49 protein-coding genes, 1 pseudogene and 3 riboswitches are annotated in these 54,536 nt (G+C 46.5%); of the genes and pseudogenes, 48 read left to right on the top strand and 2 right to left on the bottom strand.

What is annotated here, in order from left to right:
• Positions 1-136: 136 nt before the first annotated feature.
• Both LIZ87_RS17455 and pyrB read right to left on the bottom strand, forming a co-directional pair.
• On the bottom strand, positions 137-568 hold the full coding sequence (locus LIZ87_RS17455) for an aspartate carbamoyltransferase regulatory subunit (RefSeq protein WP_178316725.1): 432 nt from the start codon (positions 566-568) through the stop codon (positions 137-139).
• Positions 562-1,485, bottom strand: a complete 924-nt coding sequence (gene pyrB, locus LIZ87_RS17450) for an aspartate carbamoyltransferase (RefSeq protein ID WP_227148642.1) — start codon at positions 1,483-1,485, stop codon at positions 562-564. Before pyrB ends, LIZ87_RS17455 begins: the two co-directional genes overlap by 7 nt.
• A gap of 334 nt (positions 1,486-1,819) precedes the next feature.
• On the opposite strand from pyrB, the gene LIZ87_RS17445 reads away from it, so the two are divergent.
• From LIZ87_RS17445 to LIZ87_RS17210, 48 genes and pseudogenes are all read left to right on the top strand, one after another.
• The gene (locus tag LIZ87_RS17445) at positions 1,820-2,650 is read left to right on the top strand and encodes an ABC transporter ATP-binding protein (RefSeq protein ID WP_227148641.1); all 831 of its coding nucleotides are present in this window, start codon (positions 1,820-1,822) and stop codon (positions 2,648-2,650) included.
• Complete coding sequence (locus tag LIZ87_RS17440; RefSeq protein ID WP_227148640.1) at positions 2,637-4,487, top strand: COG1361 S-layer family protein; 1,851 nt, start codon at positions 2,637-2,639, stop codon at positions 4,485-4,487. Before LIZ87_RS17445 ends, LIZ87_RS17440 begins: the two co-directional genes overlap by 14 nt.
• Positions 4,474-5,847 (top strand): ABC transporter permease, encoded by a 1,374-nt coding sequence (locus LIZ87_RS17435; protein WP_227148639.1) that lies wholly within the window; start codon positions 4,474-4,476, stop codon positions 5,845-5,847. The genes LIZ87_RS17440 and LIZ87_RS17435 overlap by 14 nt, the downstream gene beginning before the upstream one ends.
• A gap of 100 nt (positions 5,848-5,947) precedes the next feature.
• A riboswitch (ZMP/ZTP riboswitch) is annotated at positions 5,948-6,036 on the top strand.
• Positions 6,037-6,136: 100 nt separating this feature from the next.
• Positions 6,137-6,850, top strand: coding sequence for an IMP cyclohydrolase (locus tag LIZ87_RS17430; RefSeq protein WP_227148638.1), 714 nt, complete (start codon positions 6,137-6,139; stop codon positions 6,848-6,850).
• A 188-nt stretch (positions 6,851-7,038) separates the two neighbouring features.
• Positions 7,039-8,217, top strand: coding sequence for a phosphoribosylaminoimidazolecarboxamide formyltransferase (locus tag LIZ87_RS17425; RefSeq protein WP_227148637.1), 1,179 nt, complete (start codon positions 7,039-7,041; stop codon positions 8,215-8,217).
• Positions 8,218-8,447: 230 nt separating this feature from the next.
• Positions 8,448-10,289 carry a sulfatase-like hydrolase/transferase gene (locus tag LIZ87_RS17420; protein WP_227148636.1) on the top strand — a complete coding sequence of 614 codons (1,842 nt, stop codon included), beginning with the start codon at positions 8,448-8,450 and terminating at the stop codon, positions 10,287-10,289.
• A 221-nt stretch (positions 10,290-10,510) separates the two neighbouring features.
• Positions 10,511-10,606: riboswitch (purine riboswitch) on the top strand.
• Between the two features lie 121 nt (positions 10,607-10,727).
• Positions 10,728-13,154: a xanthine dehydrogenase subunit XdhA gene (gene xdhA / locus LIZ87_RS17415; RefSeq protein ID WP_227148635.1), complete on the top strand. Its 2,427-nt coding sequence runs from the start codon at positions 10,728-10,730 to the stop codon at positions 13,152-13,154.
• Positions 13,155-13,178: 24 nt separating this feature from the next.
• Positions 13,179-14,069, top strand: coding sequence for a xanthine dehydrogenase subunit XdhB (xdhB, locus tag LIZ87_RS17410; protein ID WP_178316032.1), 891 nt, complete (start codon positions 13,179-13,181; stop codon positions 14,067-14,069).
• Complete coding sequence (gene xdhC / locus LIZ87_RS17405) at positions 14,062-14,556, top strand: xanthine dehydrogenase subunit XdhC (RefSeq protein ID WP_178316031.1); 495 nt, start codon at positions 14,062-14,064, stop codon at positions 14,554-14,556. Before xdhB ends, xdhC begins: the two co-directional genes overlap by 8 nt.
• A gap of 3 nt (positions 14,557-14,559) precedes the next feature.
• Positions 14,560-14,656, top strand: a riboswitch (purine riboswitch).
• 125 nt (positions 14,657-14,781) lie between these two features.
• Positions 14,782-16,188, top strand: a complete 1,407-nt coding sequence (locus tag LIZ87_RS17400) for an NCS2 family permease (RefSeq protein ID WP_227148634.1) — start codon at positions 14,782-14,784, stop codon at positions 16,186-16,188.
• 30 nt (positions 16,189-16,218) lie between these two features.
• A complete protein-coding gene (locus LIZ87_RS17395; RefSeq protein WP_227148633.1) occupies positions 16,219-17,508 on the top strand; it encodes an amidohydrolase family protein in 1,290 nt (429 codons plus the stop codon).
• A 116-nt stretch (positions 17,509-17,624) separates the two neighbouring features.
• The gene (locus tag LIZ87_RS17390; protein WP_227148632.1) at positions 17,625-18,389 is read left to right on the top strand and encodes a DeoR/GlpR family DNA-binding transcription regulator; all 765 of its coding nucleotides are present in this window, start codon (positions 17,625-17,627) and stop codon (positions 18,387-18,389) included.
• Between the two features lie 354 nt (positions 18,390-18,743).
• A complete protein-coding gene (locus tag LIZ87_RS17385) occupies positions 18,744-21,098 on the top strand; it encodes a glycyl radical protein (protein WP_227148631.1) in 2,355 nt (784 codons plus the stop codon).
• Positions 21,099-21,173: 75 nt separating this feature from the next.
• Positions 21,174-22,100: a glycyl-radical enzyme activating protein gene (locus LIZ87_RS17380; RefSeq protein WP_227148630.1), complete on the top strand. Its 927-nt coding sequence runs from the start codon at positions 21,174-21,176 to the stop codon at positions 22,098-22,100.
• A 19-nt stretch (positions 22,101-22,119) separates the two neighbouring features.
• Positions 22,120-22,800, top strand: coding sequence for a fructose-6-phosphate aldolase (locus tag LIZ87_RS17375; RefSeq protein WP_227148629.1), 681 nt, complete (start codon positions 22,120-22,122; stop codon positions 22,798-22,800).
• Between the two features lie 87 nt (positions 22,801-22,887).
• The gene (locus LIZ87_RS17370; RefSeq protein WP_227148628.1) at positions 22,888-23,886 is read left to right on the top strand and encodes a Gfo/Idh/MocA family protein; all 999 of its coding nucleotides are present in this window, start codon (positions 22,888-22,890) and stop codon (positions 23,884-23,886) included.
• Complete coding sequence (locus LIZ87_RS17365; protein WP_227148627.1) at positions 23,871-24,347, top strand: heme-degrading domain-containing protein; 477 nt, start codon at positions 23,871-23,873, stop codon at positions 24,345-24,347. The genes LIZ87_RS17370 and LIZ87_RS17365 overlap by 16 nt, the downstream gene beginning before the upstream one ends.
• A 41-nt stretch (positions 24,348-24,388) precedes the next feature.
• Positions 24,389-25,189 carry a BglG family transcription antiterminator gene (locus LIZ87_RS17360; protein WP_227148626.1) on the top strand — a complete coding sequence of 267 codons (801 nt, stop codon included), beginning with the start codon at positions 24,389-24,391 and terminating at the stop codon, positions 25,187-25,189.
• Positions 25,190-25,375: 186 nt separating this feature from the next.
• The gene (locus tag LIZ87_RS17355; protein ID WP_227148625.1) at positions 25,376-26,377 is read left to right on the top strand and encodes a BglG family transcription antiterminator; all 1,002 of its coding nucleotides are present in this window, start codon (positions 25,376-25,378) and stop codon (positions 26,375-26,377) included.
• Positions 26,378-26,472: 95 nt separating this feature from the next.
• Positions 26,473-26,919 (top strand): PTS sugar transporter subunit IIA, encoded by a 447-nt coding sequence (locus LIZ87_RS17350; RefSeq protein WP_227148624.1) that lies wholly within the window; start codon positions 26,473-26,475, stop codon positions 26,917-26,919.
• Between the two features lie 17 nt (positions 26,920-26,936).
• Positions 26,937-28,016, top strand: a complete 1,080-nt coding sequence (locus LIZ87_RS17345; protein ID WP_227148623.1) for a PTS fructose transporter subunit IIC — start codon at positions 26,937-26,939, stop codon at positions 28,014-28,016.
• 39 nt (positions 28,017-28,055) lie between these two features.
• Positions 28,056-28,364, top strand: a complete 309-nt coding sequence (locus tag LIZ87_RS17340) for a PTS fructose-like transporter subunit IIB (protein ID WP_178316222.1) — start codon at positions 28,056-28,058, stop codon at positions 28,362-28,364.
• A 19-nt stretch (positions 28,365-28,383) separates the two neighbouring features.
• The gene (locus LIZ87_RS17335) at positions 28,384-29,247 is read left to right on the top strand and encodes an SDR family oxidoreductase (protein WP_227148622.1); all 864 of its coding nucleotides are present in this window, start codon (positions 28,384-28,386) and stop codon (positions 29,245-29,247) included.
• A 62-nt stretch (positions 29,248-29,309) separates the two neighbouring features.
• Positions 29,310-29,999: a ribulose-phosphate 3-epimerase gene (locus LIZ87_RS17330; protein WP_227148621.1), complete on the top strand. Its 690-nt coding sequence runs from the start codon at positions 29,310-29,312 to the stop codon at positions 29,997-29,999.
• A 91-nt stretch (positions 30,000-30,090) separates the two neighbouring features.
• A complete protein-coding gene (gene sigK, locus LIZ87_RS17325; protein ID WP_227148620.1) occupies positions 30,091-30,720 on the top strand; it encodes an RNA polymerase sporulation sigma factor SigK in 630 nt (209 codons plus the stop codon).
• A gap of 173 nt (positions 30,721-30,893) precedes the next feature.
• Positions 30,894-31,910: a UDP-glucose 4-epimerase GalE gene (gene galE / locus LIZ87_RS17320; protein WP_227148619.1), complete on the top strand. Its 1,017-nt coding sequence runs from the start codon at positions 30,894-30,896 to the stop codon at positions 31,908-31,910.
• 348 nt (positions 31,911-32,258) lie between these two features.
• Positions 32,259-33,845, top strand: a complete 1,587-nt coding sequence (locus LIZ87_RS17315; RefSeq protein ID WP_227148618.1) for a putative DNA modification/repair radical SAM protein — start codon at positions 32,259-32,261, stop codon at positions 33,843-33,845.
• 19 nt (positions 33,846-33,864) lie between these two features.
• Positions 33,865-34,644, top strand: a complete 780-nt coding sequence (locus tag LIZ87_RS17310; protein ID WP_227148617.1) for a TIGR03915 family putative DNA repair protein — start codon at positions 33,865-33,867, stop codon at positions 34,642-34,644.
• A 273-nt stretch (positions 34,645-34,917) separates the two neighbouring features.
• Positions 34,918-36,054: pseudogene (locus LIZ87_RS17305) on the top strand (YifB family Mg chelatase-like AAA ATPase); the annotation flags it as partial.
• Positions 36,055-36,647: 593 nt separating this feature from the next.
• Positions 36,648-36,956 (top strand): hypothetical protein, encoded by a 309-nt coding sequence (locus LIZ87_RS17300; RefSeq protein ID WP_227148615.1) that lies wholly within the window; start codon positions 36,648-36,650, stop codon positions 36,954-36,956.
• A gap of 516 nt (positions 36,957-37,472) precedes the next feature.
• Entirely contained in the window at positions 37,473-37,850 is a 378-nt protein-coding gene (gene hxsD, locus LIZ87_RS17295) for a His-Xaa-Ser system protein HxsD (RefSeq protein WP_227148614.1), read from the top strand.
• Positions 37,840-38,061, top strand: coding sequence for an HxsD-like protein (locus LIZ87_RS17290; RefSeq protein ID WP_227148613.1), 222 nt, complete (start codon positions 37,840-37,842; stop codon positions 38,059-38,061). Before hxsD ends, LIZ87_RS17290 begins: the two co-directional genes overlap by 11 nt.
• A 17-nt stretch (positions 38,062-38,078) precedes the next feature.
• Positions 38,079-39,116, top strand: a complete 1,038-nt coding sequence (locus LIZ87_RS17285) for a hypothetical protein (protein ID WP_227148612.1) — start codon at positions 38,079-38,081, stop codon at positions 39,114-39,116.
• Positions 39,101-40,207 carry a His-Xaa-Ser system radical SAM maturase HxsC gene (gene hxsC / locus LIZ87_RS17280; RefSeq protein WP_227148611.1) on the top strand — a complete coding sequence of 369 codons (1,107 nt, stop codon included), beginning with the start codon at positions 39,101-39,103 and terminating at the stop codon, positions 40,205-40,207. The genes LIZ87_RS17285 and hxsC overlap by 16 nt, the downstream gene beginning before the upstream one ends.
• 17 nt (positions 40,208-40,224) lie before the next feature.
• Positions 40,225-41,622, top strand: a complete 1,398-nt coding sequence (hxsB, locus tag LIZ87_RS17275) for a His-Xaa-Ser system radical SAM maturase HxsB (RefSeq protein ID WP_227148610.1) — start codon at positions 40,225-40,227, stop codon at positions 41,620-41,622.
• Positions 41,622-42,602, top strand: a complete 981-nt coding sequence (locus LIZ87_RS17270) for a hypothetical protein (RefSeq protein WP_227148609.1) — start codon at positions 41,622-41,624, stop codon at positions 42,600-42,602. Before hxsB ends, LIZ87_RS17270 begins: the two co-directional genes overlap by 1 nt.
• Positions 42,603-42,614: 12 nt before the next feature.
• A complete protein-coding gene (gene hxsA3 / locus LIZ87_RS17265; protein WP_227148608.1) occupies positions 42,615-43,130 on the top strand; it encodes a His-Xaa-Ser repeat protein HxsA3 in 516 nt (171 codons plus the stop codon).
• An 11-nt stretch (positions 43,131-43,141) separates the two neighbouring features.
• The gene (locus tag LIZ87_RS17260; protein ID WP_227148607.1) at positions 43,142-43,912 is read left to right on the top strand and encodes a hypothetical protein; all 771 of its coding nucleotides are present in this window, start codon (positions 43,142-43,144) and stop codon (positions 43,910-43,912) included.
• Between the two features lie 5 nt (positions 43,913-43,917).
• A complete protein-coding gene (locus LIZ87_RS17255) occupies positions 43,918-45,009 on the top strand; it encodes a DUF5050 domain-containing protein (RefSeq protein WP_227148606.1) in 1,092 nt (363 codons plus the stop codon).
• 16 nt (positions 45,010-45,025) lie between these two features.
• A complete protein-coding gene (locus LIZ87_RS17250; protein ID WP_227148605.1) occupies positions 45,026-46,753 on the top strand; it encodes a protein kinase domain-containing protein in 1,728 nt (575 codons plus the stop codon).
• A 15-nt stretch (positions 46,754-46,768) separates the two neighbouring features.
• Positions 46,769-48,103, top strand: coding sequence for a hypothetical protein (locus tag LIZ87_RS17245; RefSeq protein WP_227148604.1), 1,335 nt, complete (start codon positions 46,769-46,771; stop codon positions 48,101-48,103).
• A gap of 13 nt (positions 48,104-48,116) precedes the next feature.
• Positions 48,117-48,737, top strand: coding sequence for an FHA domain-containing protein (locus LIZ87_RS17240; RefSeq protein ID WP_227148603.1), 621 nt, complete (start codon positions 48,117-48,119; stop codon positions 48,735-48,737).
• Entirely contained in the window at positions 48,734-49,363 is a 630-nt protein-coding gene (locus tag LIZ87_RS17235) for a 4Fe-4S single cluster domain-containing protein (RefSeq protein WP_227148602.1), read from the top strand. The genes LIZ87_RS17240 and LIZ87_RS17235 overlap by 4 nt, the downstream gene beginning before the upstream one ends.
• A complete protein-coding gene (locus LIZ87_RS17230; protein ID WP_227148601.1) occupies positions 49,353-51,254 on the top strand; it encodes an AAA family ATPase in 1,902 nt (633 codons plus the stop codon). Before LIZ87_RS17235 ends, LIZ87_RS17230 begins: the two co-directional genes overlap by 11 nt.
• A complete protein-coding gene (locus LIZ87_RS17225; protein ID WP_227148600.1) occupies positions 51,251-52,006 on the top strand; it encodes a PP2C family protein-serine/threonine phosphatase in 756 nt (251 codons plus the stop codon). The genes LIZ87_RS17230 and LIZ87_RS17225 overlap by 4 nt, the downstream gene beginning before the upstream one ends.
• Positions 51,987-52,898: a DUF4236 domain-containing protein gene (locus tag LIZ87_RS17220; RefSeq protein WP_227148599.1), complete on the top strand. Its 912-nt coding sequence runs from the start codon at positions 51,987-51,989 to the stop codon at positions 52,896-52,898. Before LIZ87_RS17225 ends, LIZ87_RS17220 begins: the two co-directional genes overlap by 20 nt.
• Positions 52,899-52,910: 12 nt before the next feature.
• Complete coding sequence (locus LIZ87_RS17215; RefSeq protein WP_227148598.1) at positions 52,911-53,318, top strand: ribonuclease Z; 408 nt, start codon at positions 52,911-52,913, stop codon at positions 53,316-53,318.
• A complete protein-coding gene (locus LIZ87_RS17210) occupies positions 53,315-54,358 on the top strand; it encodes a DNA/RNA non-specific endonuclease (RefSeq protein ID WP_227148597.1) in 1,044 nt (347 codons plus the stop codon). The genes LIZ87_RS17215 and LIZ87_RS17210 overlap by 4 nt, the downstream gene beginning before the upstream one ends.
• The last annotated feature ends 178 nt before the right edge of the window (positions 54,359-54,536 follow it).

The following is a 54,536-nucleotide window of genomic DNA, read 5'->3' as shown; positions in this document are numbered from 1 at the left end:
CCAGCCTTTGGGCTGGCATTATTTTGTCCGGAGGACTGGTTATTTACCATATACGAGAAAAATAAAGAAAGAGTTGTTATATAGACGATTGGGCCGGACTTCCCATAGAAGGAAGTCCGGCCTCATTGTTTCAATCTTATTTATATTCGCTGTACTTCTCCTCACAATACTGGCAGCGGTAGGTCTCTGTCTTCTCGTCAGCCAGATAAAAGATGTGGGGAAGCTCCTGCTCGATAGAGGTGATACAGCGGGGATTTTTACACTGGATGACGTTGGTGATCTTCTTTGGAAGCTTTAAGGCGCGCTTCTCTACGATCTTGTCATCGCGGATAATGTTGATGGTAATGTTGTGGTCAATGTAGCCCAACACCTTTAAATCAATGGTGTCAAGGCCGCCCTCGATCTTGATGATGTCCTTGCGGCCCATCTTGTTGCTGCGGGCGTTCTTGATAATGGCTACCTGGCAGTCCAGCTTGTCAAGGCCTAAGTGGTAATAGATGTCCAGGCTCTTTCCGGCCTCAATGTGGTCTAATACGATTCCTTCTTTTAATCCGCTGATATTTAACATGGCTTCTCCACCTCCAGTAATGTCATGATGAGGGCCATACGCACGTAGACACCGTACTGGGCCTGACGGAAGTAGGCGGCTCTTGAGTCGTCATCCACCTCAACAGAGATCTCATTTACACGGGGAAGGGGATGAAGAACGTACATGTCCTCTTTGGCAAGCTTCATTTTCTTCTTGTCCAGGATGTAGCAGTCCTTTAAGCGGATATAGTCCTCTTCATTAAAGAAGCGTTCCTTCTGAACGCGGGTCATATACAGGATATCCAGCTGTCCGAGGGCTTCATCCAGGTTTCCAACCTCCTCAAAAGGAATGTTGTTGGCAATGAGCACGTCCTCACGGATGTTGTCAGGAATACGCAGCTCCGGCGGGGAGATCAGGACAAACTTGATGCCGGGATAACGCACCATGGCATTGATCAGGGAGTGTACGGTACGGCCAAATTTTAAGTCGCCGCAGAGACCGATCACCATGTTGTCCAGACGTCCCTTCATGGAACGGATGGTCATAAGGTCTGTCAGGGTCTGAGTGGGATGCTGGTGGCCGCCGTCACCTGCATTGATTACAGGGATCTGGGCCTTCTGTGCGGCTACGAAGGCAGCGCCTTCCTTTGGATGGCGCATTGCGCAGATATCGGAGTAGCAGGATATCATGCGGATGGTATCTGCAACGCTTTCTCCTTTGGCAGCAGAGCTGGAATTGGCGGATGAAAAGCCTAATACGCTGCCTCCCAGGCTCAGCATAGCGGATTCAAAACTTAAGCGGGTCCTGGTGCTGGGCTCATAGAAAAGGGTTGCCAGCTTCTTTCCATCGCAGACATGGGCATACTTCGGAAGATTCTGCTCAATGTCTCTTGCAAGGGCCAGAAGGTCATCAATCTCTTCCACAGAGAAGTCTAAGGGATTCAATAAATGTCTCATGTGTTCTCCTTTGCCTGTATGAATTTGTATGTAACCTTTGATTTGGGAAATATTTCACACCTCACCAGTGCGATAGCCGGACCAGCCAGATATGGCACTGATTTGTGCCTCGTCATATTCTTACATAGAATGTCCCATAAGTCAAGGGGAATTTGGTGGATTTTTGAAAAAATTGTGGTATTATCGAAAAGGGGCAAAAGCAGGAAAAAACGCGTAGACTTTCATAGTAAGGAATAATTAAGGAACTCTAAAGGAAAAACAGGGGGACGGGGGTTTCACGATATGCTATAATGAACAAAGCACAGGAATATGTCATGAGAGGAGGCAAAGGGGTGTGGAGGATACGAGCTTGAGGACAGTGCCTGAGGAGGAGAAACGCCCTGCAGCCATTCAGGTAAAAAACCTTTATAAAATATACCGTGTAGGAGAGACGAAGGTCCGCGCATTAAATGGCGTGGATTTTGAATTGTACCGGGGAGAATTTGTCGCCATTGTGGGCACCTCCGGCTCCGGCAAATCCACCCTGCTCAACATGCTGGCGGGCCTTGAAAAGCCCACAAAGGGCGAGATCGTGATCGGAAAGGTACATATCGAGAAGATGACGGAAAAGCAGCTGGTGGCCTTCCGGCGCGAAAAGGTAGGCTTCATTTTCCAGTCCTATAACCTTCTAAACACCATGAATGCCATTGAGAACGTAGCCCTTCCCTTATCCTTCCGTGGAATACCAAAGCGGGAGAGGTTAAAACGGGCAGAAAAGTTCATGAAGCTGGTAGGAGTGGGAGACCAGGCAAAGCATATGCCAAACCAGATGTCCGGCGGACAGCAGCAGAGAGTGGGGATCGCCAGGGCTCTGGTGGTGAACCCGCAGATCATCTTTGCAGACGAGCCCACGGGAAATTTGGATTCCAGAACCACCATGGAGGTGCTGAGGCTCATGCAGCGCATTGTAAAGGAACAGAAGCAGACCCTTGTGATGGTAACTCATGACAATAATCTGGCCTCTTATGCAGACAGGAGGATCCGCATTGTGGATGGAAAGATCGTGGGGATCGAGACAGGAGGCCGGTCGGCCCTGGAGGAGGAAGAGCCAGGGTCTTTTATAGTAAATACAGGAGGAAACCCTGCAAGGGTCAAAGAGGGAGAATATAGAAATGGGAACAGTTAACAGCAAAGCAGGAAACAGGAAGAAAAGGCTCATAGCATTGCTGGCAGCGGCCGTGATGGCCCTGGCAGCGCCTGTTCACGCCTCTGCATCAGATTTTAAGCTGGGCTATAATACCAATGCCAGCAATAATGACTATATATTTACCACCAAATCCCCCAGGGGAAATATAGGCAAATCCATGAGCATTCCCTTCCGCATCCGTTCCACGGATGAGGATATGAAGAATGTAAAGATCAGCCTGGCGGAGACCGGGGACTTCCAGTTTATCGAGGAAAAGGGAGAGGGCGATTACCTGATCGACTACTATCCCTTTGAGATCATGGAGACCACCTTTACCCCAAAGAGCGTAGGCAATATTGACAAGGGAAGCGTGAAGAGCGTGTCTCTCTCTGCCCGTGTGCGCCGTGACGCCGCTCAGGGCTATTACAGCATTCCTATTTTGATCGAATGGGACGGCGGAAGCGACATTGACTATGTGAACATCTGGGTATCCACCAGCTCCTCTACCTCAGCAGATGAGGAGGAGGATAAGAAGGAGGGCACTTATTTTGTGATCGGCGAGAACCAGTCCACTCCCAGGGGAGTTTATCCGGAGGTCTGTAATTTCGGTGTGAATTTCCGGAACCGCAGGGAGACAACGGCCCAGGATGTGACGGTCAGCATGCAGCTCTCAGAGGACGATGCCAAGTTCCCATTTGAGATCAATGACGGCAATTACGACAGGACCTTTGAGCGTGTGGGGTTCGGTGAGACCGTGACAGCGCCCTACAGCATGGCCATACGCAAGGACTCCTACACAGGCTATTATCCCATTAAATTTACCATTACCTTCCGATTGAGCTCCGAGGGCGACCTGCACACGGAGGAGGGTACCTTTTACGTCCATGTGGTATCGAAGGACAAGGAGGATGACTTAAGGGATTTTGATGCCAACGACAGGACCAGGGCGAGGCTGATCGTGGACAGCTACTATACCATTCCGGAGGAGATCTATGCGGGGAGCGAGTTTGAGCTGGTGCTGAACATGAAGAATGCTTCCACAAGCGTACCTGCCAGCAACATCCTCTTTAATCTGGAATCAGAAAAGGTTTCCGACAGCGCCGTATTCACCACAGAGGCAGGAACCTCCTCCATGGTGATCAATGCCTTATCTCCCGGACAGAGCACGGAGCTGCGGGCCAGATTTACGGCAAAGGCAGGCGTAGACCAGCGCTCCTACGGCATTACGGTAAAGGAAAAATACGACAGTCCGGAGTTTAAAAACGCGGAGGAGAGCATTACCGTGGATATCCCTGTGAAGCAGTATGCGAGGCTGTCCACCAGCAACATCGATGTCATGCCGGATAACATGACAGTCGGTTCGGAGTCCAATGTCATGTTCGGCATCAACAACACAGGAAAGGTGATCCTCTACAATGTGACCGTCACCTTTGAGGGGGATTCCATCAAGCCGACAGACGCCTATGTGGGCAATATCAAGCCCGGAGAAACGGGGAATGTGGACACCATGCTCACAGGCATTGCGCCCACCATGGACGATGGGACCATCAAGGTAAGGATCGACTATGAGGATGAGAACGGCGTGGCGGCAGAGCCTGTGGAGAAGGAGCTGACTCTTATGGTGACGGAAGATATGCCTATGGAGTGGGACGCAGCAATGGATGTGGATGCAGAGGCCATGGGAATGGAGGAGCCGCCCTCCTTCTGGGGCAGATATAAGCTCTATCTCATAGGAGCTGCCGTCATGGTGCTGGCCGCCGCAGCAGGGACCGTGATACACATCCGCAGGAAGCGCAAAGCAGCAAAGGAAGAGGAAATAGACGATGAAATTTCCTGATCTACTGATCATGAGTGTCAATAACTTAAGGCGCAGGAAGCTGAGGACGGCTCTCACTGTCCTGGGAGTGATCATCGGAACAGCCTCCATTGTTGTTATGGTGTCGCTGGGCATTGGCTTAAATGAGATGACAATGGAACAGATCGCCTCCTGGGGAAGCCTGACCACCATTGATGTGAGCTCAGATTCCGGCTACGGAGGCGCAGTGAGCATTAGAGGCGGAAGCAGCAAGAACTCTGACCCCAAGTATATCACTGATGAGGTGATCGAACAATTTGGCCGCCTTCCCCATGTCACGGGCGTATCTCCGGTGCTGGAGCTCAATGTGTATTTGCGCCAGGGAGCTTATGAGGCCACCTATGTGACCTTAAACGGAGTGAGCCAGTCTTATCTGGAGCAGATCGATATCGGTGAGGGGAGGCTGCCGGAGCCGGGAGAGATGGGCCTGGTGGTGGGCAATCATGTGGCCCAGCAGTTCTATAACTCGAAAACGGGAAAGGGCTACTGGGATACCATGGAGATGCCGGATGTGGACTTTATGGGAAAGCCACTGTTTGTCATCTTTGACATGGATGCCTATTACCAGAGCAGGGGCGGTTCCTCAGAAAGCGGCAGCACGGTGAAGCCGCCAAAGAAATATATGATACAGACGACCGGAATGGTAGCCGGAGGAGAGAATGACTGGAGCAGCTATTCCTACCAGATCTATACAGATGTGGACGGCCTGAAGGCCCAGCTGAAGCGGGCGTTTAAAAAGGGGACCGTGATCCCAGGCCAGCCCACCAACAAAAAGGGAAAGGCCTTAAGTTATCTGGTGTACAGCAGGGCAGAGGTATTTGTGGACGATATGGACAATGTCCAGGAGGTGCAGCAGCGGCTTTCCGACATGGGCTATCAGGTATCCAGCCAGATGGACTGGCTGGAGAGCTCCCGCCAGCAGTCCAATATGGTGCAGGCAGTCTTGGGAGGGATCGGAGCAGTTTCCCTGTTCGTGGCAGCCATCGGCATTGCAAATACCATGATGATGTCCATCTATGAGCGCACAAAGGAGATCGGCGTTATGAAGGTCCTGGGCTGCGATATGGGAAATATCCGCAATATGTTCCTCATTGAGTCCGGCTTCATCGGCTTTATGGGAGGCGTTGTGGGGATCATGTTAAGCTATGGCGTTTCGGCTCTGGTAAACCGCTTTGTAAATATGGCGGAGATGTACGGAGTGGACGGAAACCTGTCCCGGATCCCGCCCTGGCTGACACTGGCGGCAGTGGGCTTTGCCGTCTTTGTAGGCATGGCTGCGGGCTTTATGCCTGCCATGAGGGCTATGAAGCTGAGTCCATTGGCAGCGATCAGGAATGAGTAGTCTGCCCTCCCGGCAGCAGGGGAGTCCATTTAGAAGTAAAATTAATAAGTAAAACTTCTAAAAATATCTTGCAATATTAGTAAAAAGCATATATAGTATTCTTAGAGCGTGTGACTGGCGGATGGTGGATGAACCACAGGGAGCACGCAGGAAAGAAGAAAGCAGGAGCCGACCGCCTGGGCACATGGGTTTATTTTGTGTGTCTGGGGGAGGCTCTTTTTATTACGAAGTATCCAGTAAAACGCGCCAGTGACGCGTTTTATCGGATTTTTATCACGGAGGTAAGGATATGAACGTAAAGTCATTGGAACAGGAACTGAAGAACAATGCCTATCCCGGCAGAGGGATCGTGATCGGAGAGACGGCTGATGGCAGGAAGGCGGTTACTGCTTATTTTATCATGGGAAGAAGCGAGAACAGCCGCAACCGCGTATTTGTGGAGGATGGCGACGGCATCCGCACCCAGGCCTTTGATCCTGCAAAGCTGACGGATCCCAGCCTGATCATCTATGCTCCTGTGCGGGTGCTGGGAAACAAGACCATTGTCACCAACGGTGACCAGACGGATACCATCTATGAGGGCATGGACCACCAGATGACCTTTGAGCAGTCCCTGCGCTGCCGGGAATTTGAACCGGACGGCCCCAACTATACACCAAGGATTTCCGGCATCATGCACATCGAAAAGGGCCTTTACAGCTATGCCATGTCCATTTTAAAGAGCAACCATGGGGATCCTTCCTCCTGCCTGCGCTTTACCTACGCTTACCAGAATCCCATTGCCGGCGAGGGACATTTTATCCACACCTACATGCATGACGGAAGCCCGCTGCCCAGCTTTGAGGGAGAGCCCAAGCTGGTTGCCATAGACGGGGATATTGATTCCTTTACCGATATGGTCTGGAGCAGCCTGAATGAGGACAACAAGGTATCCCTGTTTGTGCGGTTTATTGACATTGCAACCGGGGAGTATGAGACCAGGATCGTAAACAAGAACAGATAGTAACCATTCAGAACGGCGGGAAATCAGGCGGAAAAAGCTGCGTTAAGCTTGCTTATAAGCAGCTTTTTATGGCTGATTTCACATCGGAGGAATCTCCCAGCTTTTGTCCGGCCACAGCCGGGCAAGAAGATGCCCCGTTCTGAACAGTTACAACAGATAAAGAAAATATCAAAAGGAGAATCATCAAGATGAAAGAGCTGGAACTGAAATACGGATGCAACCCAAATCAGAAGCCTTCCAGGATTTTTATGAACGGGGACAAGGAGCTGCCCATTACTGTGCTCTGCGGAAGGCCCGGATATATCAACTTTATGGACGCCTTAAACGGCTGGCAGCTGGTAAGGGAGTTAAAGGCTGCCACGGGACTGCCTGCTGCCACCTCCTTTAAGCATGTGTCGCCCGCCGGAGCTGCTGTAGGACTGCCTCTGGATGATGTGCTGAAGAAGATCTACTGGGTGGATGATTTAGGAGAGCTGTCTCCTCTGGCCTGTGCCTATGCGAGAGCCAGAGGCGCTGACAGAATGTCCTCCTTCGGCGATTTCATTTCCCTGTCCGATGTGTGCGATGCAGACACAGCAAAGCTGATCAAGCGCGAGGTGTCGGACGGTGTGATCGCTCCCGGCTATGAGTCTGAGGCCCTGGAGATCTTAAAGTCCAAAAAGAACGGAAACTACAATGTGATCCAGATCGACCCGGACTATGAGCCGGAGGCTATTGAGCGCAAGCAGGTATTCGGCGTTGTATTTGAGCAGGGACACAACAATCTGGAAATTAATAAGGATCTGCTAAAGAACATTGTCACAGAGAACAAGGAGCTGCCGGAGTCCGCGGCTATTGATCTGATCATTTCTTTGATCACCTTAAAGTACACCCAGTCCAACTCCGTGTGCTACGTAAAGGGCGGCCAGGCGATCGGTATCGGTGCAGGCCAGCAGTCCCGTGTACACTGCACACGCCTGGCAGGCAGCAAGGCAGACAACTGGTATCTGCGTCAGGCGCCCCAGGTGTTAAACCTGCCTTTCATTGACGGCATCAAGCGGGCTGACAGGGACAATGCCATTGACGTATACATTGGCGATGACTATATGGATGTTCTGGCAGACGGAAGATGGGAGAAGACCTTTAAAGTAAAGCCTCCTGTATTTACAAAGGAGGAAAAACGGGCATGGCTGGACGGCATGACAGATGTGGCGCTGGGCTCCGATGCCTTCTTCCCATTTGGAGACAACATCGACAGGGCTTATAAGAGCGGCGTAAAATACGTAGCACAGCCAGGCGGCTCTGTCCGCGACGACCAGGTGATCGAGACCTGCAACCAGTATGGCATGGTGATGGCATTTACAGGGATCCGTCTGTTCCATCATTAATGGGAGAAAGAGAATAGGGGATAGAAAAGGGCTGGCAGCCAAAAGGAGGCCAGTCCTTTTTTGAATATGGAAGCGGGAATCGCTGCGGCAGCCGGAGCATACAGATTTTTTTTGTAGGCAGCCGGAGCATACAGATTTTTTACTTGCCCTTGTGAGCTGGTCTGTTATATAATGGAAAAGCTGTTATCGCACAAAGACCCCGCCTTTTAAAGTGTTTCAGGAGGCATTTTATGGATACAAGAGAAAAGAAATGGACAGGAAATCCGGCAGGCCTTCTCATGATGCCTGTGCTTTCCTATGTGCTGTGTGAATTTGTTACAGGGAATCTGACCGGTATCACCTGGCCGTTTGCCCTGCTCAATATTGGCTGGTATTATGTGCTGTATACGGTCCTGTTTGTGTTGTGTGGAAGGAGCAGGATAGCGGTGCCTGTGATGTCGTCTGTTCTCTATGTAATTGCACTGGCGGAGACCTTCGTGGTAGCTTTCCGCGAGCGTCCGGTGATGCTGTGGGATGTGATGGCTGCCAGGACGGCCATGTCCGTGTCGGCCAACTATACATTTTCCATTTCCTGGGAAATGGCGATGTCAGCCCTTATCCTTCTTGCTGCCAATGTGATCCTGTGGAGGAAGCCTGTGAGGATAAAGGGATTGCAATGCCGTCTTGCTGTGGGAGCAGGAGGCGTGGCTGCTGCAGCTGTATTTGTTCTCAGCTTTTTCCTGTATTTTGTGCCGTCCATGGACCTGCAGGTGAAAATGTGGGCTGTCAATGAGAGCTACAGTGAATATGGGTTCCTTCTGGCTACAGCGGCTTCCATAAAAGATATGGTGAAAAGGCCGCCGGAGGGCTACAGCATAGAGCGGGTGGAGGCAATTTTGGCAGAGGCGGAGGCTGAGAGAGAAGGAAAAACGGAAGGAATATCAGGTACTGCCCCCGTCCAGCCCGTAAACCTCATCTGCATCATGAACGAGAGCCTGGCGGATATCCGTCTTGCCGGGGCATTTTCCACCAATGAAGAGTATTTCCCCTTTATAGACAGCCTTCGGGAAAACACCATCCGGGGGAATCTCTGCATGCCTGTGTTCGGAGCCATGACGAGCAATTCTGAGTTTGAGTTCCTCACAGGAGATTCCATGGCCCTGCTGCCATCCGGTTCCATCGCCTACCAGTTCTATGTAAAGCCAGATGCCCGGACCATGGTGAGCACTGTAAAGGATCAGGGCTATGAGACCGTGGCAATGCATCCCTATCCGGGAAAAAACTGGAACAGAGAGGCGTGCTATAAAAATATGGGCTTTGATACCTTTCTGGACGGGGAGTTCTATGAGGGCTGTGAGGAGCTGCGCAAGTACGTAAGCGACAAGGCAGATTATGAAAAGCTGATCCAGGTGGTGGAGGCCAAGAAAGATCCAAAGGACAAGCTGTTCATCTTCAATGTCACCATGCAGAACCACGGAGGCTACGAGGGGACCTACGATAATTTCAGCCAGGAGGTGCACCTTACCGGAGATCATGAGGGAAAATATCCCAAAGCGGATCAATACCTGTCTCTTATGAAACGTTCAGACGAGGCCTTCCGGTACCTTCTGGAATATTTTGAGGCCTCCGACGAGCCCACGATGATCGTCATGTTCGGCGACCATCTGCCCAGCCTGGAGGCAGAATTTTTTGACAAGATCAACGGAGGCGTCAGGAAATATCCATCTCCCTCCAGCTATCTGAAATGGTTCAGGACGCCTTTTCTTATATGGACCAACTATGAACAGCCCGCACAGGACATGGGAGACATGGGGGCGGTTTACCTGTCTTCCCAGGTGCTGAAGGCAGCCAATCTGGAGCTGTCACCCTATGACAGCTTCATGCTCCGGATGGCCGAGGCTCTTCCGGTGATCCACATTACAGGCTGTTATGACAGGGAAGGGAACTTCCTTACCTGGGAGGAGGCGGAAGCGGAAGGGTCTTCTGTCCGCGATATGGTACTGGATTACGAAGCCCTGGTTTATAACCACAGCCTTGATAGGCAGAAGGTCAGGGAAATGTTTTCTCTGCCTCCCTCAGGAAAGTCTCCCTGATGTACGGGCTGCGCGGCGGTCATGACAGGAGGCAGTCAGTATGCAGGCCTTCGGAAGCTCGCTGTTCTCTTGTGAGAATGGCGAAAAGACAGTTGATTTACTGCCATATAGATGGAGCGGGATATTCAAAATGCACAAAATGACCTAAAAAATTTTTAGCAAAATGTAAATAGACAAACAAATTTTTAGATATTATAATAGTGACAACTTACATACAACGGAATAACACAACAAAGATTCTATGTATATCCTGGGGATCGGCCCAGAGTTTCTACCAACTACCATAAGAGTTGACTACATAATTTTTCCTAACAGAAAAAATAAGTAGCCGGCTCTTTTTTTGTTACATGGGAAACTTCTTTGGAGCCTCCCATGCAGCAAAAGCCCTTTGGGCGGGATCGCACTGGTTAAAGACAAAAAGAAGAGGAGGAAAGCGGCATGAAGGTTGTGGGACAGAGTATAGGGCGTGTGGATGCCTATGGAAAGGTGACGGGGGAGGCCCGTTACAGCGCGGATTTAGAACCGGAGCATATCCTGCACGGAAAGGTGGTCCACTCCCCTATTGCGAATGGACTTGTAAAAAGCTTTGATCTGGAGGAGGCAAAAAAGGTACCGGGAGTGGTGAAGATCCTGACCTGTTTTGATGTGCCTGACTGCCAGTTCCCCACAGCAGGACATCCGTGGAGCGTGGAGCTGAAGCACCAGGATATCTGTGACCGGAGGCTGCTCAACCAGAGAGTCCGACTTTACGGGGATGACATTGCGGCAGTCATCGCAGAGAATGAGGTCGCTGCCGCTCAGGCCGCACGTCTCATCAAGGTGGAGTATGAAGAATATGAGCCTGTTGTGACAGTGGAGGCAGCCATGAAGGAAGATGCCACACCTCTGCACCCGGATCTGAGGAAGGATAATGTGATCGTCCATTCCCATCTGACCATGGGGCCCTCTGATTTTACCTTTGAGCATGGCCTTGAGGAGGCAAAGGAGCTCTATGGGGAGGAGGAGCTCATAGAGGTCAGCCGGGAATATAACACGCCGAGGATCTCCCACTGCCACATTGAGCTTCCGGTTTCCTGGGCTTATGTGGATGTAAACGGCAAGGTGACCGTTGTATCCTCTACACAGATCCCCCATATTGTCAGAAGATGTACGGCTCAGGCCCTGGGGATCCCCATCGGAAGGGTGCGCATCATCAAGCCCTATATCGGAGGAGGCTTTGGCAACAAGCAGGATGTGCTCTATGAGCCCTTAAATGCCTTTCTTACCATGGCAGTGGGAGGCCGTCCGGTCAGGCTGGAGATCAGCCGTGAGGAGACCATTGTGGGCACCAGGACAAGGCATGCCATTAAGGGCCTGTGCAGGGGACTGGTGACAAGGGATGGACGCATCCTGGCAAGAAAGCTGGAGGCCTATGCCAATAACGGGGCCTATGCCTCCCACGGACACGCCATCTGCGCCAACTGCGGAAACGTATTTAAGGATCTCTACCGCGACAGGCTGGGAGCAGAGGTGGACTGCTTTACTGTCTACACCTCATCGCCTACGGCCGGAGCCATGAGAGGCTACGGCATTCCCCAGGCAGCATGGATCACGGAATGCCTGACAGACGATATGGCGGAAGCCATTGGGATGGATCCCTGCGAGTTCCGGCTGAAAAACTGCATGGAGGCCGGCTTTGTGGATCCGGCAAATGGGATCACCTTCCACTCCTATGGGCTGAAGGCCTGTATTGAAAAGGGAAAAGAATACATTGGCTGGGATCAGAAATGGAAGGCCTACAAAAACCAGACAGGGCCTGTCCGCAAGGGCATCGGTATGGCGATCTTCTGCTACAAAACAGGCGTTTATCCCATTTCCCTGGAAACAGCGGCTGCGCGCATGGTGCTGAACCAGGATGGCTCCATCCAGCTCTGCATGGGAGCCACGGAGATCGGCCAGGGCGCGGATACGGTATTTTCACAGATGGCCGCTGAGACCACAGGGATATCCATTGACCGTGTCTATGCAGTTTCCACGCAGGATACGGATACAACGCCCTTTGACACAGGAGCCTATGCATCCAGGCAGACCTATGTATCCGGTATGGCCTGTAAGAAATGCGGTCTGGAATTGCGCCGCAAGATCCTGGAATATGCAGCCTACATGCTGAACCATTCTGTAAGCGATATCTCAAAGACCGTGTATGCAGGCGTTGTCAGCGAAGCGAGAAGGCAGATCGCGTTCGCCCTTGGCCTCGCGGAGTCGGAGGAGGTCACAGAGGATATGCTCGATATTGTGGACAGCAGGATCGTGGTAAAGGGCGGGGAGCCGGTACTCTTTGACGTATCCGTGGTGGCGGACACCGCATTTTACTCCTTAGAGCGCTCCATCCACATTACAGCAGAGACAACCAGCCAATGCAGGGACAATTCCTTTTCCTCCGGCTGCTGCTTTGTGGAGATCGAGGTGGATATGCCTCTTGGTCTGGTGACAGTAAAGGACATTATCAATGTCCATGATTCCGGCATGCTCATCAATCCCCAGACAGCAGCGGGACAGGTGCACGGAGGCATGAGCATGTCTTTGGGCTACGGACTCTCAGAGGAGCTTCTGGTGGACGAGAAAACAGGCCGCACCTTAAACAATAACCTTCTGGACTATAAGATCCCCACAGCGATGGACATTCCCGACCTTCACGTGGAATTCATCCAGCTTCAGGATCCCACAGGCCCTTACGGAAACAAATCCTTAGGAGAGCCGCCGGCGATCCCCTGTGCACCTGCACTGCGCAACGCGATCCTGAATGCAACCGGTGTACACATGAATCAGAACCCTATGACGGCCCAGCGGCTGATCGAAAAATTCAAAGAGCAGGGGCTTATCTGACCATCAGGAGAAAAGGAGAAAGCAATGTTTGATATCAGATCATTTTATGAGGCAAAAAGCGTGGAGGATGCCGTAGACGCCCTTGTGAGAGATGAAAATGCAGAGATCATAAGCGGAGGCACGGACGTACTGATACGCGTGAGAGAGGGAAGGGATGCAGGAAGATCCCTGGTATCCATACATAATATCAAAGAATTAAAGGGAGTCCGTCTATTGGAAAACGGGGATCTGTCCATCGGGGCAGGAACATCCTTTTCCCATATAACAAATGACCCCTTGATCCAGAAATACATCCCCATGCTGGGGGAAGCCGTGGACACGGTAGGAGGCCCTCAGATACGAAACACGGGAACCATCGGGGGAAATATCTGCAATGGAGCCACCTCCGCGGATTCCGCCTCCACGATGTGTACGCTGGACGCAGACATCCTGCTGGAGGGACCGGAAGGCAGGCGGATCGTGCCCATCGCAAGCTTCTATACAGGTCCGGGGCGGACGGTGAGAGAGCGCACAGAGGTCTGTACCTGTTTTCTGATCCATCGGGAGTCCTATGAGGGATGGCATGGACATTACATCAAGTATGGAAAGCGCAAGGCCATGGAGATCGCCACGTTAGGATGCGCTGTCCGGGTAAAGCTTTCGGAGGATAAGAGGACTATAGAGGATGTCAGGCTGGGCTACGGCGTGGCCGGGCCTACGCCCCTGCGCTGCAAAAAGGCGGAGGAGCTTTTAAGGGGCTGTCTTGTAACGGATCAGGAAGCAGTCGGGGAATTTGCCAGGATGGCCGTCACAGAGGTAAACCCGCGCTCTTCCTGGAGAGCATCAAAAGAATTCCGCCTCCAGCTCATTGAGGAGCTTCCAAAGAGGGCTTTGGCAGAGGCAGTGAAGAAAGCAGGAGGTATCATAAATGCTTAACATTATTCGATTAAAGGTCAACGGAAAAGAGACCGAGCTTGCAGTGGATGACAGGGAGTCCCTCCTTGATACCTTGAGGAACCGACTGGGTCTGACCTCAGTGAAAAAGGGCTGCGAAGTAGGAGAATGCGGTGCCTGTACCGTGCTGGTGGATGGGGAGGCTATTGACAGCTGTATCTACCTTACCATGTGGGCCAGCGGAAAAAGCGTGATGACAGTCGAAGGCCTTAAGGGGCCGAACGGAGAGCTGTCTCCCATACAGAAGGCATTTATCGAGGAAGCAGCCGTTCAGTGCGGCTTCTGTACGCCTGGCCTTATCATGAGCGCTGTGGAGATCGTGGGAACAGGCAAAAAATACAACAGGGATGAGCTGCGCAAGCTGATATCCGGCCATCTCTGCAGATGTACTGGCTATGAAAATATCTTAAATGCCATGGAGAGGATTGTCGAGGAAACATACCGGGCAACACACCCGGAATGTGAATAGATTATAATATAGTATGAAATAGCTTATATAAATTCATGATCGGATGAATGTCTCTACCAACTACCGTAAATAGTTGCCTATAAGTTTATTTCTGCAAAGGGAGGGGATAAATGGCAGAAATGGCAACGCGGAGTGTCTGATTGGTATCGGACGGACTCCCAGATAAGATAAATCCAGTTCCTGGAAAATGGTTCAAAAACAATCTTATTAAAGGAGAAGGAAAGCATGAATAGCAGATTGGAAAGGTTATTTCAACTAAAGGAAAGCAAGACAACTGTACGGACAGAGGTATTGGCGGGAATCACGACATTTATTACCATTGCATACATTTTGATCCTGAACCCTCAGGTATTGGCAGATCCCTACGTGATCATGGGGGATATGGAAATGGCAGGGCGCATCGCAAACGGAGTCTTCATCGGCACCTGCATCGGAGCCTTCATCGGAACGATCCTCTGTGCGCTCTATGCAAAGGTGCCCTTTGTCCAGGCGCCCGGCATGGGACTGAATGCATTTTTTGCCTATACGGTCGTGCTGGGAATGGGCTACACCTACAACCAGGCCCTGGTGATCGTATTTTTGTCCGGTGTGTTTTTTATCATCATAACGGCGATCGGACTGCGCGAGGCCATCATCCGGTCGATCCCGGATGCCGTAAAGTCAGCCATCACCCCGGGAGTGGGCCTGTTTATTACCATCATCGGACTGAAAAATGCAGGACTGGTGATCTCCAATCCTGCGACCCTTGTGAGTATGGTGGATTTCTCCCAGTGGAGAACGCCGGGGGCGGATATGGCGCCTGTTATGGGGGCCCTGACAGCTCTGGCCGGACTGCTGATCATGGGTATCCTCCATGTGAAAAAGGTAAAGGGGTCCATCTTCCTGGGGATCATAGCAGCCACCATTATCGGTATCCCTCTGGGAGTGACGCAGATATCCAACCTGAACATGGATCTGGGAATGAAGCTGCAGGATTTCGCGGAAATATCCTTTATGCACATGGATTTTTCGGGCATGTTCGAAGGCAAAAATATGGTTGAAACTCTTTTTACCATCACGATGCTGGTTTTAAGCTTCTCACTGGTCAATATGTTTGACTCCATCGGAACTCTGCTGGGAGCAGCAAAGCAGTCCGGCATGATCGATGAAAACGGCGAAGTGATCCGCATGAAGCAGGCGCTCATGTCCGATGCCATCTCAACAGCGGCAGGGGCAATGGTGGGAACCTCCACGGTAACTACCGTAGTAGAATCCAGCGCCGGGATCGCAGCAGGGGGAAGGACCGGTCTTACCAGTCTGACAGCTGCGTTACTGTTTTTGGGAGCCCTCCTTTTCGCTCCTGTTGTCAGCATCGTTCCGGGAGCAGCGACCGCACCGGCCCTGATCTTTGTAGGTATCCTGATGTTAAGCAATATCAAGGATGTGGATTTTAGCGAGATGAGCAATGCACTTCCTGCATTCTGCACCATCGTATTTATGCCCTTTACCTACTCTATTGCAAACGGAGTGGCTTTGGGACTGATCACCTACTGCGTGATGAAGCTTTCCACAGGAAGGAGAGAGGATGTCAAGCTTCTGACACTTGTGATCTCCCTGATATTTATTGTCAGGTATGCATGTATGACATTATAGGAAAATGAAAACAGATGGGAGTGACTGCAAGTGGAAACAAATTCATTTATATTAAAAGGAAATATCTGTTACAGCAAAAATAAGGATGAGTTATCGGTTACAGAGAATGGATACTTGGTCTGTGTGGAAGGCATTTCGAAGGGGGTGTTTTTGCAGCTGCCGGAGAAATACAAAGGACTTCCCGTAAAGGACCATGGCAATGCATTGATACTGCCGGGCATGACGGACCTCCATGTCCACGCGCCCCAGTATACCTTCCGGGGAATGGGGATGGACCTGGAGCTTCTGGAATGGCTTGAGACCCATACATTCCCGGAGGAAAGCCGGTATCAGGAGCTGGACTATGCAGAGAAGGCCTACGGCATTTTTACGGATGACCTGAAAAGGAGCGCTACTACCAGGGCGGTGGTATTTGCCACCATCCATGGTCCGGCTACCAGGCTTCTCATGGATAAGCTGGAGGCTTCAGGGCTTAAGACCTATGTGGGAAAGGTAAATATGGACAGAAACTGTGCGGATTATCTGCGGGAGCCCAGTCCGGAGGCCTCCTTAGAGGCTACGGAGCGCTGGATCGCAGAGACAATGGGGCAGTACCGGAATACCAGCCCCATCCTGACTCCCAGGTTTGTTCCCACCTGCAGCGATGCACTGCTGGCGGGCTTAGGGGACCTCCGGAGAAAGTATGGCCTTCCGGTCCAGTCTCATCTGTCGGAAAACCTGTCAGAGATCGGCTGGGTAAAGGAGCTCTGCCCCTGGTCCTCCTGCTACGGGGATGCCTATGCCCGCTTCGGGCTTTTCGGAGGAGAGGCAAAGACAGTCATGGCTCACTGCGTCCATTCCACAGAGGAGGAAGTGGAGCTGATCAGGGCAAATGGCGTCTATGTGGCTCATTGCCCCCAGTCCAACACCAATCTGTCCTCCGGTATTGCACCTATCAGGAAGTACCTGGATAAGGGCATACAGGTAGGCCTGGGAACTGACGTGGCAGGAGGAGCCGATCTGTCCATGTTCCGCTGTATGGCGGATGCGGTAGCAGTGTCAAAGCTGCGCTGGCGTCTCGCAGACCAGGAGCTGAAGGCCCTGACAACAGAGGAAGCCTTCTACCTTGCGACTGTGGGAGGAGGCTCCTTCTTCGGCAAGGTTGGAAGCTTTGAGGAGGGCTATGAGTTTGATGCCCTGATCGCAGATGACAGCGGTGTCCGCTGTGCGCGTACGCTCACTGTGGAAGACCGGGTGAAGCGCTACGTTTACCTGGCCCAGGAGCAGGGAAGGCTTGTGAGCAAATATGTGGCCGGACGTCAGGTGATGGGAAAGATGTAAGGTGCATTACTGTCTGCTGTACGGCCTCAACCCGTTCCTCAATCTATTTTTTTCGTGCACAAAAATAGAAAGTATGATAAAATAAGAAAAAGTACGAAATGAAAGGCGGGTACAGCATGTTTGCAGAGGAAAGGCAGAACCAGATCGTGGCTCTAGTGAATAAAAACGGCTCTGTTCGTGTAAAGGAGCTGAGCGAGAGGTTTGAGGTGACAGAGGACAGTATCCGCAAGGATCTGACCCTCTTGGAGAAGAAGGGGCTTCTGCGCAAGACCTACGGCGGCGCCATGAAGGTGCGTGTAAATGTCCACGATCTCAATGTGTCCCAGAGAAAGGACAAAAACATTGAGGCAAAGCAGAAGATCGCGGAAAAGGCCCTGGAGCTCATCAAGGACGGAGACATGATATTCCTGGATATCTCAACTGCGAATCTGGAACTGGCAAGGCTTTTGATCAAGTCACCCTTAAATATCACAGTCGTCACCAATATGGTGGATATCATGCTGGAGTTCATGGCAGCCCCTGCGTCCATCCGGTTTATTTTTATGGGAGGCTTTTTTAACAGGGGAAGGGACGGCTTTGTGGGAAGCTTTACCGACAGGAGGATATCGGAGTTCCGCTTTGACATTGCGTTTATGGGAACCGTGGGCGTGGATGTATTTGACAATTCTGTTTCCACCTATATGGTGGAGGACGGCATCACCAAAAGCCGGATCATAGAGGCGAGCAAGGCCTCCTATATGATGCTGGAAACAAGAAAATTCAACACTGACGGCACGTACAAGTACGCCGGCATCGATCACTTCTCCGGAGCGATCATGGAGAGCAACCCGCCGGCAGATATCGAAGAAAAACTGAAGGAATACAATATCGAATGGCTGTAGGCGAATAGCAGGCTTTAGAGAAAAAGCATGATGCTCCATCCCGATGGATGGGGGGTCGTGCTTTTTTGTTTCATAGGAAAATGTGCTCTAAAAACAGAGCACGCGCGGCGGCGCGCAAAGCAGGCAAGCCCGCTTTGTTCCTGATTGGAAACGACAAAACAATAATAAATAATAAAAAACAATAAAAACACTGTTGACAAATAGGGCGAGAAAGACTATACTAAAAACAGAAAAAACAATAAAAAACAATAAAAAAAGATAAACAGTAATTATCAATGTGCGCTCGGAAGCTCAGCCCCAAAGGCAGACATGAGGGAGACTCCGAGAGTACATATCAGTAAAAGGAGGATTCCCATGAACGAACTTCTTATGACCCGGCGCATCCGTCTACTGAAGGAGAAAATGCTGTCTGAGCCCAGATATGCTTCCATCGAGCAGGCCAGGATCATCACAGAAACCTACAAAGCAAACGAAGAAAAGCCCAGGATCATACAGCGGGCCCTGTCATTAAAGGCTGCCCTGGAGCAGATGAAGATCTGCGCGGAGCCGGAGGAACTGATCGTGGGCAACCGCACCGCCGGAGTGCGCTGGGGCGTGGTTTTCCCGGAGAGCGGGAGCACCTGGGTGGACCGGGAGTTTGAGACTCTTCCCACCAGGCCTCAGGACCGTTTTCAGGTAAGGCAGGAGGACATTACATATTTCCGCCAGGTGATCAAGCCCTACTGGCAGGGCAAGTCCCTGGAGGATGTGCTGCGCAGCCGCTACGGAGGGGAGATCGACCGCATCGCAAAGGTAGTGAAGATCAACCAGAAGGATCATGCCCAGGGCCACATCTGTCCGAATTGCAAGGAATGGCTGCAAAAGGGTCCTGCAGGACTTAAGGAGGAGGCAGAGAGCCGCCTTCAGACTGCAAAGAGCGGGCAGAAGGAGTTTTATGAAAGCGTAGCCCTGGTGATGAGCGGGGCCATCCATTTCATGGAGCGGTACCACGACCTGCTGATGGAGATGGCGGGCCGGGAGACAGAGAAGCAGAGGCGCTCTGAGCTGGAGGAGACGGCAAAGGTATGCCGGAGGATATCAAAGGAGCCGCCAAAGACCTTCCGGGAGGCAGTGCAGTCCATCTGGTTTCTCTTTGTGATCCTTCACATGGAATCCAACGCCTCCTCCTTCTCACCGGGCAGGATGGATGAATTCCTCTGGGATTACTATGACAGAGACATAAAGGAAGGCCGCCTGGATGCCCAGAGGGCCCTGGAGATCATCGAGTGCCTCTGGTTAAAGTTCAATGAGATCGTATACATGCGCAATGCCAACAGCGCCAAATTCTTTGCCGGCTTCCCCATTGGCTTTAACATCGCAGTGGGAGGCCAGGACGCAGAGGGAAATGATTTTTCAAATGAGCTGTCCTTCCTCTTTTTAAAGGCCCAGGAGCATCTGGGACTTCCGCAGCCAAACCTTTCCGTCCGGCTCCACGAGGGCACAGGGGACGATCTCTTAAAGCAGGCGATCAGGGTGGTTGCCAAGGGAAGCGGCATGCCGCAGTTCTTTAATGATAAGGCCATTGTACCGGCTATGATGGAGCTGGGAGTGGAGGAGAAGGACGCCAGGGATTACGCTATTGTAGGCTGTGTGGAGCTTACGACTCAGGGAAATAATCTGGGCTGGAGCGATGCGGCCATGTTCAATCTGAACAAGATCCTGGAGCTTACGCTGACAGGAGGCAGATGCCTGATCACAGGAGAACAGCTGGCTGAACATTATGGGGATCTCAGCACCTATAAGACCTTCGGGGAGCTGGAGAATGTATTCCGGAGGTATCTGGATGAGTACATGGACCGGATGGTAAAGGCCTGCGAGGAAGTGGAAAAGGCCCACATTGACCTGCTGCCATCCCCCTTCCTGTCCTCTGTCATAGACGAGTGCATGGAAAAGGGAATGGATGTGACAGCGGGAGGAGCCTATTACAATTTCTCCGGCATTCAGATGATCCAGGTGGCAAATCTGGCAGACAGCCTGGCAGCCGTCAAGCAGCTTGTATTTGATGAGCATAAGGTATCGGGAGAAGAGCTTTTACATGCCCTTGAAAAAGATTTTGAGGGCAGTGAGGTGCTCCGGGCCATGCTGCTAAATAAGGTTCCCAAATATGGAAATGATGTGGACTGGGTAGACAATCTGGGCGTGAAGTGGGCAGAGTATTTCAAAAAGCGTCTCTCCACCTACACCAACTACCGGGGCGGCAGATACCATACGGGAATGTACACTGTCTCCGCTCATGTCCCCATGGGAGAGAATGTGGGCGCCAGCCCGGACGGAAGGCATGCAGGGCAGCCCTTGGCCGACGGAGGAATGTCTCCTGTGTACGGACGTGACATTGCAGGCCCCACAGCAGTTTTAAAATCCGTATCAAAGCTGGACAAAAACCTGACCACAAATGGAGGCCTGCTGAATATGAAGTTCCTGCCGGAGTTTTTCCGGACAGAGGAAGGGGTAGACAAGTTTGCCCAATTTTTGCGTACCTTTGTGGATCTGGAGATCCCTCATATCCAGTTCAACGTGGTGCGTAAGGAGGACCTGCTGGCGGCGAAGGCCAACCCGGAGCAGTACCGCAGCCTTACGGTTCGGGTGGCAGGCTATACAGCTTACTTTACAGAGCTTGCGGAGGAGCTGCAGAATGAGATCATTGCTAGAACCAGTTATGCCGGTATATGATAGAAAGAAAGAGACAGTCCGGCAGTATGGTCTGACCGCCGTGCTGGCAGCAGGGCTGCAGGAAGGGAGAGTATCATGGAAGCGGGGAGCATAAGGGGAACCATATTTGATATCTGCCGGTTTTCAACCCATGACGGCGGCGGGATCCGCACCACCGTATTTTTAAAGGGCTGCCCCCTGTCCTGCGTGTGGTGCCACAATCCGGAGGGGATCAGCACCAGGGCCAGGCCCTTATATTTCAAAAATAAATGCATTGGCTGCGGCACCTGCTGCCGCCTCTCGGAAAAGGGGGGAGTCACAGCAGGGGAAAAGGGCATACAGCTTTCTGTGGAAAAGAGGGAGGACTGGGACAGGATCATTGAGAGCTGTCCCGCCGGAGCCCTTGTCTGGGACAGCCGCTCCATGACAGTGGAGGAGGCGGTGGAAGCAGTGATGAAGGATGCTCCCTTTTACAAATACGGGGGAGGAGTTACCCTCTCAGGCGGGGAGCCTCTTCTGCAGCCGGAGTTTGTGCTTGCCTTTTTAAAAGAGCTGAAAAAGCAGGGGATCCATACCGCCATTGAGACGGCCCTCCATGTTCCCACTGAGACGGTGGAGGCGGTGATGCCGTGGCTGGATCTCATTTACGCGGATTTGAAGCTGTTTGACAGCAGGGAGCATGAGACTTATGTGGGAACGCCAAATGACAGGATCAAAAAGCACATAAGGCTTCTTCTGGAATCAGAAAAGCGGGACGCGGTGGTGATCCGCACTCCTATGATCCCCAAGATCACGGACAGGGAGGAGAATATCGGGGAGATCAGCCGTTTTATCTCCGGCATTTATCCGGAGGCAGCCTATGAGATCTTAAATTACAATCCTCTGGCAGAGGCAAAGTACCACCTGGTGGACCGGACCTATTTTTTCAAAGAAAATCCAACACGCTATTCCCGTGAGGCAATGGAGGGCTTTGCAGAGACCGCCAGATCAAACGGGGTAAAAAATATCTCCATGGAAGTATAAGAAAGAGAGGAAAAACTATATGAAATTTATTATTGATGACGCGAATTTAGAGAAGATCAAGGCCATTTACAGCACCTTCGCAGTGGACGGAGTGACCACAAATCCTTCGATCCTGGCAAAGAACGGAAAGCAGCCCTTTGAGACTCTGCGGGAGATCCGGGCCTTCATCGGGCCGGAGGCGGAGCTTCACGTACAGGTCATTGCCTCAGACGCGGAGGGGATGCTTGAGGACGCCCACAGGATCCAGAAGGAGCTGGGCATGAACACCTACGTGAAGGTGCCCACCACAAAGGAGGGCTTAAAGGCCATGAAGGCCTTAAAGGCAGAGGGAGCAAATGTGACAGCCACAGCCATCTATACACAGATGCAGGCCTTTCTGGCAGCCAAGGCAGGAGCTGACTACGCTGCTCCCTATGTAAACAGGATCGATAACCTGGGGGCAAACGGCGTGAAGACGGCAAAGGATATCCACGATATTTTTAAGAAAAATGGCTTAAAGACAGAGGTTCTTGCGGCCAGCTTTAAGAATTCCCAGCAGGTTTTGGAGCTGTGTGAGCACGGCGTGGGCGCGGCCACCATTTCCCCGGATGTGATCGAGGGCCTGATCGTCAATGACTCCGTTGCCATGGCAGTGGAGGCCTTTGTGAAGGATTTTGAGGGCCTTTGCGGCAAGGGCAAGACCATGAAGGATTGTTTATAAGCAGTGTGGAAAAAGGGACATCATAAGGTTCAAGGATTTGCTGTGCCTTGTGATGCCCCTTTTTTGTCAATAGGAAAGGAGAACACCATGATACGTTTTGCGACGATCGGCACAAATTTTGTAGTGGACTGGTTTCTGAAGGCAGCCTCCCAGTGCGGGGAATTGCAGTATGAGGCAGCCTATTCCAGAAGCGAGGATACAGCCCGGGCCTTTGGAGCCAGGTACGGGGCAAAGGGGTACTGCACAGATTTAATGGAGCTTGCCGGGCGCGGGGACATTGACGCGGTGTATGTGGCAAGCCCCAACAGCCTTCATTTTGAGCAGGCCGCCCTGATGCTTATGAACGGTAAGCATGTGCTCTGCGAAAAGACCATCACCTCCAACCCCATGGAGCTTAAAACCCTTCTCAGGCTGGCAGAGGAGCACCAGGTCACTGTAATGGAAGCCATGCGCTCTGTCTTTGACCCCGGCTTTCAGATCATCCGGGAGAACCTTGTACGGTTGGGAAGGATACGGAGAGTCACCTTCCAGTACGGGAAATATTCCTCCCGGTACGATTCCTTCAAAAAGGGGATCGTTGAAAATGCCTTTAACCCGGCCTTTTCCAACGGCGCGTTGACAGACATCGGAGTTTATTGTATCCACCCGCTGGTGAAATTATTCGGGCTTCCGAAGCAGATCCATGCAGAGGGTCTTCTTCTGGAAAACGGCGTAGACGGGGCGGGGACGATCCTGGCCTCCTATGATGGGATGCAGGCAGAGCTTTTGTATTCAAAAATCTCAGACAACCGTCTTCCCAGCCAGATCCAGGGAGAGGAGGGGACTATGGTGATCCGGGAGATACCAAATCCCTATGAGGTGGCCTTCTATGATAGAAAGGGAAACAAAGAGGTGCTGGTATCCCATGAAAATGAACTTAACATGATCCATGAGATCCGGGAGTGGATCAATGTCATAGAGGGAAGGTCACAGGCAGCCCTTCACAATCAGTATTCCCTGATGGAGCTGGAGGTCATGGAAGAGGTAAAAAAGCAGCTGGGCATTCATTTCCCGGCGGACAAGGAGGAATTATGGAAGAGATATTAAAGACCATTGAGGAACTGAAGCAGGCCAGGAGAACCTGGGAATTCCCTTCCTTTGATGAGGAAACGGCATGGCTCATAGGAACCAGGATCAGGGAAAAAGCAAAGGAAAAGGGCTATCCCATTGCCATATCCATCACATGGAACAGAAGGCGTCTTTTTTACTGTTCCATGCCGGGGGCTGCGGCCATCAACGACCAGTGGATCAGGAGAAAGGAGAACACCGTATATCAGTTCCAGAAATCCTCCTATGAAATGTCACTCTATATGAAGCTTAAGCAGGACACCATGACAAACCGCTATGGACTTCCGGCAGCCGACTATGCAGCCGCCGGAGGCAGCGTTCCCCTGCTCATCGCCGGAATGGGAATGACGGGCACGATCACGGTCTCCGGACTGTCAGAGGAGGAGGACCATGAGCTGGTAACAGGAGAGATCCTGCGCTATCTGAAGGAAACTGTCTGAAAGAGTCCTTTTGAAAAAGGCTGTTTGAAAGAGGGAAAAGTATGCTGTCAACAAAAGCACAGAGTATCCTGAAATTGCTGGTGCTCAACGATAAGACGCCCATAACGGCAAAGGCCATAGCCTCCATGCTGGATATGTCAGAGCGCAGCGTCCAGACCTACCTAAAGGAGGTAAGCGCCTTCTGCCAGGAAAAGCAGATCCCCTATGTGAGCAAGCGGGGGCTGGGGATCTATCTGGAGCTGAGGGAGTGTGACCGGGAATTATTAAGGCCCTTTGTAAGGGGAGAGGCAGGGAAATACGATGAAAAACACCGGATCTTTTATATACTCCGCGTTCTCCTGGAGGGGTGGGAAAATTATACGGTGGCGCTGTTTTCCGAGGAGCTGTATGTGTCCCGCGGCATGATCCTCCAGGATTTGGAGCAGGTGGAAAAATGGGCAGGAGAGCATGAGCTGACGCTGGTAAGAAAGGGAAAAAAGGGCCTTCTTTTAGAGGGGGCTGAGGTGCGCATCAGGACAGCTCTTGCCGCCCTGGGCCGCGTGGAGGGGGGATCACAGGATGGCCCTGGTCCCATGAAGGATCAACCGGGGGATGGCTTAGGCCATGGAGAGAGGGATTACCGTCTGGAGGCATCAGAAAGGCAGAGAATGGAGGCGCTGTACGGAAGGGACAGCATGAGCCGTATCTGCAGGGGCTTAAAGGAATTTGAGCGGAGGATCAGGGCAGATATGACAGACTACAGCTTCTGCATGCTGGTGGAATATCTCTGCATCCAATGTATGAGAATCAAGGGAGGAAGGGCCATAGCGCCTGCTGAGGCCCATTGTCTTCTGGAGGACTGAGAAAATGAATCCTCCGGGCTTCTGACGGATATCCTGGAGCAGTATACAGGCCTTTTCCTCCAGGAAAGCGAAAAGAGGTACACAGCCGTCCTCCTTGCCGGGGCAGAGTTTCAGAAAAAGGGCGGGGGAGGAGAGGAGCAGGACTATCTGCTCTCAAGAGACGCCTTAAGCTCCGTATGCAGCCGGATGATCAGCCATGTGTCAGGCTCCGCCGGACTGGATCTTACCTCAGATCAGGCCCTGGGGGAAAGCATGGAGCGCTTTTTAAACCACTCCCTTGTGCGGACAAAATTCCGTCTCTTGATCCGCAATCCCTTTTTAGATGACATCAAACGAACCTACTATTCTGTGTTTACCACCTGCTATTCCCTTGGAAAGCTGTACAGGGAATACGCCGGCATCCTTCCCTCTGAGCATGAGATCGCCTTTTTGACCCTCCTTGTGGGAGGAGCTATGGTGAGAGTGGACAAGCGGGTGAAGGCTGTGTTCGTAGGGGCAGGAGGTCTGTTAAATGCCCGTCTGGCAGCGGAGCGGATCGAGCGCATGGTTTCGGATGTTCAGATTGGAGGGATATTGTCCACAGACGAGATCCGCCGGGCTCCCAGGCTGGACTGCGATATTTTGATCACAACCCTCCCCGGTTTTCAGCACAGGCTTCCCGTTATATCCATCACTCCCCTTGTGGGAGAACGTGATGTGATCAAGCTGAAGCGGGAGATCAACGCCCTGTTTACCAAAAAGCAGTCTCCCGCCATGCTGTGTACCCTGGCAGACTATATGAAGCCCTCCTTTATGCTGTTGGATGAGGAGCCCGATTCCAAGGAAAGTCTGATCCGAAGGGCCTGCAGCCTTTTGGAGCAGGGCGGCTATGTAAATGGGGAGTATTATAAGGAAGTGCTTCACCGGGAGGCCGTCAGTTCAACGGAGATCAACTATGGGGTAGCGATCCCCCATGGGATCGAAAACCATGTGCTTAAGCCCGCTGTGGTATTGATCCGCTTAAAGCAGAAGATGGACTGGGGAAATGGACCTGTTGACATCATTTTCCTCCTGGCCCTGAATTTTGACGAGATCGCTCTTACCCGCCGCTTTTTTAAAGTATTTTATGAGAAGGTAGGGGACCGGGAGACAGTGGAGCAGATACGCCGGGCTGCCTCCAAGGAGAACATACTGGAACTTTTGCAGTAGTAACCGCAAAATTGCTCTTTACATGCCATTGAAAATAATAACAAAAAATAATAATATTGTATCAACAAATAAAAAACAATAAGGAGGAAGAAACATTGGGAGAAAACTTAATGGCAGAACCATTTGTCCTGTTTGATCTGGCAGCGGAGAACCAGCAGCAGGTCATGAGGGCCCTGGCAGCAGCCATGGACCAGGAAGGGCGGCTCCTGGACCAGGAAGGGTATGTGGAGGACGTAAAGAGCAGAGAAGCCCAGGCCAGCACAGCAGTGGGAATGAACATTGCAACGCCTCATGCAAAATCCGTCCATGTGAAGACGCCTTCTCTGGGCTTTGCGCGGCTGGCAAAGCCCATCCAATGGGATGACAATGAGAAGGTGGATCTGGTATTCCAGATCGCGGTTCCATCGCCGGGACAGGGGGACCTTCATTTAAAGATCATTTCCTCCCTGTTCAGGAAGATGGTGTATCCGGAGTTCCTGGAAAAGCTGAGGGGAGCAGAGCGCGCAGAGGAAGTCATCGGATTAGTAGGTCAGGTTTCATAAGAAGGGAGAGTACGAGGATGAGTGTTTTTGGTGAATTAAAGGGAATTATGAAGGGGACGAGAAAGCACCTGATGAACGGAGTTTCCTATATGGTGCCGTTCGTAACGGCAGCAGGTGTGCTGATGGCATTGGCAGTGACCATGTACGGACAGGGAGGCATCCCTCCGGCAGAATCTCTTCCTGGCCAGATCTGGACCATCGGTGCAGCAGGAATGGGCCTTATGGTTCCCATCCTTTCCGCTTACATCGCAGCCTCCATTGCGGATAGGGCGGGAATTGCGGCAGGAGCCGTAGGCGGCGTCATCGCAAACAACATCGGCGCTGGCTTTCTGGGCGGCATCATATCCGGCTTTTTGGCAGGCATTATCTGTTACTTCCTGAAAAAGATCAGGGTTCCGGCAGTGATCCGCTCCGTAATGCCCATCATTGTCATTCCCATTATCAGCGTGTTCCTGGTGTGCGGCATCATGCTGTGGGGTCTGGGCGCTCCCATTGCCTTTGTTATGAATCACCTCATAGACTTCATGAGCTCCCTGACAGGCGGAAGCAAGGTTATGCTGGGAATCGCAGACGGCTTTTTGTCAGGCGTTGATATGGGCGGCCCCTTCAGCAAGGTGGCATTTGCGATCGCAAACGGCACGGTCAGCTCCGGCGTCTATACCTTCGCAGGCGGAAACGCGGTGGCAGTGGCAGCGCCTCCCATCGGCATGGCTCTGGCAACCTTCCTGGCTCCGAAAAAGTATACAGCAGAGGAACGCGAGGCAGGAAAGGCATCCCTGATCATGGGCTGTGTAGGCATTTCAGAGGGCGCCATCCCCTTTGCGGCAAACGATCCTTTAAGAGTTATTCCAAGCCTTGTGATCGGCGATATGGTTGGAGCAACAGTTGCCTTCCTGATGAACGTGACCTGTCAGGTGGCCTGGGGCGGACTGATCGTCCTTCCGGTCATTGGAAATCCTGTGGGCTTCCTCATCGCCCTGGCATCCGGCTCCCTTGTCACGGCATTGGTGGTAAACGCAGTGAAAAAGCCGGTGGCAGTTCAGGATGAGGGCAAGCCCGATGAGGATATGGAAGACATTGACCTTCAGTTTGAGTAAAAACAGAGCAGAGAAGATTGAGAAAGGAAGGAATACTATATGAAATTCGTAGCAGTTACCGCCTGCCAGGCAGGCGTTGCCCATACCTATATGGCAGCAGAGGCATTGGAAAAGGCAGGAAGAGAGCGCAATATTGCAGTTAAGGTGGAGACCCAGGGCTCCATTGGGATTGAAAATGTCATTTCACCGGAGGAGATCGCTGCGGCAGATGCTGTGATCCTCACCAACGACATGCCCATCCGCAATGAGGAGCGGTTTTACGGAAAGAAGATCGTGCGCATTTCCGTGAGCGATGCGGTAAAGAAGGCTCCGGCTATCATCAAAAAGCTGGAATCCATGTTGAGCTGACAGAAAAGAGGGATTGACCATGAAGATATTATTGACAGGCGGAAAGGGCTTTTTCTGCTCCAGGCTGGCGGAATATTATAAGGATCAGTACGAGTTTATCATTACGGACAAGGAGGAGCTGGATATCACGGACGAGGCCGCGGTATACCGGTGTGTGGAGGAGAATAAGCCGGATATCATCATTCATGCGGGGGCCGTTGCTGTGACCGATTTCTGCAACCAGCACCCGGAGGTGGCCCACAGGATCAATGTGGATGCTGCAGTGACCATGGGAAGGGCTGCCAAAAAGGCAGGGGCCAAGATGGTATTTATCAGCTCCGAGCAGGTTTTCAACGGAAACAGGAATCCAGGTCCTTTTACCGAGGAGGACGAGGCGGTTCCCAACACCGTTTACGGGGAAAACAAGCTGGAGGCAGAGGGACTTTTAAAAGAGATCCTGGATGAGCTGTGGATCGTGCGTTTTACCTGGATGTTCGGCCTGCCGGAGAAAGGGAAGAACATGTCCAACGGCATTCTTTGGGAAACAATGACAAAGCTGATGAGGCAGGAGCAGATCGTGGCCTCCAAAAGAGAATTCCGCGGCATGACCTATGTGTATGAGATGATCGAGAACTTCCCCAAGCTTTTTGAAGCGCCCTACGGGACCTACCACCTGGGATCAGTGAACAATGAAAGCCGTTATGAGATCGTGAAGGCTATTATAGAGGAGCTGGGGCTGGGAGATTGCCTGGAGCAGGTTTTGGCAGAGGACACCGTGAAATATCTGGACAGCAACCGTGATGTAAGGCTGGATACAAGCAAGGCCGAAAGCTGCGGCATGCACTGGTCAGAGACAAGGGAGGCTCTGAAAAAATGCCTGTCGGATTACAGGATCCGTTTGTAATGCGGGGCACAGGGGAGTTTTGAATAGATTGGTGTTAATGCACCGGAAATGAGGAAGAAGCAGTGGAGCAAAATAAGAGCATATACGTGTCAGCCTCCGTATCCTGCATGGATCTGTGCCATCTGGAGGAGGCAGTCAATGAGGTGGAGGCCTCAGAGGTATCCTTTTACCATTTTGATGTGGTGGACGGCAGGTTTAACCAATGTTTTATCCTGGGGGAGACGACACTGCAGAGCATGAAAAAGGTATCAGGCCTTCCCATCGAAGCCCATTTGGCGGTATATGAGCCGGAGCGCTTTATCGACAGCTTTGCGCAGGCCGGAGCGGACTACATTGCAGTCCACTATGAAGCGATGAAGGAACCGCTTCAGATATTCCGCCGGATCAGGGAAGCCGGAGCAAAGCCTGTGCTGGCCTACAGGGCGGATACAGCCCCTGGGGATGACTTTACAGCCCTGGCTGCAGAGGCAGAGTGGGTCCTGAAGCTGACAGTGAATCCGGGCTTTTCCGGACAGAAAATGCAGCCACAGGCAGTGGAGCACATCCGCCGGATGAGGAAGCTTTTAGATGACGCAGGCCTTGACAGGAGGATCGAGGCGGATGGGAATATCAATTCCTCCACCATAGGGAAGGTGGTGGAGGCCGGAGCGGGAATCCTGACAGGAGGGACCTCAGGACTGTTTTTGAAGGGAAGAACAGCAACGGACTGCTGCATGGAAATGCTGAGGGCAGCCCGGAGAGCCTGCTGCTGAAAAGAAGTACCAGCTTATAGAAAATTGTAAAAGCACTTTGAAGGCCGCCTTCGCATAAACTACATTAAGTTCTGCGTTAAGGTGGCTTTCTTTGAAGACATTTCCAAAACCATTATCAGCCGGGGAAGAGAAAGAGTGTCTGGAGCGCTGCAAAGAGGGCGACCAGTCAGCGAAGGATATGCTGATCGAACACAATATGCGTCTGGTGGCCCATGTAGTAAAAAAGTACCAGGGAACAGATTACGACATGGAGGACCTGCTTTCCGTTGGAACCATCGGCCTGATAAAGGCAGTCAATACATTCAATGCAGACAAAGGCTCCCGCCTGGCTACCTATGCTGCCAGATGTGTGGAAAATGAGATCCTGATGCTCCTTCGGGCAAACCGGAAGTATTCAAAGGAAGTATCCCTGTTTGAACCTATCGGGGTAGACAAGGACGGAGAAACTGTGAGCCTTGTGGACATTATCGAGACAGACAACAAGGAGACTCTGGAAACCATGATCTTTAAGCAGGATGTCAGGGAGATGTACGAGGCCTTTGAGTCCTGCCTGACAAAGACAGAAAAAGAGGTGCTGGGCATGCGCTATGGCCTTTACCGGGGAAAGGAGCACACACAGCGGGAAATCGCCGCCAGGCTGGGGATATCCCGGTCTTATGTGAGCCGGATCGAGAAAAAGGCCATTGAGAAGATCCGGACAGAGATGAACAGGCATGGTTGAAATATCCAAAAATATCATAAAAAGATAGAAGAATTGTGCATTGTTAAAATGGCTACAAAGTATTATACTGTAACATAAGGAGGGCGGGAACAGACAGAGCTGTCCCGTCCTTATCTATGCACGCTTCCGAGGCGGCTGTAGCAGAGAGTGAACTGTTTGAAGGAGGAAATAGTATGGCAATTTTAGTAACCGGTGGTGCAGGATATATTGGAAGCCACACCTGCGTAGAGCTTCTCAATGCAGGCTATGAGGTAGTGGTAGTAGATAACCTTTACAATTCCAGTGAGAAGGCTCTGGAGCGGGTGGAGAAGATCACTGGAAAGAAAGTAACCTTTTATGAAGCTGATCTTTTAAACCGCTCTGCTGTAAGAGAGATATTTGAGACAGAAAAGATTGATTCTGTGATCCATTTTGCAGGACTGAAGGCAGTAGGAGAGTCCGTACATAAGCCCCTTGAGTATTATCACAACAACATCACCGGAACCCTGATTCTCTGCGACGAGATGAGGAATCACGGCGTGAAGAATATCGTATTCAGCTCCTCCGCAACCGTATACGGAGATCCGGCAGAGATCCCGATCACAGAGAAGTGCCCTAAGGGAGAGATCACCAATCCCTACGGCCGGACAAAGGGCATGCTGGAGCAGATCCTGACCGATTTCCACACAGCGGATTCTGAGTGGAATGTGGTGCTGCTGCGCTATTTCAACCCTATCGGCGCTCACGAGAGCGGCCTGATCGGAGAGGATCCCAAGGGCATTCCCAACAACCTGGTTCCCTATATTGCCCAGGTAGCGGTAGGCAAGCTGGATCATCTGAATGTGTTCGGCAATGACTATAACACCCCGGACGGCACAGGCGTCAGGGACTACATCCACGTGGTAGACCTGGCCAAGGGCCATGTGAAGGCAGTACAGAAGCTGGAGGACAAGGAGGGCGTGAGCATCTACAATCTGGGCACCGGAGTTGGCTACAGCGTGCTGGACGTGCTCCATGCCTACGAGAAGGCCTGCGGCAAGACCTTAAAATACGAGATCCAGCCCAGAAGAGACGGCGACATTGCCACCTGCTATTCTGATTGTGCAAAGGCAAAGGCAGAGCTTGGCTGGGTAGCAGAGAAGGGAATCGAAGACATGTGTGCAGATTCCTGGAGATGGCAGTCCATGAATCCCAATGGATATAGGGATTGAGTTGAGAAGATTTGTCCTCATCCCATCGGCAACCCTCAAACAATCCCGCCGAAAATGAGCAGACAAACATATATCACCCTTACCGCAGGGCAGACAGGAAAAACAACTTCCTGTCTGTCCTGCTTTTTCTTTTGTCCAATTTCCCTCTTTTTACACCGAAGTTTCAGAAATAAGAGACAGACCCGAATTTTCCTGATTATTTCTCTCTTTATAAAGGCTGAAACCAAAGCGGAAAAAGCCGGAAAAGCTTTATTTTCGAACAAATGTTCCTGCATAGATTGACTTAACGGGTCATGTGTGATAGAATAAAGAAAAAACGAACAAACGTTCTCTCCGGCGGTGATGGAAATGCTGATACAGGAAAATTTGAGCATACAGGAAAAATTGAAGATTTTAACAGATGCGGCAAAGTATGATGTGGCCTGCACCTCAAGCGGAGTACAAAGAAGGGGAAAAGCCGGAAGCCTGGGAAATACCTCTGAGGCCGGGATCTGCCACAGCTTTGCGGCTGATGGGCGGTGTATCTCATTGCTTAAGATCCTGTTCACCAACCAGTGCATCTATGACTGCAAATACTGTGTAAACCGTTGTTCTAATGATGTGGTACGGACAGCCTTTACACCGGATGAGGTCTGCAGGCTTACGATGGAGTTTTATCGGAGGAATTATATTGAAGGCTTGTTCTTAAGCTCCGGCATCCTGTACAATGCAGATCACACCATGGAGCTGATCTATGAGACTCTCTATAAGCTGAGGAACCAGTGCCGTTTTAATGGATATATCCATGTGAAGACGATTCCGGGGGCATCCGCGGAGCTGGTGGAGCAGATGGGCTTTCTGGCGGACAGGATGAGCATCAACCTGGAGCTTCCTACGGCAGATGGCCTGCGCAGACTGGCTCCGGGAAAGACCAGGGATAAGATCCTGCGCCCCATGCGCCAGATACAGCAGGGGATCTTGGCATCAGGTCATCTGCTGGGGTATGACAGAGAGTTTAAGAAAATGTATCCCACAGAGCGGGCAGGATTTGCAGGCGGAGCTGCACTCATAAAGCCGGAGCTGGCAGATGGGGAGAGCGCTGTAAGGGGATTAAAGGGCCCTGGAGCTTTCCAAAGCCTACAAAGCCCTAAAAACAAGAAAACTCCCAATGCCCCGTCCGGGGAGGAGAACAAAGCAACTGGCAGTCTGGCAGGAGACAGGAGTTCCCTTGTGCTTCCCGCCTCCCAGTATAAAAGGAAAGCCTTTGTACCGGCCGGACAGAGCACCCAGATGATCGTAGGGGCTACGCCGGAGAATGATTTCCAGATGCTCTCAGTCACCCAGGCGCTCTATGAAAACTATGGATTAAAAAGGGTATTCTTCTCCGCCTACATCCCGGTCAATACAGACAGCAGCCTCCCCTCCCTGCCCGGAGGCCCGCCTCTCCTTAGGGAGCACAGGCTGTATCAGGCAGATTGGCTTCTCCGGTTCTACGGCTTTCAGGCAGGAGAGCTGCTTTCAGAGGAAAAGCCGAATTTCAATCTTTTCCTGGATCCTAAGTGTGACTGGGCACTGAGGCATCTGGAGGGCTTTCCGGTAGAGGTGAATAAGGCTTCCTATGAGGTGCTGCTCAGGATACCTGGTGTGGGAGTGAAGTCTGCCCAGAGAATTGTATCTGCCCGGAGGCAGGGGAACCTTTCCTTTGAGGATCTTAAGAAGATCGGAGTGGTGTTAAAGCGGGCCAGGTATTTCATTACCTGCAAAGGGCGGATGGCAGAGGGGATGCGTCTGGATCAGGATTACATTACAAGTGCCCTTGTGGGGGATGAACGCAGAGCGGTGTGGGACATTGAGCATAAGGACAGCTACAGGCAGCTTTCCCTGTTCGATGACATGCATTTGGAGGCCCCTGTTACAAGGGATGATGTGTTAAGCACAGTTTTAGGGAATCTGTGACAGAAAGGAGCAGCAGAAGATGACAGTGTATGTGTGTGAACCGGATTTTGAGAGCATTCTCTGCGGCGTGTATGATGCGTGGATGAGCTGCAAGGGCCATGACAATGTGCGCTTAGAGATAGGAGGCTGCGGACAGGAGATGGAACTGTTCTGTGACTATGTGGATGTGGTGCGGACAGAGGAAAAGAGTAAAAAGGTGTTGTCGGCTGTCAGCAGAAGGCTGTCCCAGGAGGTATACAGGAAGATCTATGTGGCCTCCTTAAGTCAGGAGCCGGAGCGTGCAGACAGGATATACCGCTTCCTCATCCAGGCCTTCCGTTACGGACCAAAGATCTCCGACATGCTGCAGCTTCCAGAGGTATACGAGATATTCCGCATATGCCGGAATGTATATAATGAAAATCACCTTTTGGTTGAATTCATACGCTTTTCCCAGGCTGCGGGAAATATTCTGGTAAGCCGCATCGGGCCCAAAAATGATGTACTGCCTTTGTTGTCACCCCATTTTGCAGACCGCCTGCCTGAGGAAAACTGGATCATCTACGATGAAAACAGAGAGAAGGCCTCCGTGCATCCCAGAGGACAGTCCTGGTTTCTCATAGATGGGAAGATGGGAGGGAGTGAATACGGAGAGCTATGGAAGGAGTGTCTCAGCAAAAGGACAGACGAGGCAGAGTATCAGGAATTATGGAAAGCATTTTTTGACACGATCGCGATCAAAGAGCGGACGAATCCCACCTGCCAGAGGAACCACCTGCCGCTGCGCTTCAGGCCGTATATGACGGAGTTTCAGAGATAGTTGAGCGTTTCCATAGTTTGATCGCTTTGTCCTGATTTTGCGCATGACTGTGCCGTCCATGAGTTCGCTTTTGCCTGCCCTGCCGTCCGGCGGCAAAATCTGTCCTGTCGCTTGGCGGCAAAATCCCCCTTGCCTTTTCCTTTTTTATCTAGTATAGTAATACTATCTTTATAATCTTGCCTGATCCACAGGCAGTCTAAAAGAATATCCGGTACATATCCGTACCATGTTTTCAGAACAGATGCAAATACACATTAGGAAAGGGGCGTATGGATGTTTACGCAGATTTACAGCGGAGGCATAGAAGCTGTAGAAGGTTATATTGTCTCTGTAGAAGCAGACGTTTCTGACGGCCTGCCGGGCTTTTCCATTTCAGGCCAGCTGGCATCAGAGGTGAGAGAATCACAGGAGCGCGTGAGAACTGCGCTTAAGAACTCAGGTTTTCATCTTCCTGCCAAAAAGATCACAGTGAATTTGTCACCGGCAGGTGTGCGGAAAGGAGGCACAGCTTTTGACCTCTCCATTGCAGTTGCTATGCTGGGAGCCTTCGGACTGGTGGATACGGGCTGCCTGAAAAGCAGTATGGTAATAGGTGAATTGGGATTGAACGGTAGAGTAAAGCCGGTAACAGGTGTTCTCTCACTGGTGGCAGCAGCAAGGGAGTATGGGCTGAAACGCTGCTTCCTTCCCGGCGAAAACAAAAGGGAAGGAATGGTGATCGAGGGGATGGAGGTGTTAGGAGTGAGGTCTCTGGAGCATATGATTGCAATGCTTCGTGAGGAAGAAGACATAGAAAAAGGATTGGAAGAAGCCAATGAAATATCAGATACAGCTCACTATGATGGCACCCAGACATACGATGTGGATTACAGAGAGGTCAATGGGCAGCTTGTGCTTCGCAGGGCCGCAGAGGTAGCAGCAGCCGGGATGCACGGCCTTCTGATGAATGGAAGCGCGGGAAGCGGAAAGACAATGGTGGCAAGCCGTATTCCAACGATCCTTCCGGCATTATCAAGAGAAGAGGACATAGAGATCTCGAAAATATACAGTGTATGCGGCCTTCTTCCGCCGAACAGTTCTCTTTTGTCGAGACGTCCCTTTCGGAACCCTCATCATACCATCACGCCTCAGGGACTTACAGGAGGAGGACTTCCTCCAAGGCCAGGTGAGCTGTCCCTGGCATCGGGAGGCGTCCTGTTTTTGGATGAACTCCCGCTGTTCAGCCGCGCAGCTATTGAAGTGCTGCGCCAGCCCTTAGAGGAGCGGCGCATTACTGTTTCCAGAGTGACAGGAACCTATGAATTTCCGGCGGACTTTATGATCGTGGCCGCTATGAATCCGTGTCCTTGCGGGTTTTATCCGGATAGAAGCCGCTGCAGCTGTTCGGAGCTTCAGATACATACCTATTTAAATGTTGAGATAAATTAACATCCGAAACACGAAATTACATCTGAAACGGCGGCTCCAAAACCGCCGTTTTTCACAAATTCGGAGATAAATTACATCTGAAACAAAATCGGCGTTATTAGGGTATTTCAGGTGTATTTTACTTCCAGCAGAATTAAAAAATCAAGCAAAGTCAAGGGTTTATGGGTACTTCGATAGGTTGTCCTATGCTGGTGTTTCGGATGTAATACATATCGTTATTTCATTAACAATCGGCTGTTTCAGATGTTAATGTATGTGCGATTTTTGAGAAAAGGGGGTCATATTACGGGTGTTAATTTATATCCAGATAATTTGATGAATTGTGTCTCCAAAATATCACATTTATCACATCCTTAATACGGCTGAAAACATGACATGTTGTCATGCTTATTCACATCCGAAACACACCTCAAAAACCATAAAAGGCCACATATAATACACATGAAACGCATTTTCTAAAAATGAGTATTCCAAACATATTAATCATAAAACGCGATTTTCGCATACTATTTAGTGAAAATAATGTTCTTTCCTTATAGAATATGGTATACTGAATCAAGTGGAGGAATTAAATAATGTACATGATGTTTAATAATTTCGAGAAGGGGTGGTCACTGGGGTTATTATATGATAATCCGGCAATTCCTGATCATCTTCAGATAATGCTCCAGAACCGAGAGCATTTGGTTGTACACGATTTAGCAGCATGGCTTGCAATACATAACGTACAAGCAATCGCATATTGTACCGGTGGATGGAAAGAGAAACTTAAATCATATCGATTCATTCGACAGTTCAATCACCATATGGAGAAAAAGGGGATGCTCGCTGATCTAGGAGATTTTTATTATGAGGTTATGGTTGCAGAAAAGAGAGCGGTCTAACTTCGTATACAGAAGTTCTCTTTACTATATTAAAAGAGATAGAAGTAAGGTTTTTGGATGTCCATGTGATGTGCTTACAGGAGAAAGAGGATTGTTTTCTTCTTGTTCAATGACGATGTTTGTGACAAGGAGTGCTTTATAAGTGATTGTCCACCAGGGTTTCGTGTGAGAAATTGATGTTCTGGTTGTTCTATCTGCCGATATTCACGTCCTGCTTTTAGCTTTTGTTTACGCTAAGCACAAAGTGCTTGCTCTGTGCTTTAGACAGTAAACAATAACACTGGAACATTCATTCACGTCCATGTGATGCGTCAGCTCCCATAGACATGACCCTCTGCTTTAAATAGCAGGACTTATAGGGAATATTACAAAAAATATTAGAATATTCATCAGCAATCTACAATGTCAAATGATTAAATGGCATATAGGACATTGGCGTGTTTGACTGAAACTGAATGACGGTGAAAAGTTATTATTTAACGAATGAGAATTCTATAAGGTACGATGGAGTATAGTATGAAGAAAATTAACATAAAGTTAGATGCAGGGATATATCCCAAAGTAGCATTATTAAAAGCAGCATTTGCTTTCATTGATAAATATTATATTCACTTAGCAATAGAAGATAATGATTATTGTGTAATGGTGACGGCTAAGGAAAATGGTGATTTGTCAGATACTATACAATGTGAATTTGAAAATGAACTTCTTTCACAAACAATTCGGTATGAGGTTTTTAAACAGACCCATGTGTTGAGAGAAGTACTTATGGCGAGAGCAATGGCTTCGACTATGATTATGGATGAAGATCCGATAGAAGCAGTGACTAATTCTCAGGATGGTGACGAAAATCTCGATATGATTTTGGAGGATTGGTTTGAGCATGATAACTAAGATTACAGAAATATATGATAAGGAAATCTATTCAAAAAAGGTAGTTAGGGCAGCTATAAAAATGTATACTGGTATCTGTAAAATTGATTTTGAAGAAAAAGACAGGGTGATAGTATGTACATTTTATGGAGAAATGTTAGATATCGAATTGATAAAAAATGAGTTTGGAAACTTCTTAATTGAAATGATGCAGCAGAGGGCAGCATTATGATCTACATAGAAGCCCTTATGATGGCAGTTGTATTATATACTGGGATTGTTGCCGCATGGTCCGATTGTCGAACTGGATTGATAGCAAACAGAATGCTATTGGGTTCCTTAGCAATATCAGCAGTGCTAAATAGTATTTATTATAGTATCTTTTGCTGGGATTATCTAGCGCTTTTCTTGACAAACCTTTTAGGAATCTTTCTAATGGCATTTTTCTTTTATGTATATCATTTATGGGCTGCAGGAGACAGTAAATTGTTGTTTGTCATAGGTTTTGGTATTCCAGCAAGGCTATATTCATTTTGGCAGCTTGGTCCCATACCAGGATTTGCGATATTGATTATTGTATTTTCCTTAGCGTATATATATGTCATTGCAGATTCAGCAATTAGGGGAATTAAGGAGAGAAACTTACTAGATATACATATGCAGAAACCGCATTGGGGATCCATCATCTGTTCCTATTTGTTTATGGTGATGGCTATGAGATTAATAAATTTGGCTTTAATGTTGGCTGCTGGAAGATATCTGGAATACCGTGGTTTTTTATTAACAGCAATTGACTTTTTTATTATTTTGAGTTTGCTTCAAGCTAGGGAAGATATTACAGACAGAGTATTTTATGCTTTGATTGTATGTGGATGGGGGATCATAGCGTTACTGGGAATTTTGAAGATCGTTCCATTTACAGGCATTCATATTGATTTTAAGTCTTGGATAATTGTATTTGTAGTAATGATGCTACGGATCATTGCGGAACGTTATAATTATCAAGAGATTCCAACGAAGGATGTAAAGGAACGAATGATTTTATCTGCTTCGACGGTGCTTATGTTTCGAACATCCCGAGTGCAAGGGCTTCCGGAATGTGCAACCGAAGATTTGAGAGCTAGAATAAGTAAAGAGGAAGCGGCAGCAATACTTCGCTGGAAAGATTCTAAACAAGGAAGGCCGACAATTGTGATTGTTCGAAAAATACCGTTTGCTATTTTCATTACGATTGGAACAATAATGTTTTTACTTATGGAGGGGCTTGCGTCATGGCATATTTTATAAAGAATTATAGTCTTGGAGCAAGATTGGCAATTGTGAGTCGAGAAGAATTATATGATGTAGGAATAAGTGCAGCAGAACGAATTGTAATAGAAGAAAATAAAATCACATATTTATCTGATCAGGCGTCTATGGGGATTGATGAGGTAACGTGGCTCCGTTTAGAAAGTCTTCATGAGGGAGATATTTTAAGTATTAATGATCGAGGCGTATGTTATCGTATGTTTGACGTGACAGAAGGAGATGCCACGATTTTTATGGGAGGTAAATGTAATTCTAATTGTGTGATGTGTCCATCTTCTGATTATGAAAGACAGGAAGATTATTCTGGACAAAGGGAAGAATTGCTGAAATACATCGATATGCTCCCACAGAATCTGCCACATTATGTCGTGACGGGTGGCGAACCTACCATGCAACCCACGGTGTTTTTGGAAGTTATGGAAAAACTGGCAGAAAAATTCCCAGAAGCCAGCGCACTTTTATTGACGAATGGAAGAGCTTTTTCTTCTCGTCGATTTTTGGGACAACTTATTCAGAAATGTCCACCATATTTGGTTGCAGCGATACCACTTCATGGTGCAGAAAGTGCTATACATGATACCATAACAAGAGCACCAGGTAGTTTTCGCCAAACACTTCAAGGAATCGCCAATTTGCTGGATAATGGTGTTGCTATAGAAATCCGTATCGTAGTAACGAAGATGAATTGTGATAGTCTGGAATCAATAGCAAGGCTAATTTGTCAGTCTTATCCAAATGTAATATGTGTGAACTTTATCAGCTTGGAAGTACGCGGAAATTGTGTCAAGAATAAAAAAACAGTATACATAAACCCACGTGATTCATTTAAAAAGAGCAAACCCGCAATTGATTTTCTGGTTGAAAATGGCATTGATGTTGGTCTTTACAATTATCCACTATGCTGTGTTGAGCGCGGTTATTGGTTTTTATGCAAGAAAAGCATATCACCAGAAAAGGTACGCTATGGTGAAGTGTGCCAGAATTGTGAAGCAAAAGAATATTGTGGCGGCATCTTTGTAAGTACATTAAAGACAGCTCATCCAGATATTGCTCCAATCATATTCAAATGAGGAAAGGAAAAGGATAAATGCTGAACCATTTTAATTTCCGACGTTTTGGAAGAGAGGTACTATTGACAAATGATTTTGGAATGTATGCGTTTTTGAAAGAGGAAGAGTTTCGCAAATTTGTGACAAATAAAATAAGCTGTGATGATGAATATTATCAGATGTTAAAAAACAAGCTATTCGTGATTGATGATCCCATGGAGCTTTTTTCTAATGAGACAGTCAGCGCTTTGAGGGAAATGAAAAACTACCTGTTCTCCAGCACAGCACTTCATATTTTTGCGGTGACAAATGCCTGTAATCTTAACTGTATTTATTGTCAAGCTAAAGATAAAGCATCCAATTTGGGAGGATATATGACTCCAGAAATTGGAAGGAAAGCAGTAGCATTGGCTTTGCAATCTCCATCAGATAGCCTTACATTTGAATTTCAAGGAGGAGAACCACTTTTAAATTTTGAAACGATTAAGGCAATGATTGAATATTGTGAAGAAAATAAAGGGAAAAAAGATGTCAGATATACATTGGTATCTAATTTGATTGCTTTGTCTGATGATAAATTGAATTATATGGCAGAGCATCACGTGGCCGTAAGCACGTCCTTGGATGGTCCATGTCATGTTCATGACTATAATCGGAGATTTCGAAAAGGCGGAAGCAGTTTTGAGTATATGGAACAGGGACTTCAAAAACTAAAAGAACGTGGCATCAGTGCAGGAGCAATTGAAACAACGACCAGATATTCGCTTTCCTATCCAGAAGAAATTGTAGATACATTTCATAGTCATGGGCTTCCTGGGATTTTTTTAAGACCATTGACTCCATTAGGATTTGCACAGGCAGATTGGGAAAGTATTGGCTATTCTGCCGAGGAATTTCTGGTGTTTTACAGAAAAGCCTTTGAACGTATCTTGGAAATCAATAGGGAGGGTTGTTGGTTTCCAGAGCAGCTTTCTGTTTATTTTTTAAAGAAGATTTTACATGGATTCGCTTACAATTATATGGAACTCCGGTCACCTTGTGGTGCTTCTATGGGACAGATGAGCTATTATTATGATGGGAATGTATATACTTGTGATGAGGGAAGAATGATTTCTGAGTCTGGAAACTACGCATTTCGTCTGGGAACAGTAGATAATACTTATGAAGAATTGATGCAGAGCCCTGTTTGTAAAACAACCGCAGTAGCTTCTGTGTTGGAGAGTCTGCCAGCTTGTAGCGATTGTGTATATCAGCCCTATTGTGGGGTATGTCCGGTTGTGACATATGCAATGGAAAAGGATATATTTCCTAAGGTTCCAAAAGGATTCCGATGTGAAATTTATGCAGGTATTCTGGATATTCTTTTTGAAAAGATTAGAGATGGAAATGAACAGACTTTGGGAATATTTGAATCATGGATCAGGGAGGCTATGTGATGGGGAAGGTAGCAAAAAAGTTTGCAAGGAAAAATTCTGAGGAACAATCAGCTAAGAGGCATAGTATAAAGAAACGTGGAATCGGAAGAAGTGTTTTGAAGGGTGTCGGATTTGCTGCTCTTTTTCTTATTATGGTCGGTATGATTTCCAGTTTTTCATCACCGAGCCGTTATGCAGACAATAATGCAATATATGAAGGTTTTGGTAAAGTCGAATTGGACGAAGGAACATATTATGGAAATTTGATAGGGGATGTTTTTAATGGAGAGGGCATATTTGAATTTTTAGATGGTGTAAGGTACGCGGGTAGTTGGGAAGAATCTCAGATGCAAGGAGAAGGTTCTTGTATATATCCTGGGATTGGCACTTATCAAGGAATGTATGAAGATGCTATGAGAAATGGAGAAGGCTCTTTTTCCTGGGAGAATGGAGATTCATTTACCGGAACGTGGGAAAATGATGTAATGTTAAAAGGAACTTATCAATTTTCAGATGGTTCTGAGTATAAAGGAACTTTTTACAATGGAAGGATTGCAGATGGGACATTTACATATGCAGTACCGGAGGAAGAAGCTGATATTATACAACTTACTATGGAAATCGAAAATGGAATAACAATAGGAATGAATTTAGAAACAATAGTGGGATTTTCTTATAATGGCAAACTGAATAATGGTAATGCTTCAATTACATATTCTGATGGAAACACTTATTTGGGTACGGTAAATAATGGACTACCTGATGGGGAAGGTACATATACATGGATGGAAAATGGAGTTAGAATCGCAAAATATAATGGTTATTGGAAACAAGGTGTTATGGATGGAGAAGGGACATATTATTATACCAGTAACGACTATCCAAGCCTTAAGGGAACATTTGAGAATGGTGTTCCAACTGGAGAATGTACTTATACAAAAGAGGCCGGGAAGATATTTACCGCAATATGGGAGAATGGCAAATGTACCAGTGTAAAGTAGGGGGAGAAAAAGATGGCAGAGTTCAAATTTCCGCATTTTCAAGAGTCTATAGAAAATTTCTTATATGACGAGGAAGGTAATATTCCAAGAAATAAGGTGTTGACTATTGGTTCGATGATGATTATTCTTGGAATTTTATTGTCAGATGAGGCGTTTGCAGGACACCGGTCGCATTCCTCACATCGTTCCCATTCAAGTCATAGAAGTCATTCGTCGGGAAGCGGCGGACATTCTTCGCATAGCTCACATAGTTCGCATAGTTCGCACACATCATCGACACATGGTAGTCATTCAAACCATAGTAATCATGGTAGCCATGCAAGCCATTCAAATCATGCAACTCATAGTAATGTAGCACCGCCAGTTTCCGAAGTTAATACTATTAAAATTCCAGCAGTTGTGGAAACGGGAAATGTGGTAGATTCAAGCGCACTAAATAATATTTTGAAAGTGTCGGATACGGGAAGTCCTTTATCAGGAGCAAAATTAAATATTCAGTCTGTCCCTGATACGCCAAAGATTGACTAGGAGGAGATAGCATGGGTACAGAAAAAACAAAGGATCTTTTGAAATTGTTATCAAGATGTCTTCCTGACAATCAGGCCTTGAAACATGATGCCTTAATTGAATCAATTATGATGATGCCGGAATACCAGGAGTTAGCTCATCGCTCAACTTATCAGCCAATTTACGATGATTTCTATGCGCCTAAGGTACTTGATAAACTGTCACTTGAGCAATTGGAACAAGTGGAAAATATAATTCCGCTGCTACTGGAGTGTCTGCAGAATATTATTTTTTCTATTCAGAACGGGGCAGGACCGTTCCTGAATAAGGAAGATACGCCTGACTTCTATGATATAGACAGCATTAGTAAATTGCAAAAAACATTGACACTTGAAAGTCATCCTAATTATACAAATATTACTGCAGAGAATTTTATGGCTATTTTTTCAAACGATACATTAAAAAGCGGGCAGGCAATATTTAATCAATTGGATGCGGATGAAAAAGATATTAATGCTGGAATTCAGAGACTATTAAAAGGAAAGTACTATTGTATAAGTAAAGACGAGATGGCACAGCTTGAAAGTCAATACCAGTCAGAATTGAAATTATTAAAAGCGAACGGTACCATTATTAGGAAGGGTTGGTTAGGCAGGATTGTAAAAAGAATAGCTTGTGCGATCTTTGTGAGTATGCTTCCAAGTACGGTGGGAATGGCAACAGGGATGATGAATAATAGTATGATAGCAATATCGTCTCTTTTGGTTATGATTCTGTCATTAGTATTCGTGATTGGGGGATAATTGTTATGACAAAAGAAGAAAAATTGCAGGCTACAAGAAAACAATCGGAAAAAGAACTTATCAGGTATGAAAAAGAAAACAAGCGTAAGAGATATATTCGAATTAGTTTTATTGGAGGAAGCATAGTTGCAATCTTAATTGGAATATTAGGGACTCCTGTTAGCGATAAAGCTGCATTTTTGTCATATGAAAAAGAAGCAGGTATTATGATTGATGAAGATGTATTTCGCAATGATCAAGCATTTGCACTTTGGTCAGAAGCGGCTTTACATAATGACCTGAATTGCCTCATGAGTGGTGGAAATTTTTATGAAAAGAATGGAATCATTATACGGCCAAACGATAGTTTTACAGGAATGGAGATTATTCAGGGAGAAAATGTAACGACTTTTTCAAATGGTATATGTTCCTATATAAATATTGTAGATGACATGCTATATTATCGCAAGGATGACGAACGTTCTATTTTCAGATGTTCCATACATGATAACAGTGAAGAACTGGTTTATGCTGGTAATGTAGGGGAAATTTTTGTTTATGGCGATTATTTATATTTTATTGATTTAGAAAACGAAAGAAAGGTTATGCAGGTTTTGCTTGAAAATCCAGAAACTATTAACTGTATCATAGAGGAGCCTGTAGAGCAGTTCATGATTTACAGCAACCAGTGTTTGTATTTGACAAAAACAAATAAGCTCTACCAGAAAGAAATTGCAGTGGATTCTATAGCCAGCAATATTTCTGGTACCTATACCTCATTCTTTTTTAATGGGGATATCATTGCACAAAGCGGTGAACGTATACTTTCTTTTGATATTGGTGGAGGAAATACCAAAGTTGTATATGAGAACAAAGAAAATAAATTTTGTTTGGCTGGAGCCGCTACAGGTTGCTGTTATATTCAAGAAGGAACAACTATTAAAAAAATTTCGATTGTGGATAATGGAAAAATTATTTCTTGCCAAGAAAACTGCGGAGATTATGTAACTTCATTATTGGAGACAGCAGATTCTTTGAGGACGATAGATTATACTATATTAGAAGATGGGACAGTTCAAAAAATAGCAACAGAGTTTCATATGGTTATGGAAAACTAAGTGGGGGATATGGGCTATGGAGAAAAACAATAAAAGTGGGCAATTAACTATCATTAACCCGGAGTTGGGAGATACAACAGAGATAAATCCGAATCTCGCACAGGATAGTCAAAATGATACTGTAATTAATCCAGAAGTGTTGCAAAATGCTCCTAATTTTACAGAGATTAATCCAATTGTGAGCAGTAGTAGAGTGGAACTGGTACCAGGAACTGTAATTGGAAAAGGATATGTGGTTCAAGAACCATTACACCAAAATTCTGGAGAAGCCATTCTCTATATTTGCACCTACCGCAATCGTCAGTATGTGGCAAAGATTTATCGCCGGAACGGCGCTATCAAGGATGAAGTAATAGATGCATTAAAAACGATTAATTCTACTTATGTAGCGAAGTTATACGAAACAGGAGTTTGGAACGGTTCCCCATATGAAATATTACCATACTATAAGTATGGGAGTTTAGAAGGAAGAACATTTTCATTTGAAACATTGGAAAAGGTAATTATTCCAGAATTGAATGCAGGACTTCGTGCATTGCATAAAAAGGGAATTATTCATAAGGATTTAAAACCAGCGAATATTATGCTGTGTGATAATCAGCAAGATATAGCAATTATTGATTTTGGCATTAGTTCTGTTCGTGAGGAAGGGAACACGGTGGTAATGACAAAAACAGGAATGACACCGGAATATTCAGCTTCAGAAACTTTTCGGAATCTGTTTCTGGAAGAATCTGATTATTATTCTTTGGGAATTACTTTATTTGAGCTTTACTGTGGCCGGACTCCCTATGCAGGAATGTCAAAAGATGAAATTGAACAATTTGTGTCTGTACAGAAAATTCCATTTCCGAATGATATGCCGGAAAGGCTTAAGGCGTTGATTGTTGGTCTAACTTATAACGATATTACAAATCGCAAAGACAAAAATAATCCAAATCGACGTTGGACTTATGATGAGGTTAATAAATGGTGTAAAGGAGAAAAACTACCTGCTCCTGGGGGAAATGCGATAACTTCGGTTGATATTCCTATGCAGCCATATACCTTTTATCGTAAAAAATATTACCGCCTTGATGATTTAGCGTATGCAATGGCAATGAATTGGGAGAATGGAAAGAAGCATCTTTACCGTTCTACTATGTCCGAATTTTTTAAAAAAAGCAATCCTGATATAGCTAATATTTGTATTGATGCAGAAGAAACAGTTGGTGCGGATAGGAAAAAGGCAGACATCACTTTTTTTAAGGTGCTTTATCAAATGGCCCCTGACATGGAAGATATTATATGGAAGGGAATTAATTATGGAACATTGGAAAGTATAGGTAAGCAAATTTTGTCAGGTTCATATCCAAATGAGATAGAGGATATGCTTGCTCAGGGGGTTTTTTCTGCGTATTTGAGCAGCAGATTTCCTGAAAAAATAAATTTGTCAAGAGGAATGGAAGCGGCTGAATATAAATACCGAAATTCAGAAGACAGTATGTATCGCCAGATGGTACAACAATTACTAGGACGGTACATGGCGAAAGATTCGATATTTATATTTGAAGGAATGAAATTTGAATCATTAGAAGAATTCGCAATACAGTTGATATATTTGCGTCAGACGAATCAGGAACAGTATGAGAGGTGGTCTGAACGGATTATAATAGGGTCAAAACGGCTTTTACCGACTTTTGAAGCATGGTTGATTATTCATGGGAAAAACAATGAAATTGATTTATGGAGGAATGGCCAATAAAAGGCTATAAAAAATATGAGTGGTCCAAAGGTATCAGTATATACATTATCAAAAACCCAGTTGCTTGCTTTGCAAGTAGCGATGGAACAAGAACGGAAAGAACGTGAAAAACAAGAGAAAATACGCCGCAAAAAGCAGATGGTAATTAGCCAAATAAATACGGAATCAGATAAACTCAATAGAATGGAATCGGAACTGTCTGAATATTTAGTGATTTCAAAAGATTTGATTCAATGGAAGAATGATGAGTCTATGTTAAATGCAATATTAGCAGCTCAAAATGATGTAATGGTGTTGAAGAAAAGAATATCCAAAGCAAAAAAAGAAACCGGGTTGAATGAGCTTGAGGCTGACTATATGACAATAAAGTCAGGAACAGACACTATAAAAAAAGAAATATGCAAGATAGTTGTTTTAAAAAAAGAAAAAGAAAGGCATCTTGATTTGATTCTCAATAAATCAGTATCAACAGGTTTTTGGGAATTATCAAACAAAGAAAATCCAGAAGAGGATCAGAAAGTACAGGAACAGAAGAGAGCAGTTATGGATCAATTAGATTCCATTTTGGATAAAATACAACTGCCAATAACATTGGCAAAAAAAATTCAGGAAGTAAAAATGCGCTTGAACGGTATTACTGATATCCAATATTTCAGTAATTATATTGCAATTGGAGTCAAACCGCTTATGGAAGAGGTGGAAAAATTTGAGGAATTTGTTCATATGTGGGGGGAGAAATATGACGCTTTGACAATGCGCTATAGAATACTTTGTGATGAACTGGGAATTGCTGAAAATCAAGCATTGTTTTCTTATGATGAGCAGGGAATAAGTGCATTAGAAAAAGAGGTTAATCGTCTCGAAAAGCAGAGCCTAAAATTAGCAGAGCAAGCGTATATCAGTGATACCTTGGATGAAATCATGGAGGAAATGGGGTACAATATACTCGGTCATCGGAATGTGCATAAGAAGAACGGAACAGTATTTCATAATGAGTTATATAATTACGGGGATGGAAATGCCATTAATGTAACCTATTCTTCGGATGGGAAAATAGCCATGGAACTTGGAAAGTTGGATGAAAGGGATAGGATGCCTAATGCAGATGAACAGAGGAAACTGGTACAGACAATGTCAACTTTCTGTAGGGATTTTACTACAATCGAAGAACGTTTAAAAGAAAAAGGAATTTTTGTGGGGAATCGTGTATCCATGATGCCACCCAATGAAGCATTTTCTCAGATTATTAATATTTCTGAATATGAGACTACAAATAAATCGTCAGGTCAGGAGATGCAGAGAAAACAAAAACAAAAAAGAAAGAAAAACAATCAAATGATGGAAGAATAGAGGGTCAGGAATAATGTCAGAAATGCAAAAATATAAGGTTTGTCCTGTTTGTGGAGAACATAATGATCCACGTTTGATGGAATGTGATACTTGTGGCACTGATTTGATGGGAATTCCAATTGTAGATATTAGGTTAGAACAGAAGAATGAGGAATTACTGGATAATGCGCATGAATCTAATGATGGAACAGTGTTTGTTCGTTTATGTGAATGTGGGCATGAAAACCCTCCTCAAGCAAGAAAATGTGAAAAATGTGGGGAGGATATTTCGGATATTATTCCGACAGAGCAGATACCTCAGAAAGAACAGGAATATATCTTATGCGAGGCTGGAGGTAGTTATATATTTCCTGTTTTGAAAGGTGTTTCCGTAATTGGACGCGAATGTGGAATGAAAGAATTTCTTCAAACAAAAAAGTATGTCAGTCGTACTCATGCAAAGTTAATATTAGATACAGATGGTTTGTTTATTGAGAATCTAAGCAGGACGAATTATACCTATGTAAATAATGTTCGCATTCAAGATGGAAAGGTTGCATTGAAATGCGGAGATGAAATATCTCTTGGTGGAATTACAATAGATGGAAACCGCCAGGAACAGGCAGCATATTTTGTTGTGGGGACAATGAAATGAACATAGCAAGGGTATTGTACCCAGTTGAGGTTTTGGGACCAGGAAAGAGACTAGCCATTTGGTTAAGTGGATGCCCGCATCATTGTCCTGGATGTAGTAACCCAGAACTTTGGGCGGCAGAAAAATATCAGAAAATTACAGTGGGTAAGTTTTTGGAAGCGATTCATCAGATATTTGTCCAAGAGGGAAATGAGATAGATGGTGTGACTATAACAGGTGGGGAACCTTTTTTTCAACTAGATGAACTTGAAAAGCTGATTATGGGTCTACAACAATATACAAATGACATTTTAGTTTATACTGGTTATACAATAGAAGAGTTGCTGGAAAAGAATAATCAAAAGATTATAAAGCTCATGGACGTAATAGCTGTATTGATAGATGGTCGGTATATGGAAGAATTGAATACCGGTTGTGTGCTACGTGGTTCAAGCAATCAAGTTATTCATATATTGAATGAATCAATGCGTGAAACGTATGAAAAATATTTGAAACTTCCGAATCAAATACAAAATTTTATCACTTTGGATGGCGTGATTTCTGTAGGCATTCATACGCCGGGGTTTAATCGGGAGCTTAAGCACAAGGCAAATAGGAAAGGATTGATAATAAAACGTGGAGAATAATGATTATATCACAAAATGGCATCGGGAACTTGAAATATTTACGAAAATAAAACCAATAATCATTTTGGATGGAAATGTCCTTGATGTATACCAATATCCACAAGACGGATCCACTCCGAAAGGCTCTATTGTGCGTTTAACAGATTATTTATATTATTTTTTCGTTGACAAGGGATATCAATGCATTGTCTGCTATGATAATCTACAAGGATTTTACAATTGTAACAATTCTGATATGATAGATTCCTTTGCACAGTTATGTGGCACAAAAAGAAATGGACACAATATACAGGCTTCATTTAAAGGGGCTGAAAAAGATTCAGCATCAGATATTATTAGGAAAGGGCTTACACAAAGAGAAAAACCAGTAGCGATCATTATGAATATGGCATCTCGATATATTGTGTCACCGGACAATCTCTCTCAAGATGAAGTTGATAGTTTCACAGCACTGATTCACAGTTCTCTTGAAGCAAAGGATGTAAAAGGACAGAAAGGTATTCTAAAGAATCTTCTTGTTGTTATTTTGAATAAATTGAATGATGTCCCGGCATGGTTTTATCTTCAAAATCCGAATGTTAAAACCATTTCTATCGGTACGCCATCCAAAGAAGAACGCGATCTTCTGGTAAAGGGTACAAATTTTGAGAGTTTCTTTGAGAAATCAATTTATCAGGAAGATATTTTATATTATAATGACAATCCGCAAGAACTGGAAAAAATTCGAGATAAGTTTGTAGCATTAACTTCAGGGTTCAGTTTTACGGAACTTAATGGATTAAGAAGGCTTTGCAAAAACGAATGTCTCAGAATACGGGAGATGTGTGAAGTTATTGATTTATATCGTTATGGAATTCGTGAAAATCCATGGAAACAGCTTGACCTGGAGGAAATCCGTAATGCAAAAGTGCGGTTTGAAGAACGGGTTAAAGGGCAATCTTATGCTCAAGAGAAAACGCTAGATATTATAAAACGTGCGATCACAGGACTTTCTGGTGCACAGGGAACGTCTCATGGGCGTCCCAAAGGGGTTCTGTTCTTTGCGGGTCCTACTGGTACAGGAAAAACGGAGACAGCTAAAACACTGGCTGAAGTTATCTTTGGACATGAGGATTGTTGTATTCGTTTTGATATGAGTGAGTATAGTCAAAGCCATAGTGACCAGAAGTTGCTTGGTGCACCTCCAGGGTATGTGGGATATGAAGCTGGTGGACAGCTGACGAATGCTGTAAGAGAGCATCCATTTTCAATATTGTTGTTTGATGAAATAGAAAAGGCTCATCCATCTATTTTAGACAAATTTCTCCAAATATTAGAGGATGGACGTATGACTGATGGGCAGGGGCAAACAGTATATTTTTCAGAATGCATTATTATTTTTACTAGCAATCTTGGTGTGTATTCAATAGATCAGTATGGGAATCGTGTAGAAAATGTAACGATGGATATGCCTTATGAGGAAGTATCTTCCAGAATACGAAAAACCATAGATGATTATTTTAAATTACAATTAGGTCGCCCTGAACTTCTGAATCGTATTGGAGACAATATTGTAGTATTTGATTATATTCGGAAAGATGTGGCAGATCTTATATTGAATAGCCAATTAAAAAAAATTGAGCAGACAATGTCAAGTGAAAAAAAGATATCTTTAATTATTTCTGAAGAAACAAGGAAGATATTGGCAGAGAATGCATATCGAAATCTTCAAAATGGTGGACGTGGAATTGGTAATGTGGTGGAGAGCATGTTCATCAATCCGCTATCACGTTATCTATTTGATCATAATGTTTTTGAAAATGCGGTAGTGGAGATTGAAAAAATTGATACAATGAAGGCGCCAGCTGCTATTATTGGAAAAATTATGGAAGATAAGGAGAGTACTTCATGAAAGTGTATGCAGTGACTCGATGTGGCATTGGAAAAAGTGAGAATGAAGATCGTATATTGATAGGCAAGACAATCCTTGCTTTAGGTGAATATACAGGACAGCTTCCGTCTGGAATTGTTGCAATAGCTGATGGAGTAGGAGGAAACCAGGCAGGGAGTATTGCATCACAATATGTCTGCAATCGATTGGCTATGGAAACGGTTATTGATGAAAGCACATTTAAACATTTTAATGAAGAATTGCTCGCTTTTGGAAAAACAAAAAAAGAATGGGAAGGGCTTGCTACTACTTTGTCTGGAATTTTAATTACTGAGAATATGGTCAAGATTTTTCATGTTGGAAATACCAGAATATATAAACTTCAAGGAGGGCAGTATCTTCGACAATTAACATCAGATGACACAACAGTTAATTATCTGGTAAAAACAGGTAAGTTATCCGAGGAAGATGCAGAAAATTATAGTGCGCGAAATGAAATAACAGCATGTTTTGGTGGAAGTGATATTAAATTATTGCGACCTTGCTTTTTTAATGATAAATTAGAGGAAACAGCGGTATATTTGATGACGTCGGACGGAATTCATGAAACATTATGCCTTGATGATATGGAGGAAGTTTTTGATGAAACAGTAAGTTACCTTGAAATTTGTCAACAATTAATTAATACTGCTGTTGAGAGGGGTTCAAAAGATGATTGTACAGCAGTTATTGTAGTGTGTGGGGAGGAATCAAATGGGATGGAGATATCGTAAAAGCATAAAGTTATTACCTGGTGTGAGAGTGAATTTTGGCTTACGAAGTATGAGTCTTAGTGCGGGTATTCCCGGGTTTAGGACAACAGTGAATTCGACAGGCAGAGTTACAAAGACTTTCTCGATTCCGGGAACCGGATTATCCTATGTAACTTCTACATCAGGATCAAAAAGAAAAAAAAATTTAGATGTTTCTGGTGCGCTATCTGGAAATACAGGTCCTGCATCATATAATACACGGTTTCGATCATCCATTGAACAAAGTAAGGAAGAACTTGTCAGAAAACATAATGAGGAAATAAAAGCAAAGGCATTAGAGTTTATACAAAATATTTATGGAAATTCAGACAAAAAAATAGACTGGAGAAAAATGCTTTTGTCAGATGTTCCCTTTGACGACTATTCGATGGATGAATGGGAGTTTTATCATGCACGGGCAGAAAATGTTTTAAATGGAGATATTGATACATATTTTGAGCTTGTTTCTATGTTAAACCCATTTAATGATTTACTTGAATATGGAAGCGAATTTGAACTGGGAACGGAAGATCCACGGATGATGGCAGTCCATTTCAAGGTTAACAGTAATCATGTAATTAAAGAGGCCAAAAAACTATCGAAAGAAGAATATAATTATATACTTCAAGATTATGTATGTGGGGCATCAATTCGCGTTGCAAGAGATTTATTCGCTTTGTTACCATTGAGACATATAATTGTGACAGCGATTGATCAAAGAAAAAATATTTTGTCGGTTGATTTCCAACTGGATACCTTCCAAACTCTTAATTTTACAGCACTGGATGCATCCGATACAATAAGACGGTTCAAGCATAGGATGGAGTTTTCTTCTGTAGCTGGATTTTCGAAAGTAGAAGAATTGGAGGGATAAAGAGACAACGCAATGATCGTCATGGTATGTATTGATAATAACAATGGTATGCTGTTCAATCATCGGCGCCAAAGCCAAGATCGTATACTTCGGGAAGATATGTTAAAAATGGTTGGAACAGGAAAACTTTGGATGAATTCATATAGCAAAAAACAGTTTTCAAATACAACTTCTGTGGAAGTACTGGTTGATGAAGAATATTTGGAAAAAGCAGGTACGGGAGATTTCTGCTTTGCAGAAGACAAGGATATTTGTGCCTATAAGGACAGGATAGAAAAAGTTATTCTGTACAAATGGAATCGAATATATCCGGCTGATACTTTTTTTTTATTGGACCTTCAGGGATGGGAATTGGAAAACTTAAAAGAATTCGCAGGATCATCTCATGAGAAAATAACTAAGGAGATATACAGAAAATGAAAAAAATTAAAGCATGGTTATTAGCTGTTGTGGCGGCATCCGCACTGGCAGTTTCGGCTTGCGGACAAGCATCGGTAAATGACACCGCTGCTGTGGAGGCAACTAAAAGTACTAAAGAAACAGAACGGATGATGGAAACCAGCCAGGAATCCGTATCAGAATCGTGGGAAGCACAGATTGAACAGCGAGAAATAAGAAATGTAGAAGTTGCACCTACCGAAACAAGTTTCTCACTGGCAGATATACCAACTTATTTTGGTCAACCATATGTGGCAATCAATGACAATGTCCCCTTCTTTGTTGATTTAGATATGACAGACACATCTTTTGAGTCATATAGTAATCTCGACAATTTAGGAAGATGTGGGGTTGCCTATGCCAGTGTCGGAACAGATTTGATGCCGACAGAGGAACGTGGTGCGATTGGTTCAGTGAAACCTACCGGATGGCATACAGTGAAATATGATATTGTTGATGGGAAATATCTCTATAACCGCTGTCATTTGATTGGTTATCAGCTTTCTGGAGAGAATGCCAATGAGAAAAATCTAATAACAGGTACACGGTATTTGAATGTGACTGGAATGCTGCCATTTGAGAACATGGTAGCCGACTATGTAAAGGAAACTGAGAATCATGTATTGTATCGAGTCACTCCAGTTTTTGAAGGTGAGAATCTGGTTGCGTCTGGCGTACTGATGGAAGCAAAATCAGTTGAGGATGATGGTGATGGTATCCTATATTGCGTATATGTATATAACGTACAGCCAGGGATAACGATTGATTATGCAACCGGCGATAGTGCGTTGTCTGGAGAAGTGATAAGTTCAGAAGCGGCAACGACTGCAGCGGTGGAAACAACGCAGGCTACTGAACCACAGGGAACAACTTATATTTTGAATACTAATACAAAAAAATTCCATTATCCATCATGTTCCAGTGTATCACAGATGAACGAGTCAAATAAAAAGAGTTATTTCGGAAGTAGAGATGATGTGATTTCTCAAGGATATGATCCATGTAAACGGTGTAATCCTTGAACATAATAATTATAGAAGCAAGACGTCAGTAGAAATACTGGCGTTTTTTTGTGCCTATAAAATCTAAAAAAAGATAATATAAGAAAATTTTGTTTTAAACTGCCAGTTCAAGACATCCTGTAGGATAGTGTCAATAGTTTTTCGCAAATTTAATTCCTGCCGTTCAGCAGCTGGCAGT

The organism is Lacrimispora sp. 210928-DFI.3.58 (assembly GCF_020554865.1).
In the GTDB taxonomy this organism is placed as follows: Bacteria; Bacillota; Clostridia; order Lachnospirales; family Lachnospiraceae; genus Enterocloster.
This window is presented reverse-complemented; position numbering and strand designations above follow the sequence as displayed.

Coding starts and splice junctions, on each gene's coding strand:
- xdhC (WP_178316031.1), top strand. CDS start 14,062: ATGCTTAACATTATTCGATTAAAGGTCAACGGAAAAGAGACCGAGCTT.
- LIZ87_RS17240 (WP_227148603.1), top strand. CDS start 48,117: ATGTCAGAAATGCAAAAATATAAGGTTTGTCCTGTTTGTGGAGAACAT.
- LIZ87_RS17335 (WP_227148622.1), top strand. CDS start 28,384: ATGAAGATATTATTGACAGGCGGAAAGGGCTTTTTCTGCTCCAGGCTG.
- LIZ87_RS17430 (WP_227148638.1), top strand. CDS start 6,137: ATGAACGTAAAGTCATTGGAACAGGAACTGAAGAACAATGCCTATCCC.
- LIZ87_RS17245 (WP_227148604.1), top strand. CDS start 46,769: ATGAGTGGTCCAAAGGTATCAGTATATACATTATCAAAAACCCAGTTG.
- galE (WP_227148619.1), top strand. CDS start 30,894: ATGGCAATTTTAGTAACCGGTGGTGCAGGATATATTGGAAGCCACACC.
- LIZ87_RS17260 (WP_227148607.1), top strand. CDS start 43,142: ATGGGTACAGAAAAAACAAAGGATCTTTTGAAATTGTTATCAAGATGT.
- LIZ87_RS17300 (WP_227148615.1), top strand. CDS start 36,648: ATGTACATGATGTTTAATAATTTCGAGAAGGGGTGGTCACTGGGGTTA.
- LIZ87_RS17220 (WP_227148599.1), top strand. CDS start 51,987: ATGGGATGGAGATATCGTAAAAGCATAAAGTTATTACCTGGTGTGAGA.
- hxsC (WP_227148611.1), top strand. CDS start 39,101: ATGGCATATTTTATAAAGAATTATAGTCTTGGAGCAAGATTGGCAATT.
- LIZ87_RS17225 (WP_227148600.1), top strand. CDS start 51,251: ATGAAAGTGTATGCAGTGACTCGATGTGGCATTGGAAAAAGTGAGAAT.
- LIZ87_RS17355 (WP_227148625.1), top strand. CDS start 25,376: ATGATCAGCCATGTGTCAGGCTCCGCCGGACTGGATCTTACCTCAGAT.
- LIZ87_RS17235 (WP_227148602.1), top strand. CDS start 48,734: ATGAACATAGCAAGGGTATTGTACCCAGTTGAGGTTTTGGGACCAGGA.
- hxsB (WP_227148610.1), top strand. CDS start 40,225: ATGCTGAACCATTTTAATTTCCGACGTTTTGGAAGAGAGGTACTATTG.
- LIZ87_RS17435 (WP_227148639.1), top strand. CDS start 4,474: ATGAAATTTCCTGATCTACTGATCATGAGTGTCAATAACTTAAGGCGC.
- LIZ87_RS17270 (WP_227148609.1), top strand. CDS start 41,622: ATGGGGAAGGTAGCAAAAAAGTTTGCAAGGAAAAATTCTGAGGAACAA.
- LIZ87_RS17340 (WP_178316222.1), top strand. CDS start 28,056: ATGAAATTCGTAGCAGTTACCGCCTGCCAGGCAGGCGTTGCCCATACC.
- LIZ87_RS17425 (WP_227148637.1), top strand. CDS start 7,039: ATGAAAGAGCTGGAACTGAAATACGGATGCAACCCAAATCAGAAGCCT.
- LIZ87_RS17375 (WP_227148629.1), top strand. CDS start 22,120: ATGAAATTTATTATTGATGACGCGAATTTAGAGAAGATCAAGGCCATT.
- LIZ87_RS17455 (WP_178316725.1), bottom strand. CDS start 568: ATGTTAAATATCAGCGGATTAAAAGAAGGAATCGTATTAGACCACATT.
- LIZ87_RS17345 (WP_227148623.1), top strand. CDS start 26,937: ATGAGTGTTTTTGGTGAATTAAAGGGAATTATGAAGGGGACGAGAAAG.
- LIZ87_RS17380 (WP_227148630.1), top strand. CDS start 21,174: ATGGAAGCGGGGAGCATAAGGGGAACCATATTTGATATCTGCCGGTTT.
- LIZ87_RS17420 (WP_227148636.1), top strand. CDS start 8,448: ATGGATACAAGAGAAAAGAAATGGACAGGAAATCCGGCAGGCCTTCTC.
- LIZ87_RS17210 (WP_227148597.1), top strand. CDS start 53,315: ATGAAAAAAATTAAAGCATGGTTATTAGCTGTTGTGGCGGCATCCGCA.
- xdhA (WP_227148635.1), top strand. CDS start 10,728: ATGAAGGTTGTGGGACAGAGTATAGGGCGTGTGGATGCCTATGGAAAG.
- LIZ87_RS17285 (WP_227148612.1), top strand. CDS start 38,079: ATGATGGCAGTTGTATTATATACTGGGATTGTTGCCGCATGGTCCGAT.
- pyrB (WP_227148642.1), bottom strand. CDS start 1,485: ATGAGACATTTATTGAATCCCTTAGACTTCTCTGTGGAAGAGATTGAT.
- hxsD (WP_227148614.1), top strand. CDS start 37,473: ATGAAGAAAATTAACATAAAGTTAGATGCAGGGATATATCCCAAAGTA.
- LIZ87_RS17360 (WP_227148626.1), top strand. CDS start 24,389: ATGCTGTCAACAAAAGCACAGAGTATCCTGAAATTGCTGGTGCTCAAC.
- LIZ87_RS17440 (WP_227148640.1), top strand. CDS start 2,637: ATGGGAACAGTTAACAGCAAAGCAGGAAACAGGAAGAAAAGGCTCATA.
- LIZ87_RS17215 (WP_227148598.1), top strand. CDS start 52,911: ATGATCGTCATGGTATGTATTGATAATAACAATGGTATGCTGTTCAAT.
- LIZ87_RS17390 (WP_227148632.1), top strand. CDS start 17,625: ATGTTTGCAGAGGAAAGGCAGAACCAGATCGTGGCTCTAGTGAATAAA.
- LIZ87_RS17315 (WP_227148618.1), top strand. CDS start 32,259: ATGCTGATACAGGAAAATTTGAGCATACAGGAAAAATTGAAGATTTTA.
- LIZ87_RS17290 (WP_227148613.1), top strand. CDS start 37,840: ATGATAACTAAGATTACAGAAATATATGATAAGGAAATCTATTCAAAA.
- LIZ87_RS17310 (WP_227148617.1), top strand. CDS start 33,865: ATGACAGTGTATGTGTGTGAACCGGATTTTGAGAGCATTCTCTGCGGC.
- hxsA3 (WP_227148608.1), top strand. CDS start 42,615: ATGGCAGAGTTCAAATTTCCGCATTTTCAAGAGTCTATAGAAAATTTC.
- LIZ87_RS17400 (WP_227148634.1), top strand. CDS start 14,782: ATGAATAGCAGATTGGAAAGGTTATTTCAACTAAAGGAAAGCAAGACA.
- LIZ87_RS17385 (WP_227148631.1), top strand. CDS start 18,744: ATGAACGAACTTCTTATGACCCGGCGCATCCGTCTACTGAAGGAGAAA.
- xdhB (WP_178316032.1), top strand. CDS start 13,179: ATGTTTGATATCAGATCATTTTATGAGGCAAAAAGCGTGGAGGATGCC.
- LIZ87_RS17370 (WP_227148628.1), top strand. CDS start 22,888: ATGATACGTTTTGCGACGATCGGCACAAATTTTGTAGTGGACTGGTTT.
- LIZ87_RS17250 (WP_227148605.1), top strand. CDS start 45,026: ATGGAGAAAAACAATAAAAGTGGGCAATTAACTATCATTAACCCGGAG.
- LIZ87_RS17365 (WP_227148627.1), top strand. CDS start 23,871: ATGGAAGAGATATTAAAGACCATTGAGGAACTGAAGCAGGCCAGGAGA.
- LIZ87_RS17255 (WP_227148606.1), top strand. CDS start 43,918: ATGACAAAAGAAGAAAAATTGCAGGCTACAAGAAAACAATCGGAAAAA.